At 68.2% G+C, this 57,671-nt stretch carries 51 protein-coding genes (1 of these 51 cut by a window edge); 31 read left to right on the top strand and 20 right to left on the bottom strand.

Annotated elements, in window-relative coordinates; all coding sequences use genetic code 11:
- From IT361_18810 to IT361_18835, 6 genes are all read right to left on the bottom strand, one after another.
- On the bottom strand, positions 1-557 hold the start of the coding sequence (locus IT361_18810) for a sugar ABC transporter substrate-binding protein (protein MCC6319729.1). The gene continues 736 nt to the left of window position 1, outside the view; 557 of the gene's 1,293 nt are visible here — the first part of the coding sequence; the start codon lies at positions 555-557; its stop codon lies beyond the left edge, outside the window.
- Positions 557-2,071 carry a Tat pathway signal protein gene (locus IT361_18815; GenBank protein MCC6319730.1) on the bottom strand — a complete coding sequence of 505 codons (1,515 nt, stop codon included), beginning with the start codon at positions 2,069-2,071 and terminating at the stop codon, positions 557-559. Before IT361_18815 ends, IT361_18810 begins: the two co-directional genes overlap by 1 nt.
- Positions 2,037-3,044 (bottom strand): hypothetical protein, encoded by a 1,008-nt coding sequence (locus IT361_18820; GenBank protein MCC6319731.1) that lies wholly within the window; start codon positions 3,042-3,044, stop codon positions 2,037-2,039. The genes IT361_18815 and IT361_18820 overlap by 35 nt, the downstream gene beginning before the upstream one ends.
- Before the next feature lie 342 nt (positions 3,045-3,386).
- Positions 3,387-6,293 (bottom strand): TonB-dependent receptor, encoded by a 2,907-nt coding sequence (locus tag IT361_18825; GenBank protein MCC6319732.1) that lies wholly within the window; start codon positions 6,291-6,293, stop codon positions 3,387-3,389.
- A complete protein-coding gene (locus tag IT361_18830; protein ID MCC6319733.1) occupies positions 6,290-7,318 on the bottom strand; it encodes a LacI family DNA-binding transcriptional regulator in 1,029 nt (342 codons plus the stop codon). Before IT361_18830 ends, IT361_18825 begins: the two co-directional genes overlap by 4 nt.
- Before the next feature lie 99 nt (positions 7,319-7,417).
- On the bottom strand, positions 7,418-7,723 hold the full coding sequence (locus tag IT361_18835) for an STAS domain-containing protein (GenBank protein MCC6319734.1): 306 nt from the start codon (positions 7,721-7,723) through the stop codon (positions 7,418-7,420).
- A 320-nt stretch (positions 7,724-8,043) separates the two neighbouring features.
- On the opposite strand from IT361_18835, the gene acs reads away from it, so the two are divergent.
- Positions 8,044-10,008 carry an acetate--CoA ligase gene (acs, locus tag IT361_18840; protein ID MCC6319735.1) on the top strand — a complete coding sequence of 655 codons (1,965 nt, stop codon included), beginning with the start codon at positions 8,044-8,046 and terminating at the stop codon, positions 10,006-10,008.
- Between the two features lie 92 nt (positions 10,009-10,100).
- Complete coding sequence (locus IT361_18845) at positions 10,101-10,502, top strand: hypothetical protein (protein MCC6319736.1); 402 nt, start codon at positions 10,101-10,103, stop codon at positions 10,500-10,502.
- Positions 10,503-10,641: 139 nt separating this feature from the next.
- On the opposite strand, the gene IT361_18850 is transcribed toward IT361_18845, so the two are convergent.
- Complete coding sequence (locus tag IT361_18850) at positions 10,642-11,424, bottom strand: DsbA family protein (GenBank protein MCC6319737.1); 783 nt, start codon at positions 11,422-11,424, stop codon at positions 10,642-10,644.
- Between the two features lie 414 nt (positions 11,425-11,838).
- Between IT361_18850 and IT361_18855 the strand changes: the two genes are divergently transcribed.
- Together IT361_18855 and IT361_18860 are read left to right on the top strand one after the other, a co-directional pair.
- Positions 11,839-12,702 carry an alpha/beta hydrolase gene (locus IT361_18855; GenBank protein ID MCC6319738.1) on the top strand — a complete coding sequence of 288 codons (864 nt, stop codon included), beginning with the start codon at positions 11,839-11,841 and terminating at the stop codon, positions 12,700-12,702.
- Between the two features lie 96 nt (positions 12,703-12,798).
- Positions 12,799-13,074: a hypothetical protein gene (locus tag IT361_18860; GenBank protein MCC6319739.1), complete on the top strand. Its 276-nt coding sequence runs from the start codon at positions 12,799-12,801 to the stop codon at positions 13,072-13,074.
- A gap of 38 nt (positions 13,075-13,112) precedes the next feature.
- Here the strand turns inward: IT361_18860 and IT361_18865 are convergent, their stop codons facing one another.
- Both IT361_18865 and IT361_18870 read right to left on the bottom strand, forming a co-directional pair.
- Entirely contained in the window at positions 13,113-13,604 is a 492-nt protein-coding gene (locus IT361_18865; protein ID MCC6319740.1) for a hypothetical protein, read from the bottom strand.
- Entirely contained in the window at positions 13,601-14,134 is a 534-nt protein-coding gene (locus IT361_18870; GenBank protein ID MCC6319741.1) for a CDP-alcohol phosphatidyltransferase family protein, read from the bottom strand. Before IT361_18870 ends, IT361_18865 begins: the two co-directional genes overlap by 4 nt.
- Before the next feature lie 137 nt (positions 14,135-14,271).
- Between IT361_18870 and IT361_18875 the strand changes: the two genes are divergently transcribed.
- Together IT361_18875 and IT361_18880 are read left to right on the top strand one after the other, a co-directional pair.
- Positions 14,272-15,792, top strand: coding sequence for a hypothetical protein (locus IT361_18875; GenBank protein MCC6319742.1), 1,521 nt, complete (start codon positions 14,272-14,274; stop codon positions 15,790-15,792).
- Positions 15,793-15,810: 18 nt separating this feature from the next.
- Positions 15,811-16,524 carry a DUF2461 domain-containing protein gene (locus tag IT361_18880; protein ID MCC6319743.1) on the top strand — a complete coding sequence of 238 codons (714 nt, stop codon included), beginning with the start codon at positions 15,811-15,813 and terminating at the stop codon, positions 16,522-16,524.
- A gap of 9 nt (positions 16,525-16,533) precedes the next feature.
- On the opposite strand, the gene IT361_18885 is transcribed toward IT361_18880, so the two are convergent.
- From IT361_18885 to IT361_18915, 7 genes are all read right to left on the bottom strand, one after another.
- Positions 16,534-19,164, bottom strand: coding sequence for an insulinase family protein (locus IT361_18885; protein MCC6319744.1), 2,631 nt, complete (start codon positions 19,162-19,164; stop codon positions 16,534-16,536).
- Between the two features lie 54 nt (positions 19,165-19,218).
- Complete coding sequence (locus IT361_18890; GenBank protein MCC6319745.1) at positions 19,219-20,226, bottom strand: tetratricopeptide repeat protein; 1,008 nt, start codon at positions 20,224-20,226, stop codon at positions 19,219-19,221.
- Positions 20,227-20,238: 12 nt separating this feature from the next.
- On the bottom strand, positions 20,239-21,396 hold the full coding sequence (locus IT361_18895; GenBank protein MCC6319746.1) for a tetratricopeptide repeat protein: 1,158 nt from the start codon (positions 21,394-21,396) through the stop codon (positions 20,239-20,241).
- Between the two features lie 86 nt (positions 21,397-21,482).
- Positions 21,483-22,385, bottom strand: coding sequence for a pseudouridine-5'-phosphate glycosidase (locus tag IT361_18900; protein ID MCC6319747.1), 903 nt, complete (start codon positions 22,383-22,385; stop codon positions 21,483-21,485).
- An 8-nt stretch (positions 22,386-22,393) separates the two neighbouring features.
- Entirely contained in the window at positions 22,394-22,627 is a 234-nt protein-coding gene (locus IT361_18905) for a hypothetical protein (GenBank protein MCC6319748.1), read from the bottom strand.
- A gap of 62 nt (positions 22,628-22,689) precedes the next feature.
- Positions 22,690-23,880: an aminotransferase class V-fold PLP-dependent enzyme gene (locus tag IT361_18910; protein ID MCC6319749.1), complete on the bottom strand. Its 1,191-nt coding sequence runs from the start codon at positions 23,878-23,880 to the stop codon at positions 22,690-22,692.
- 30 nt (positions 23,881-23,910) lie between these two features.
- Entirely contained in the window at positions 23,911-25,239 is a 1,329-nt protein-coding gene (locus tag IT361_18915; protein MCC6319750.1) for an amino acid permease, read from the bottom strand.
- A gap of 59 nt (positions 25,240-25,298) precedes the next feature.
- Here IT361_18915 and IT361_18920 point away from each other — a divergent pair, with 59 nt between their 5' ends.
- On the top strand, positions 25,299-25,640 hold the full coding sequence (locus IT361_18920; GenBank protein MCC6319751.1) for a hypothetical protein: 342 nt from the start codon (positions 25,299-25,301) through the stop codon (positions 25,638-25,640).
- A 34-nt stretch (positions 25,641-25,674) separates the two neighbouring features.
- Positions 25,675-26,076 carry a VOC family protein gene (locus IT361_18925; GenBank protein MCC6319752.1) on the top strand — a complete coding sequence of 134 codons (402 nt, stop codon included), beginning with the start codon at positions 25,675-25,677 and terminating at the stop codon, positions 26,074-26,076.
- Positions 26,077-26,144: 68 nt separating this feature from the next.
- Here IT361_18925 and IT361_18930 read toward each other — a convergent pair whose 3' ends face one another.
- Complete coding sequence (locus IT361_18930) at positions 26,145-27,155, bottom strand: M20/M25/M40 family metallo-hydrolase (protein ID MCC6319753.1); 1,011 nt, start codon at positions 27,153-27,155, stop codon at positions 26,145-26,147.
- A 299-nt stretch (positions 27,156-27,454) separates the two neighbouring features.
- On the opposite strand from IT361_18930, the gene acnA reads away from it, so the two are divergent.
- Together acnA and IT361_18940 are read left to right on the top strand one after the other, a co-directional pair.
- On the top strand, positions 27,455-30,205 hold the full coding sequence (gene acnA / locus IT361_18935) for an aconitate hydratase AcnA (GenBank protein MCC6319754.1): 2,751 nt from the start codon (positions 27,455-27,457) through the stop codon (positions 30,203-30,205).
- Positions 30,206-30,710: 505 nt separating this feature from the next.
- Positions 30,711-32,366 carry a peptide ABC transporter substrate-binding protein gene (locus tag IT361_18940; GenBank protein MCC6319755.1) on the top strand — a complete coding sequence of 552 codons (1,656 nt, stop codon included), beginning with the start codon at positions 30,711-30,713 and terminating at the stop codon, positions 32,364-32,366.
- Between the two features lie 114 nt (positions 32,367-32,480).
- Here the strand turns inward: IT361_18940 and IT361_18945 are convergent, their stop codons facing one another.
- Entirely contained in the window at positions 32,481-32,831 is a 351-nt protein-coding gene (locus IT361_18945; GenBank protein ID MCC6319756.1) for a glycine zipper 2TM domain-containing protein, read from the bottom strand.
- Between the two features lie 350 nt (positions 32,832-33,181).
- Here IT361_18945 and IT361_18950 point away from each other — a divergent pair, with 350 nt between their 5' ends.
- The 8 genes from IT361_18950 (at position 33,182) to IT361_18985 (ending at position 42,024) form a co-directional block, all read left to right on the top strand.
- Positions 33,182-33,418 carry a redoxin domain-containing protein gene (locus IT361_18950; protein MCC6319757.1) on the top strand — a complete coding sequence of 79 codons (237 nt, stop codon included), beginning with the start codon at positions 33,182-33,184 and terminating at the stop codon, positions 33,416-33,418.
- 9 nt (positions 33,419-33,427) lie between these two features.
- The gene (locus IT361_18955; GenBank protein MCC6319758.1) at positions 33,428-33,757 is read left to right on the top strand and encodes a redoxin domain-containing protein; all 330 of its coding nucleotides are present in this window, start codon (positions 33,428-33,430) and stop codon (positions 33,755-33,757) included.
- Between the two features lie 149 nt (positions 33,758-33,906).
- On the top strand, positions 33,907-35,223 hold the full coding sequence (locus IT361_18960) for a DUF4147 domain-containing protein (protein MCC6319759.1): 1,317 nt from the start codon (positions 33,907-33,909) through the stop codon (positions 35,221-35,223).
- Positions 35,224-35,438: 215 nt separating this feature from the next.
- Positions 35,439-36,365 (top strand): carbon-nitrogen hydrolase, encoded by a 927-nt coding sequence (locus IT361_18965; GenBank protein ID MCC6319760.1) that lies wholly within the window; start codon positions 35,439-35,441, stop codon positions 36,363-36,365.
- Positions 36,366-36,381: 16 nt separating this feature from the next.
- Positions 36,382-37,407 carry an agmatine deiminase family protein gene (locus IT361_18970; protein MCC6319761.1) on the top strand — a complete coding sequence of 342 codons (1,026 nt, stop codon included), beginning with the start codon at positions 36,382-36,384 and terminating at the stop codon, positions 37,405-37,407.
- 9 nt (positions 37,408-37,416) lie between these two features.
- Positions 37,417-39,081, top strand: a complete 1,665-nt coding sequence (locus IT361_18975) for a hypothetical protein (protein ID MCC6319762.1) — start codon at positions 37,417-37,419, stop codon at positions 39,079-39,081.
- A gap of 134 nt (positions 39,082-39,215) precedes the next feature.
- Positions 39,216-40,313, top strand: coding sequence for an ABC transporter substrate-binding protein (locus tag IT361_18980; protein ID MCC6319763.1), 1,098 nt, complete (start codon positions 39,216-39,218; stop codon positions 40,311-40,313).
- Entirely contained in the window at positions 40,303-42,024 is a 1,722-nt protein-coding gene (locus IT361_18985; GenBank protein ID MCC6319764.1) for a methyl-accepting chemotaxis protein, read from the top strand. The genes IT361_18980 and IT361_18985 overlap by 11 nt, the downstream gene beginning before the upstream one ends.
- 320 nt (positions 42,025-42,344) lie before the next feature.
- Here IT361_18985 and IT361_18990 read toward each other — a convergent pair whose 3' ends face one another.
- Positions 42,345-43,145, bottom strand: a complete 801-nt coding sequence (locus IT361_18990) for a hypothetical protein (protein MCC6319765.1) — start codon at positions 43,143-43,145, stop codon at positions 42,345-42,347.
- Positions 43,146-43,253: 108 nt separating this feature from the next.
- On the opposite strand from IT361_18990, the gene queC reads away from it, so the two are divergent.
- From queC to IT361_19015, 5 genes are all read left to right on the top strand, one after another.
- Positions 43,254-43,964 carry a 7-cyano-7-deazaguanine synthase QueC gene (gene queC / locus IT361_18995; GenBank protein MCC6319766.1) on the top strand — a complete coding sequence of 237 codons (711 nt, stop codon included), beginning with the start codon at positions 43,254-43,256 and terminating at the stop codon, positions 43,962-43,964.
- Positions 43,965-43,971: 7 nt separating this feature from the next.
- Positions 43,972-44,601 carry a 7-carboxy-7-deazaguanine synthase gene (gene queE / locus IT361_19000; protein MCC6319767.1) on the top strand — a complete coding sequence of 210 codons (630 nt, stop codon included), beginning with the start codon at positions 43,972-43,974 and terminating at the stop codon, positions 44,599-44,601.
- A 299-nt stretch (positions 44,602-44,900) separates the two neighbouring features.
- Complete coding sequence (locus tag IT361_19005; GenBank protein ID MCC6319768.1) at positions 44,901-45,263, top strand: helix-turn-helix transcriptional regulator; 363 nt, start codon at positions 44,901-44,903, stop codon at positions 45,261-45,263.
- Positions 45,241-45,753 (top strand): SRPBCC domain-containing protein, encoded by a 513-nt coding sequence (locus IT361_19010; GenBank protein ID MCC6319769.1) that lies wholly within the window; start codon positions 45,241-45,243, stop codon positions 45,751-45,753. The genes IT361_19005 and IT361_19010 overlap by 23 nt, the downstream gene beginning before the upstream one ends.
- 261 nt (positions 45,754-46,014) lie before the next feature.
- Positions 46,015-46,464: an FtsX-like permease family protein gene (locus IT361_19015; protein ID MCC6319770.1), complete on the top strand. Its 450-nt coding sequence runs from the start codon at positions 46,015-46,017 to the stop codon at positions 46,462-46,464.
- Positions 46,465-46,528: 64 nt separating this feature from the next.
- Here IT361_19015 and IT361_19020 read toward each other — a convergent pair whose 3' ends face one another.
- A complete protein-coding gene (locus IT361_19020; GenBank protein MCC6319771.1) occupies positions 46,529-46,741 on the bottom strand; it encodes a hypothetical protein in 213 nt (70 codons plus the stop codon).
- An 823-nt stretch (positions 46,742-47,564) separates the two neighbouring features.
- Between IT361_19020 and queD the strand changes: the two genes are divergently transcribed.
- The 8 genes from queD (at position 47,565) to IT361_19060 (ending at position 57,204) form a co-directional block, all read left to right on the top strand.
- Entirely contained in the window at positions 47,565-47,942 is a 378-nt protein-coding gene (gene queD, locus IT361_19025; GenBank protein MCC6319772.1) for a 6-carboxytetrahydropterin synthase QueD, read from the top strand.
- Positions 47,943-48,150: 208 nt separating this feature from the next.
- Entirely contained in the window at positions 48,151-48,813 is a 663-nt protein-coding gene (locus IT361_19030; protein ID MCC6319773.1) for a C40 family peptidase, read from the top strand.
- Positions 48,814-49,046: 233 nt separating this feature from the next.
- Complete coding sequence (locus tag IT361_19035) at positions 49,047-50,294, top strand: HlyD family efflux transporter periplasmic adaptor subunit (GenBank protein ID MCC6319774.1); 1,248 nt, start codon at positions 49,047-49,049, stop codon at positions 50,292-50,294.
- A gap of 44 nt (positions 50,295-50,338) precedes the next feature.
- Positions 50,339-51,052, top strand: coding sequence for an ABC transporter ATP-binding protein (locus IT361_19040; protein MCC6319775.1), 714 nt, complete (start codon positions 50,339-50,341; stop codon positions 51,050-51,052).
- 179 nt (positions 51,053-51,231) lie between these two features.
- Positions 51,232-53,646, top strand: a complete 2,415-nt coding sequence (locus IT361_19045; protein ID MCC6319776.1) for an ABC transporter permease — start codon at positions 51,232-51,234, stop codon at positions 53,644-53,646.
- Between the two features lie 112 nt (positions 53,647-53,758).
- Positions 53,759-54,499 (top strand): ABC transporter ATP-binding protein, encoded by a 741-nt coding sequence (locus IT361_19050; GenBank protein MCC6319777.1) that lies wholly within the window; start codon positions 53,759-53,761, stop codon positions 54,497-54,499.
- Positions 54,499-55,866, top strand: coding sequence for a sigma-54-dependent Fis family transcriptional regulator (locus tag IT361_19055; GenBank protein ID MCC6319778.1), 1,368 nt, complete (start codon positions 54,499-54,501; stop codon positions 55,864-55,866). The genes IT361_19050 and IT361_19055 overlap by 1 nt, the downstream gene beginning before the upstream one ends.
- 6 nt (positions 55,867-55,872) lie before the next feature.
- Entirely contained in the window at positions 55,873-57,204 is a 1,332-nt protein-coding gene (locus IT361_19060; protein ID MCC6319779.1) for a PAS domain S-box protein, read from the top strand.
- Positions 57,205-57,671 lie beyond the last annotated feature (467 nt).

The following is a 57,671-nucleotide window of genomic DNA, read 5'->3' on the forward strand; positions in this document are numbered from 1 at the left end:
ATGCCGTACGGCGTGCCGGTGAGCTGCTTCACGCGTCGCATGGCAACGAGCCACTCGTCCCATGTGCTCGGCGGCGCGAGGATCCCGGCGCGTTCGAACAGGTCGCGACGATAGAACAGCAGCCGCGTATCGACATACCACGGCACGCCCAACGTGCGACCGGCGACCACGTTCGTGGCCCAGATACCCGGAAAGAACGCCGCTCGCGACAGCGATCGGCTTCCGGCGATCAGCGAATCCAGCGGCGCGAGCGCGTCGAGCGTCTCGAACTCCGCGATCCACGTGTTGCCAAGCTGGGCGATGTCGGGCAGCATCTCGCCCACGTACGAGGTCAGCAGCTTTTCGTGCGCCGCCATCCACGGGATCTGCTGCACCTTGACGCGGATGCCCGGGTGCGCGGCTTCGAAGTCGCGCATGAGTTCCTGCACGACCTCGCCTTCGCGCCCGAAGGCCCACATGGTCAACTGCACGTCACCGGATGGCGCGCGAGCGCGCCCGCACGCTGCGACGATCACCAGCGCACCGACCAGCCCGCGGCGCAGTGCGCTGCCGCTCATCACGCCGGCGGTGCCTGATCGATCCAACCGCCGCGGAACCCGGCTCGGCGCAGGCCGCGGACGATGTGCGGATTGGAGCGCATCACACGCCACACCAGGTCCGAGCGGTAGTTCTCGATCATAAGCACGATCGGACCCTGGTCGATACCGAGGTAGTCGTCGTCGAACCAGCCGACACCCGGGACGATCTTCCCCGCCTGTACGCGCGTTGCCGGGTCGCGCAGCGTCGGGTTGAATGCATCGAGGAAGCCGTACTTCTGGAAGAGATGATCGCCATACGTCTGCCGCATCGTGCGCATCGCGGCGATCGCGAGGTCCGGCGCGAACGGCATCGACGACACCGCCGCCGTGGGCCCGATCGTGCCGTCGTCGCGGATCTCGGTGGCAGCGGCTCCGCGGGCCGAATACGTCCAGAAGCGAATGCCCTTGCCGTCGATCGTGAGCGAGTCGTTCACCGGCCCGTCGACGGCGGTGAGTCCCCAGACGTTGGCGGAGTAGTCACGGAACCCTCGTGGGTTGCGGATCGCGTACGCACGTTGCGACACCACGGCTCGGCGCGAGTTCTCGAACCAGTCGATGCCGCGCGCGCGCATGTAGTCGTCGCGGATGCCGCGGAAGTCGATCCAGACGTGCGAGAACTGGTGCCCGAAGAGCGGGGCGAAGTTCACGTGCTCCTGCCCTTCGAAGGTCAGCCAGCGATCGGTCGCGTGGAAGGCGTTCCAGGCGGCCGCGTCGATCGGGTACGTGGGCGATCCCAGCGCGAGCACGTACAGGATCATCGACTCGTCATAGCCCCGCCAGTCGTTGCGCGAATAGCCGTCTTCGGGCTTCCAGCGGTGGTTCACCAGCGGCTTGTTGGGCTGGACGAAGCTCCAGTCCACGCGCCGATAGAGCGAATCGGCGTAGGCGCGGATGGCGCGCTCGTCCGGCGTGTCCCGCGTGAAGTAGCTTTGGCAGAAGAGCACGCCACCCAGGAGCAGCGAGGTGTCGACGGTGGACAGCTCGACGTCGCGGAAGCGTGCGCCGGTCTGCATGTCGACGAAGTGATAGAAGAACCCCTTGTGCCCGATCGTGCCCGCGGCCGCTGGTCCCTGTGGTGCGGTCCAGAAGAAACGCAACGTGGTGAGCACGCGCTGCACGGCCTGGTCGCGCGTGATCCATCCGCGTTCCACGCCGACGCCGTAGGCGGTGAGGCCAAAGCCAACCGCAGCAATGCTGGAGAAGCTCGGCGTCGGCCAGCGATCGGGCACCAGCCCGTTTGCCGGGTTCGTCGTCTCCCAGAAGAAGTCGAATGTGCGGCGCTGCACGGTGTCGAGCAGCGCGGCGTCAGCCACGGTAGCCCCTTGGTCCGCCGTGCCATGTGCCACACTCGTGCACGCCGTGACATGCAGAACGGTTCCTGCGACCGCTATGACAAGGGCGGTCCGCCTCGACGCCCCGCCCACACGGCACACGATCGCCGACCCGCAGCGACGTTCGCTAAGCGCACCTCGAATAGTCGTAACTCTGGCCATATCCCGCTGCAGATAGGTTCTGATCGATCTGGGCCGACTTTCCGTTGGCGTCCAATACCCACATGGCAATGAGGTAGTTGGAGTCAGAGTAGGATGTGTTGTAGAGCTTGGTGGTGAACGTCGTGGAGCTTCCAAACTGGTTGGAAGGCGAGAAGCTGTACCCACCGAGGCTCGTGACCGACCAATGGTAGGTGTACGGCGTTGTCCCGCCGGAGGCACTGGCAGTGAACGTACAGTCGGTCATCGAGCCAAGAGGGCTTGGAGATGACAGGCCAGCTGACACGCAGGTCTGCGGATACACCGTAGTAGCCGCGGTCTTGTCGTGGATACTAAGTCCGTTCCAGCTGGAGGTCGGGCTCCCCCCATTCATGATCGAGGCCGGATCGCCCGAAGCGCTATCGGGGGTGCCCGCCACCCTGACGGCCCCGTAGCTCGACCCTGTCTCATAGAGCAAATACCAGTTTGTGTGCCTGAAGCCGATGTTGTGGCCAAGTTCGTGCGCCATCACGAGCTTCCGGGTCGACGCGTTGTTCGGCGTCAGCTGATATGCCTTGTTTACAGTGATCGTATCGCCAGGCTCACCATTCCCCGGCCCATCGGCAGGGAACGTCCCAAAGGCGGCCAAGCCTGTGGCGCCCGGCAGGGAGTCGACAACCATGGTGATGTCCCCGGGATGGCTCTCCACGAACTTGATCTCTGAGCAGTTGAGTCGGTTCCACTCTGACATGGCTTCTCGGGCCGCCGTTTGCCAGGCGGAGACTGAAGCCAACCCATTGAGGCTGACCGCGATGCTGGACACCTGACTTCCCCCCACCACCACGTTGGTGATGTACTGCCTCTGGCCGGCCGTCTGTTTCCAGCGAACGACTTCCATCGTGCTCAGCGGCCGACGAGCAGCCAACCGAGGCACCGCCTCCTTCGAGATCCTGATGTCTCCCTCCACCATGAAATGATCCCCTCTATCCTCGATCATATCGCGCCTGAACCCCATGGCAATCAGCTACCCGCGTGGCGACTGCTGCTCAGCAGCAATCGCAGATGGACCATCGGTTCCGCAGGCAGCAACTCCAAGAATGCCAAACACACACGCTACACCTAACGATCTGGGCATCGTTCCCTCCCCGTCGCGGCCCCACCCTTCATGAGTGGGGCGTGACACGGTAACGCGAGGCTCGGTGTTCATCCGTGCGTGCCCTCACCAACCCAGGAGGAGCCACGAAGCGCGACTAGCGCACGCGCGCGAACCTGGCAGCGACGGCTACAGGACCTCCAAAACAACGCAGATGTTCAGCTCGCCGAGCCGACGCCAGCAGCGTCACCAGTCAACCTGCACTCCTAGCTGGAACCGCCGACCATCCGTCACGACTCGATCAGGGACACCGAAGTTTGGGTTTGGCGCTTGTCCAGCCTGATTGATCTGCTGTGTTCCGAAGCCGTAGTTCACAACGTTGAAGGCATTGAACAGGTCGGCAGTGACACCGACACGGTTGCCGCGCAACGGCGGGAAGAACTTCGCGAGACGCAGATCGGTGTTGTTGAATCCCCAATGGCCAGCACCGAGGAAGCTCGACTTCCACTTCTCATCGATGCTGCCGCTGCCCGGGATGAAAAGGCAGCGGTTCTGCGTTGCCTGGTTGGTGCAATCGTTGATACTGAACTTGTCACCCGAGCCGAGGTTGACGATTCCACTGAACTGCGTGCCGAACACCCATGGCAGGTCCATGATGAAGTTGCCGACGATGGTGTGCCGCTGGTTCCGGCTGGTGCCCCAGCGCGGATAGTCATTGACCGTGTTGAAGTCGAGCGAGAAGAGGTCACCGCCGAGTTGCTGGGCCTTGGCGAGCGTGTACGTCACGCCACCGCCCACCGCAAACGCCTTGGGGCCCTGCGACCGGTACGGCTTTTCCAGCTGGAAGATCCACGCATCGTACCACGTGCGCAGGGCGCTGCTCGAGATGAACGCGTTCGCGAATCCCGGCACCGGGTCGCAGCACGTGCCGTTCGCGCGGCGGTTCGCCCGGATCCACGTGAAGCCGTCGTAGCCGCGGACACCGGTGAAGGTCACCGAACCGACGACGTTGCGCCGTGCATGTCGCACCCCGCCCGTCCACATGTGCGAATAGGGCGGCTTGGCGTTGTTGTCCATGAGGAACACTTCAGGCAGCGGACGGTTTGGCGAGTTGGCCAGCTGGTCGAGCGACGCCTTCGAGAGGTAGCTCGGGTTCCAGACGATCGTCGGCGCGCCATTGCGCGGCAGCCCGTCGGTCGAGAACTGGTACGTGAGTACCTGGTACTGGAGCCGGAACTTCTCGTCCAGCCCGTTGTTGTAATTGCTGCGGTCGTAGTACACACCGAAGGCGCCGAACAGGGTCGTCTGGCGTGCCGGGTCCACCGCGAAGTTGAAGCCCACGCGCGGCTGGAACGCCTTCATGAACGCCGGCCGATCGTCACCGTCGGTGAAGAAGTTCGCCGGCAGGCGCGAGCCCAGCGCCGCGCGCACGTTCGCCGGCGTCACGTAGTCGTTGTTGAGCATATCCGACTCATAGTCCCAGCGCAGCCCGAGGTTGAGCGTGAGCCGGTCGGTCGGGCTCCAGTCGTCCTGTGCGTAGGCGCCGATCTGCGTGTTGCTGGTGTTCATGTTCGGGTTGCCGAATCCATACCTCGCCTGGAACGGAAAGGCGAAGTTCTCGGTCGCCCGGAACTCGAACAACGGATTGCCGTTGAAGAACTTCTGCACGTCGTACTGATTGGCGTCGAAGTTCGCGCCCACCTTGATGACGTGCGAACCACCCAGGGTGAACCCCGACCAGGTGAGGTCGTTGCGGAACGAGAGGCGCCGCTGGTCGAAGTCCTGATAGGAGTCGCGCCCTCCCACCCGGCCGATGCCCTGGTAGTTCAGGCCGATTGTCTCATCGTCGCGCGGCACCGGGTTCCACGTCGAACCCTGCCACGAGATCATGGCCTCGTTCAGGCGGTTCCCCGAGGCGAACGTGTGCTTGAGGATCGCCGTGTTCACATCGACCTTCACGTTTTCCGCAGCCTCGTACGACGTCTGGCCGCCGAACCCGCGGATGTCGGTCTCGTGCCGGAGGTTGTAGCTGAACTCGAACGAGCTCTTCGGGCTTTGCACCCAGTTGACCTTGGCGATGCCGAGGTTCGACCGGAACGGTGAGACGAAGAACCCGTCCCTGCCGCTGAAGACGTTGGGATACTGCGACGCCTGCGCGCCGAACGTCACGATGTTCGAGCGGTCCTGGTAGTTGCCTTCCCAGGCGCCAAAGAAGAACAACTTGTCCTTCACGATCGGGCCGCCGATCGAGAGCGCGGTCTGGTCGCGCCGGTAGTCGGAGATGTTGAAGGTCTGCCCGAGCGAATCGGCGCGCTTCTTTGCTCTGCGCTGGAACTCGTCGAGCGCGATGAGCCCCTTGGTCTGGCCGGCGTACAAGGCACTGCCCCGCCACTCGTTGGTACCGGACTTGGTCGTCGCGGTGATGATCGCGCTGGACGCCTTCTGGTACTCCGCCTTGTAGTTGTTGGTCAGGACCCGGAACTCCTGCACCGCGACCTGCGGGAACGGATTCCCGCGGGAGGCCTCCTGTCCATTCAGGCCGCTGGGCAGCACGTCCGACTTGTAGCTCGCGCCGTCGATGAACACGTTGATGTTCTGCGCGGGGAGCGCGCCGGCCGCAAACGACTTGGACGTCCCTTCGCGACGCCCGCCGATGATGCGCACCCCCGGTGCCAGCTGCGCCAGAGCGAGGAAGTTGCGATCGGTGCTCGGCAGCGCCGCGATCTGCTCGGCGGACACGTTGGTCGCCACTTCCGACGTGCGCTCGTCGCGCGTCGATGCCGCCTGCACGGCCACCGCGGCCAGCTGCGTCGCCACCGCCCGGAGGTCGAAGTCCATGCTCAGCGCCTCGCCGATCTGTACCCGCTGACGGCGCGTCTGCGGCTCCACGCCGATGCGACGCGCCGTCACGTCGTAGTCGCCCGGCACGAGGCCGACGAGAGCGTAGTAGCCATTTTCGCTGGTCGTCGCGAGGCGAAGGGCGCCCGTCGCGATGTTGCGCGCCTGCAAGGTGGCGCCGGCGACCGGGGCACCGTTGTCACCGCGGACGTATCCGCGGATCGAACCCGTCGTGGTCTGCGCGTCGGCGGACGCCGCCAGACCCAGGGTCGCCGCGAGGGCGACCCACGTGCCTAACGACTTGATGAGACTCATGTGCTGCGTCTCCTGTGGAGGGAGGTGGGTGGAGGTCCTGACGAACCGCGTACCACGAGCCGCGTCGGGATGCGCTCGACTCGTGCTTCCATCGGTTCCGGTCCGGCGAGCGCGCGGATCATGCGCGTCGCCGCCCGCTCGCCCATCTCGGCGATCGGGACGTGCACCGACGTGAGCGTGGGGTGGACGTAGCGCGCCACCGGGATGTCGTCGAAGCCGATCACGCTGATGTCCTCGGGGACGCGCAGACGACCTTCGCGGAGCGCACCCATGACGCCGAGCGCCATGGCATCGTTGGCCGCGAACACCGCGGTCGGGCGTGGGGACAGGCGCAGCAGCAACTCGCCGGCGCGATACCCCGCGGCCTCGGTGAAGTCACCGTCGATCTCAGGCCCGTCGGCACGCGGGCAGCCGGCCGCCTTCATGGCCGCGCGAAACCCCTTGAGGCGCTCGGCGGCGTCGACGTTGCCCACCGCCCCGGTGATGTGCGCGATGCGACGGTGCCCGAGCCCCACCAGGTATCGCACCACTTCCCGCGCGCCGCTCGCGTTGTCGATGTCGATCACCGGGTAGCGCGTCCCGCGCACGCCACAACTCAGCAATGCGACCGGCACCGACGTGGGGAAGTTTTCGACCAGGGTCTCGCCGTCGACGTGCGGCGACATGATGATGAGACCGTCCACCCGGCCACGCATCGCCCGGATGGCACTGCGGATCTCGGTCTTGCCGCCGTGTGCGCTGGCGAACAGCAGGTGATAGCCCTGCCCCTGGGCCGCCAGCTGAATCCCCCGGATCAGTTCGGAGAAGAACTCTCCATAGAGATCCGGGAGGAGCACGCCGAGGGTGTTGGTCTTGGCCGTGATGAGGGAGCGCGCGCCGACGTGGGGCACGTAGCGGAGCGCGCTGGCGGCGTCGTGGATGCGGCGGGCCGCGGACGCAGACACTGGCCCGGAGCCGTTCATCACGCGGGACACGGTGGCCACCGAGACCCCGGCCTTCCTGGCGACGTCGCGAATGGTGGTCACACTGGGCCTCCTGCCCGGGAAAACTTCCGGTGGGCGCCGACATTGTGTAACCGTTTACACTCCGGCGCAAGCCGGAGGACCGCCGACCGACGCTCTGCCTCAGCCGTCGAACAGGAACAGGGTGTCGAGTCGCGTGATCGCGAGCAGGTGGTGGACTCGGGTCTGCGTGGAGCAGAGGCGGGTCGTCACGCCGCATGCACGAGCGCGCTTCTGCAGCACGACCAGCGTGCCCAGGCCACTCGCGTCCACCTCCTCCGTAGCCGACATGTCAATGCGCAGCTCGCCAGCGCCGAGCTGCCGCGCCCGCTCGAGGCATTCCATCGCGGCGGCGCGAAAGTCCACGCGCGTTTCGGCGACCAGTCGAGCGGGCGCCTCGAGGGAGATCCGATCGAGAACCGCGTGCATATGTCGTGGGGTGTGACCGCCCACGGTCGCCCTGCGAGACCGTGGTTGGTGCGGGTCAGGTGCCGGACTCCCCCGTGAGAGGCGAATGACGTGCCAGCCGGGCCCGGTGACCGCCAAGCCGTTGGCGCATGGCATGTTACGACGGCTGCGCCCGGTGCCAGGCTCCCGCAGCGTGGGCCGCGATTCGCGGCAGTGCCCGCAGCCCGTCGCCCGCAACTCGGCGTTGCCCCGGCACGGTGCCGAACACAGTATGCGGACGCCACGACCGAACACCATACCACCCCTCGGCGTCGCTGCTTTCGCGCACCTCATCCTCCGCCATGTCCGACATCGACGTCCTGCTCCAGGAGCACCGCAAGTTCCCTCCCCCTCCAGCCTTCGCCGCGAGTGCACTGGTGGCGAACGCCGAGGTCTACGAACGTGCTGCGGCCGACCCGGAGGCCTACTGGGCCGCGCGCGCCCGCGAGCTCGAATGGTCGACGCCGTTCACGCGCACCCTCGAGTGGACGCCGCCGCACGCGCGATGGTTCACCGGCGGCACGCTCAACGTTTCCGTCAATTGCCTCGATCGCCACATCGCCACGGCACGGCGCAACAAGGCCGCGCTGATCTTCGAGGGCGAGCCGGGCGATCGGCGCACGTTCACGTACTGGGACCTGTATCGCGAAGTCGGGAAGTTCGCGAACGTCCTCAAGTCGCTCGGCGTGAAACGCGGCGATCGCGTGGGCATCTACCTGCCACTGATACCCGAGGTGGCGATTGCGATGCTCGCGTGCACGCGCATCGGCGCGATTCACTCCGTGGTGTTCGGCGGATTCTCCCCGGAGTCACTGCGCGACCGCATGAACGACGCGGCGGCCAAGGTCGTGATCACCGCCGACGCCGGATACCGTCGCGGACAGGTCGTGCCGCTCAAGCGGAACACCGATCGCGCGCTGACCGAGGTTCCGAGCGTGACGCACGTGGTGGTCGTGCAGCGACGCCCCGGCAGCGCGACCGAGGAATCGTTCGCGGAAATGACGGACGGCCGCGACTTCTGGTGGCACCGCCTGATGGCCAATGCCCCCGCGGAGTGTGCGCCCGAGGCGATGGACGCCGAGGATGTGCTCTTCATCCTCTACACGTCCGGCACCACCGGGAAACCCAAGGGCATCGTGCACACGACGGCCGGATACCTCACCGGCGTTGCGGCGACCACGAAGGACGTGTTCGACCTGAAAGAAGACGACGTGTACTGGTGCACCGCGGACGTCGGCTGGATCACCGGGCATTCGTATCTCGTGTATGGCCCGCTCGCCAACGGCGCCACGTGCGTGATGTACGAAGGCGCCCCGGACTGGCCGGAGAAGGATCGGTTCTGGGACATCTGCGAGCGCCACGGGGTGACGATCTTCTACACGGCGCCCACCGCCATCCGTGCCTTCATGAAGTGGGGGAACGCGCACCCCGCGGGGCACGACCTCTCGCGCCTCCGCTTGTTAGGCAGCGTCGGCGAACCGATCAACCCCGAGGCGTGGATCTGGTACCGGGAGCACATCGGCGGCAATCGCTGCCCGATCGTCGATACGTGGTGGCAGACGGAAACGGGCGCCATCGTGATCTCGCCGTTACCCGGCCTCACCGAAACCAAGCCGGGCTCGGCAACACGTGCGTTGCCTGGCTTCGAGGCGGAGTTGCTGGACGCCAACGCCAAGGCCATCCCGCAGGGTGGTGGCCTGCTCGCGCTCACGCGCCCGTGGCCTTCCATGCTGCGCACGATCTGGGGTGACGATCAGCGGTACCGCGAGACCTACTTCTCGAAATGGCCGGGGCGACCGGACCTGTACTTCCCGGGTGATGGAGCCAAGCGCGATGAAGACGGCTACTTCTGGATCCTTGGGCGCGTGGACGACGTGTTGAACGTGGCCGGGCATCGCATCGGCACCATGGAAGTCGAAAGCGCCCTGGTCGAACATCCCGCGGTCGCAGAAGCGGCCGTGGTCGGCAAGGCGCACGAACTCAAGGGGCAGGCTCTCGCGGCGTTCGTGACGCTGCGCCAGGGCTACCACCATTCGTCCGAACTGCGGGACGAGCTCAAGGCCTTCGTGGCGGACAAGATCGGCGCCATTGCCCGTCCGGACGACGTCCTCTTCTCGGCCGACCTCCCCAAGACCCGGTCGGGAAAGATCATGCGCCGCCTGCTCCGGGACATCGCCGAGGGGCGCACGTTAGGCGACACGACCACCCTTGCCGATCCGAACGTCGTGGCCAGCCTCAAGGAACAGTACGAGTCGCAGGAGAGCTGAGTCCCGGGTAGACCATTCTCCATGAACCGACGAAATTCCCCGCAGCGGGCGGTACGTGGCCGCCCGCTCGACTGATCCCACACCGCCCCGTCGTGTCTTCGTTCTGGCGACGCCTCTTTCCCGAATCGCTCTTTCCGCGCCGACTCGATGAGGGCGCCGAACGTCGCATGCGACTCGCCCAGGCCCGGGCGGAGGATGCGATCATCGACGCGCATGTCCGCAACACGCTGATGTTCATCGACACGCTCGCCGAAGACATGCCTTTCGATCGGGCGATCGACACCTACGTGCGTGTCATGGGTGTCGCCGAACCCCTGGCGTCCGTCGTCGCGACGCGTGTCCTGGTGGAACTGGGTGAGGAACTCGTCCCGAAGCGCATCATCCGTCCGCGGCCGGAACTCACGCGCGAGACCTATCCCGAGCAGATCCCCGAGGACGGCGCTGAGCGTCCGACCGTGCGCCTGGGCAGCGCGGGAGAAACACCGGGAGCCTGAGCAGGTCGCGACGTATCAGACGCGAGACTCAGACGAGCCCTGCCGATCGCGGCTTTTGGTCCTGCAGGCTGCGGCCACCGAGGTCGTTCAGGCCGCGCTCGTCGATGCCATGATCGGCCAGGGCGCGCCCACTCCTGGGCTACTTCTTCGTCGTCGATGTGTCTGCGACCGCAGCCGGTGTCGTTGCCTTTGCCTCGGCCAGCGCGGTGTCGACGTACGCGCGGAACTTGTCAAACGAGATGCTGCCGGGAATCCGACGCGACCCGATGATGAACGTCGGCGTCTGTCCGGCGCCCTGACGGCCGGCCTCGGCCTCGTGCGAGCGGATGTTGGCCAGGTACTTCTGGTCGTCGAAGCACGTCTCCCACGCGTTCACGTCGAGGCCGATCTGCTGGGCAAGTTCCTTGAACTTGCCGCCGGGCCGCGAGGTGGCCAAGCCGTTCCACTGGTCCTGACTCTGGAACAGCGCGTCATGCATTTCCCAGAACTTGCCCTGCTCGTTCGCACAGGCCGCCGCATTGGACGCCGGCCACGTGTTCTTGTGCATCGGCAGCGGAAAGTCCATGAACGTGTATTGGACGACACCGGAGTCGATGAGTCGCGAGCGAACGTCCGGCTCGGTGAGCGTGAAGAATTGCGCGCAGGCCGGGCACTCGAAGTCCGCGAACTCGATGACCTTCACCGGAGCATCGGCTCGACCGATCGTGTACCCCTTCGCCTCAGGCAGCGGCACGCTCGGGTCGAGTCGTGAGGCGGCGTCTGACTGGGGCTTCGAGTACTGGTAGACGAGGAACAGCACGAAGGCGGCCGCCACGAGCCCGATCACCTTGTAGAAGCCCGCCTGGCTCCGCTTTGTGGTCTTTACGGCTTTCGAGCTGCCTGATCCCTTGCCTCGTCCGCCGTCTTCGGGTCGCTTCGCCATGGTTCCTCGTGTCTGGTCTGCTGATTTCACGCCAGTCGTGCGCGGGCTCGCGGAAACTAAGAGGGTGAGCGGCAGGGACGGGAGGGAAGACGCGATGCGCATCCCATCCGCTTCCGCGTCCGGGGTGAGCCGCGGGGGCGGGAGGGAAGACGTCGGACGGTGAGGTCACTCCGAGCGGCCCTCAGGGACCGGTCCGCGAGAGAGGCGAAGCAGCGGAGCGCGGCAACGGAACGACGCCGCTCACGTGGAAGGGGTCGAGAGGGTTACCGTACGGCCAACGCCACCGGCTCCACGGCGCTCGAACGCGACGCGTCCCGGCTCGATTGGCTCCGACCGGGTCCCGCGACGACCGACGCAGAGCGGATGGTCGATTGTCCCGAAACGCCCGGCTCAAGTCACCCTCACCTCTCGCGCGTGCTTCTTCCTGCCGATGCGGACCTGTTCCGCGTGCCACTCGGGACCGGCGCCAGTATGCACGTGGCCCGCTACGGGTACGGAGACGACGCCATCGTCCTGCTGCATGGCTTCGGCACGTCGTCTTTCCTCTGGCGGCACGTCGGCCCCCTGCTCGCGGTGCAAGGGGCACGAGCGTTCGCACTCGACCTGTTCGGCTACGGGGAATCGGACCGACCATTCGACGCAGAGTTCGGACTCGATGCGCAGTCGGGCTACCTCGACGCGGCGATGACGGCGCTGCAACTGCAGCGGGCGACCGTGGTCGGCGTTGATGTGGGCGCCCTGGTGGCGCTGCGGCTCGCCTTCGACCGTCCGGAACGCATCTATCGGCTCGTTCTGGTCGGCCCGCCTCCCCTGGAGGATCTCGCGGGTCCGGAGATTCGTGAACTCCAACGCGACACGGCCCGCTACGCCCTGCGGCTGTCTCGCGGGCTCTTCGGCGCCGAATCACTGCTGAGGCCGTTTCTCGAAGGCAGCGTCGCCAACCCCGAACGCATGCCGTGGAAGCTGCTGGGGAGGTACCTGGCGCCGTACCTGGGCGCCGACGGAGCAACGCACCTGCTCGCACTCGCTGGCGCCCTTCGGGAGGAGGAGTTCGAGGACTTGGACCTCAGGCGACTGCGCCAACGGACGCTGGTGGTCCGGGGAACCCGAGATCGCTGGTGCTCCCGAACGATCGCAGAGCAATACGCCGAACTGATTCCACGCGCCATTTATCAGGCGGTGGACGAGGTCGGCCATCTTGTCCCCGAAGAGGACGCCGCCTCGCTGGCTCGGCTCATTCTGGCGTTCGTGCGAACTCGTGAGGACGCCCAGGAATAGCCCGGACAGCGCTTCGACCTCGTGAAGCGTAAGCTTGGGAGCAGGCCCTCCTTACGCTACATTTCCCGGACCAGTTCAACCCTTCATCAGCCTTACATGGGAAAAAAGCAGGTCAGGCGTCCGTCGTCGCCCACGGTTGCAACCCCGTTTGATGAGGCGCGCGACGAGCTGTTTCAGCACATCATGACGTGCGGAGTGATCGGCGCCGATGCCGAACACCAGGCGGAGTGGTTCGAGGATACGATGAAGTATCTGGCGGACCGCTACCACGAGTTGACCGCGCAGGAGCTGAAGCAGCTCCGAGTCCTCGGCGACCGGTTCGTGCAACCGCCCAAGAGCAAACAGCCCGACGCAGCCGTTACCGCGGCCTGAAGCATCCGCCCCCTCGTTCACGAGGGGGCTTCGTGTTTCTAGCGTCGCCCGGGCCGCGTGCGTCGCACGACGAACGCCACACGCGCGCCGCCACCCAGCGCCAGCTCGACGGCGGGAATGACCGCCCCGTGCGGCCGGCCCTCGATCCCAGCGCCGACGAAGACCGCCGGTTTGACGTGGCGCGACCCGTCGTCGACGGTGCTGATGCCCGAGAGGCCGTAGACACCCCGCGGCGACTCGCGGAATGGGTCGAGGAGAAAACGCACGACGACGTCCGCGCGCCAGGTTGCGACGGTGCGCCCATCTCGCTGAGTGGCTCCCGTGGCCGCCACGAGCCCCCAGCGGAGATACGTCCCGGCCGCTGCGTTCACGCCGACGCCTGCCTGCACGCTCGTGTGCCGCGAAACGATCGCCTCGAGCCGAAGCTCCGGGCGCGGTCCAGCCGCCCGCTGCGCGCGCGCCAATGGTGCGACACCGACAAGGAGCCCAAACGCGAGCGCCCACGCGCCGCGCGCGCGACCGCTGATCACGCCGGTGTGCGGCTGCGCTCCCTCCAGAGGAGCAAGGTGTAGTCGATGACGGCGATCACGGCCGTGACGGCGACGACGATGATGAGCGAGGGCACGAGGTCAGGTCGAATCAGCACGGCGATCAACGTCGCGAGCTGCAGCGCGGTCACGAGCTTGCCGGCGGCGCGAGCCCGGAACGTGATGGGCCGAAGCCATGATACGCTTTTCGCGACGAGGAACCCGATAGCGGTCATGACGTCGCGAAAGATGAGCACGACATACTGCACGGTGGTGAGCTGTCGTTCGACGAGAAACACGCAGACCGCGGCGAAGACAAAGATGCGGTCGGTGATGGGGTCGAGCAGGGCACCCCAGCGCGTGGTGGCGTTGGCTCGGCGCGCGAGCCAGCCGTCGAGCACGTCGGTGGCGGCGGCGAGGAGGAGCACGAGGAGGCGTTGCGCGGGATCCCCGATGACGACGAACGCCGCGGCCAGACCAAGGCGCGAGAGCGACAGCACGTTGGGGGCAGTGATGAACGTGTCGCGGCTCATGGGCGAAAGGTACCCGCGATGAGCGCCGGCACGAAGCCGGCGGCGCTTGTGCGCACGGGCGGCGCGATTGGAGATTGAGCCTCGAACGCGGCGCACTGACGCCGAGACCCTCGAGTCCACCCCGAACCCTTCGCGCCGTGTGGGATGTGCCGCGGGACGCCGCCACGCTGGCGTACGCCGCGCTCTCGGTGTTCGTCCTGCTGTGGGACGTCTTGCTCGCCGGACAGATTGCGCAGGCCCGACGTCAGGCGCGCGACTTCCTGGCGTTGACGGCCCTGTGCGGGCTATTCGTTGCCCCGGCCGCGCTCATCGCGCTCGCGGCGCCCTCGGCGTGGACCGGCGGGCCGGTGGCGTTGGTGACCTGGGTGTGGCCGGCTACGCTGGCCCTCTTCACGGCCCAGAGCCTGCTTGCGGTGACGCGGCGACTCGTCACTTCCCTCATCAGCGTCCCGATCCTCGCCTTCAACCTGCTGCTGTTCCTCGCCGCGGCAGCGCGCTACGCCACCACCACGTGGCCCGGGGCGCCGGCGGCGCTGCTCGGCATCGAGGCAGCCCACACGAGCGTGATGGGCCTGGTGTGGAACGCGAGCGCACTGTGGTCGCCGATCGTGGTGCAGCTTCCGCTCCTCGCACCAGCGTATCCGGCGCGCTGGCGGGTGAGCAAGACGCTGCGTGCCACCCTGGCAATCGGCGCCACGGCATGGTCGCTCCTCATGCTCGCCGAGTATCCATCCGGGGTGCGGGCCGTGTCGACTTTCGCGGCGCTGACCAACGAGCCGCTGCAGGAACGACCGCGAGGCGACCTCGCCCTCGGCGTGCGCATCCTTCCGGACCTGCGCGGGCCCCCGCCCGCGGCCGCCCTTGCCCGCGATCTCCCGCTCGCCGACTCGCTCGGAGTACGGCTGCTCTCCGTCGTTGTCACGCCCGAGGGCACGAGCGCACTGGCCCTGGATTCGCTCGCCGCGGCCCTTGCGCCGTGGCGCGCCGACTCGGCGCGACTCGTCGTGTCCCTTGGCTATGGGCGCGCCGATCGCGCCGCCTGGCTCGCCTCGCCCGCGGCATACCGTGAGCGCCGCCTGACGATGGTTGACCGGGTGATGCGGCGCGTGCGACCCGATGTGCTGGTGCCCGCCGCCGAGCCGTTCGAGCTGGGGCCACGCCTCGTGGGCAACGTCCCGCTCGCGTGGTGGATGGACTACCACACGCGCGCCGCGAAGCTCGCGCACGAGTTACGGCCGCGCACGCAGGTCGCGGCGTCGATCAGCGCGTATACCATCGCCGACTCGATGTTCTACGCGTGGGCCTCGCGCACCGCGGTCATCGACCTGATGGCACTGACGTTTGCGCCGACGTTTCGCGGCGGCGGGTCGATTGCGGCCCGCCAGCGGGTCGTCACCCGTTGGATGGCAGGCAACCGCAAGCCGCACTGGGTCATAGCCGTGCGCGCGTACCCCTACGTGTTCGGCGAAGCCGCGCAGCAAAGCGCGATGCTGGGCACCTTCGCGTGGGCCAGCCGCCAGCCGAGGGTCACCGCGGTCGTGCTCGATGGCGCCGGCGACTATGACATGCTGAGCGGGCTGCAGCGCGCCGACGGCGGCTTTCGCCCGGCGCTCGCCACGCTGGCCCGGGCCCGACAGGCGTTGCAGGAAAGTCGTTAGGCACCTTCACCCCTCGACATGTTCACTCCCGCCGCCCTCACGTTCCTCCGCCAGCTCAGGCGGAACAATCGCCGCGAGTGGTTCGTTGCGCGCAAGGCGACATTCGAGGAGATCCTCCTCGCGCCAATGCGCGAGTTCGTGGAGGAGATCGACGTACGTCTCGCCACCCTGGCCCCCGAGATCGGCGGGACCCCGAAGCGCTCGATCTTCCGGATTCATCGCGACGTGCGGTTCTCCAGGGACAAGTCACCCTACAAGACGCACATGGGCTGCTGGTTCACCGCGCGCTCGGCGGGCCACGGCGTGGGCTCGGAGACGCATGGCGCCGGCGCCGGATTCTACTTTCACCTCGAGCCGGGGGCGTGCCTCGTGGCCGGTGGGATCTGGATGCCGCCCCGCGATGCCCTGAAACAGATCCGCCAGGGGCTCGCCGAACGCCATCGGGAATTCGAGCGCACGATTGCCGCGCCGGCCTTTCGGCGTCGCTTCGGCTCCATGTCCGAGGAGCGCGTTCTCACGCGCGTCCCGCGGCCATGGGACGCCTCGCACCCTGCGGCACGGTGGCTTCGTTTTGCCTCGTTCACGGCGTCCGCCCCGCTCGACGACGCGGTCGCGATCGGCCCGAAGCTGGTGGAGAAGGTCGTGAAGGACCTGGCGGTGCTTCTGCCCATGGTCCGCTGGCTCAACACGACCCTCGGCTACCCGCCCCGCGATCGGCGCGACGGGTGGTGACGCGTCGCGTCAGGCGCTGGTGCGGCGACCGCGCACCACGCCCTCGACGCGCTGGTCTGCGCCAAAGGAGCGCTGCGCCAGCGCCTGGATGGACGCGGGCGTGACCGCGTGCAGACGGCGCTCCACGTCGGCCAGTTCGTCAAGCCCGGTGCCGTGGACCCACGCGTCGATCACCTCGCCGAGCACGTGTCCGGAGCCCTGCTGCGCGATCTGGTGCGCGCCGATGGCATAGGTGCGCGCGCGCTCGAGTTCCTCGGCGGTGACCGGTTCGTCCTGAAGCTTCCGGAACTCGCGCAACAGCCCCTCGCGCGCCGCGTCCTCCTTGTCGGGCGACGTGGCAATGTAGGCGACCATCATGCCGGCAGTCGCCCGCTGCGAGGGTGCGACGTGCACGGTGTACGCCAGCGACTGCTTCTCGCGCAGCGCGTCAAAGAAGCGCCCTCCCAGGCCGCTGGCGATGACCGAGACGAGGTGTGCGTCATGACGCGCCGGGTCGCGGCGCGCCGGCGCAGGGAACGCCATGCACAGTGCCGTTTGGGCCTTGTCGCGGAACTCGACCTGCTGTCGCCCGTCACCGGTCCAGGCCGGCACCGCAAGCAACGCGGCGTCCCGCTGGCGCACCGCGGCAAAGGCTCCGGCCACCATGGAAGCCGCCTCGGATGGGTCGACGTCGCCGACCACGGCGATCACGAGGTTCCCGCTCAGCACCTGTGCCGCGTGCCAGGCCCGCACGTCGTCCGGCGTGAGTCGCGCGAGCCCGTCGTCGGTGCCGATCGACCCGCGCGCGTACGGGTGATCGCCGAACGCGGCCTGCAGCGCAAGCCGCGTGGGGTAGCGGTACATGTCGTCGCGCACCTGGTCGAGCTGCGTGCGGGCAACGTCGCGCTCGGTATCTACCACCTGGTGGGTGAACGCGGGATCACACACGACGTCAGCGAGCAGGGTGACAGCCTCCGCAAACGCCCGCGTCGGCACCGAAAAGCCCCATCCGAGGCCATCGCTGGAAATCGAGGCGGAGATCGCGCCACCGAGCAGTTCGGCCTGGAGCGCGGTGGTTGCGGCATCGCGCGTCCGCGTTTCCTTCACCGCCGCGCGCGCCATGATGAGGCCCAGCCCGGCGAGCGCCGCCGGCTCGCTCGCGGCGCCACCGGTGGCATAGACCCCGAGGTGCACGATGGGTGCACCGCGTCGGCGCCTGACGAGGACGGGGACGTCGCCGCGCGTCCGGAACACGCAGACGTCCTGCACGATGCCTTCGGGCTGCAGGCGGTCGCCGACGATCGCCGGTGCGGCGATCGCCGCGACGTCCGTGGATGGGTCCACGCTGCCTGACGAGGGTCGATCGAGTCGGGCAAACGCTGCCACGGTGTCGATGGCCCACGGCGTACCACTCGCCGGTTCGTACACCAGGAGCGAGGCCGCGCCCGGGTCGAGATGACGCCGGGCAGCGGCGGCGATGTCATCGGCCGTGGCCGCGCTGATCGCCGTGGCATAGGCCTCACCACGTTCCCAACCACCGAGTGCCTCCCAGTCGGCGAGGTAGTTGGCCTGACCCTCCATCGTCTCGAGGCGCCGCATCTGGCGCGCCTCGAACAGTCGCTGCGCCCGCCGCACTTCGGTGGGTGTGATCGATTCGCCGAGCCGCGCCACCTCGTGCCACGTGGCGTGCAGTGCGTCGTCGATCCGCTCGGGCGCGCCTTCCAGCTGCACGACGAACACGCCGAGTTCCGTCGGCGTGTAGTTCCACGCGGAGACGCCCGTGGCAAGGCGACGCTCGCGCACCGCGCGATAGAGTCGTGAAGCGCGTCCGCTCGAGAGCACGCTCCCCGCGAGGTCGAGCGCCGCGGTGTCAGGATGCAGCGCGTCAGGCGTGCGCCATCCAAAGGCGGCGTGCCAGTTGGCGACGTCGCCGGCCAGGTGGCGATACCGTCGACCGGCGTTCGAGCGCTCCTCGGGCCCGCGGGTGCGCTGCGGCAATTCGTCAGGAAGCCGACCGTAGTGCTGACGGACGAGATCTAGCGCCCGTTCGCTGTCGATATCACCAACGATGCTCAGGATCGTTGTACGCGGCCGGTAGAAGTTGCGGTAGAAGCCCAGCAGGTGTTCGCGGGTGAGCGCGCGCAGTCCCGGTTCGCGACCGATGCGCCAGCGCCGGATGCGGTGCGCGTCGTGCAGGAGTTCGAAGAGCGTCTCGGTGGTGACTGCTTCGGGCGAGTCGGCCTTGCGATGGGCTTCCTGGATGATGACCTCCAGCTCGCGCGCGAGTTCCCCGGCCTCGATGAGGGAGTTGGCGTAGGCATCGGCCTGGATGGCAAGTCCGGCCTCGAACCCCGACGACGGCAGCACCGCGTAGTAGCGCGTGTGGTCGTAGATGGTGGCCGCATTGAGGTAGCCGCCGCTGGCCTTGGTTTGTCTGGCGATCTCACCGACGCCGCGTGACGGCGTGCCCTTGAAGTACATGTGCTCCAGCACGTGCGCGATCCCGCTCACGTCATCGGTCTCGTCGAAGTAGCCGGCCCTGACATAGGTGACGATGGCGACGACCGGTGCGGTCCGGTCGCGACGGAGGAGAACGGTCAGGCCGTTCGGCAGGATGTACCGCTCGACGGCATGGTCGGCTGCGGTGAGTGCGTTGGCCACGAGTGACGGGAGCGCGCGCGTCGCGACGGGGCCGCGCGCAGGAAGTGGGAAGAGCTACCGAGGAGGCGCCGCAGGTGCGCCGGCAACCGGCACCGGGGGCACGCAGGTGGTCCACGGACCGGCGCCAGCGCGAGCGAGGAAACGATTGGCCAGTTCGGCCTGGCCAAGCAGCAACAGCGTGCAGCCCATGTACCCGAGGGAAGTCCGGTCTTCGGGCTTGAGCCGGATCGCGCGCTCGTAGAAGGTTCGCGCGAGATCCGGCCGCTGCTGCAGCAAGAGGAGCGAGGCGAGCTCGCGGTGGGTGAGGTAGTTGTCTGGCTCGAGGGCGACCGCGCGACGCAGTTCCTCGTTTGCCAGCGTCAGGTTTCCCGACTCGCGCGCGATGCGCCCGAGATAGAGGTGCGGTTCGGCGAGCGCGGGATGCGCACCGGCGGCGGCCTGAAAGGCGTTCACGGCGGTGAGGCGATCGCCGGCCGCGTACGCGGCCCGCCCGCGTCGGAGATCATCGGGCCGGCCACGCATGGCGTAGATCGCATACCCTCCCCCACCGATGACGGCGAGCGCGGCGACGATCACCACCGCACGTCCCATGAAGTTGCTCGACGCGGTGGTGGTTGGCAGATGCGGAAGGGGTGCGGCGGACGACGGTGGGGCATCGTCGCGCGCAGGCGTCGGAGTCGCGGCGACGTGTCCGATACCGGGCTTCCCTCCGCGCTCGACGACTCGCAGGGCCTCATCGAGTCCCGCGTGGGTGAGTTCGCGATCTCGCGTGGTTGGCGCGTAGTCGACCGCGCGGACACGCTCGGCGAGCGCGCCGAGGTCGACGAGTGTGTGCGCTTCGCCCAGGCTCAACAGCTCCCGCTGTCGCAGTTCGCGGAGGAGAGGCTGGCCGACGAGCGCCCGCGTGCCGGCGAGGGCCTGCAGGCCCTGTTCGATGGACGACCACGCCTCGATGATGCAGGCGGCCGCATCTTCCGGGCTCGCGGCTCGGTCGAGATCCTCGACCGATGATCGCGCCGCGTCGAGCGCGGTGCGCGCGGCGCGCTGGCCGGAGCCGTTCATGTGGTCCTCGGGTTACCTGATGATCCGCAGCAGGCCGGCGTCGGCCGCTCCACGAAGAAAGCCCTCGGCGCTCCCGGTGGGAATGACCATACCGGTCAGCGAAAAACCGCGACGGGCCTCGTTCGCCATGTAGTCCGCCAGCGACCGGGCGGCGAAGGTGCGGCTGCCGTCCTTCATCTGGGCGACGATCTCGTCCCAGGTGCCGCGAAACGCGCGACCGTCCCGCGCGATCACGCGATGCTCCGAAGGATCACGCCGCTGGTCGCCCAGTTCTACCAGCATCGTGCCGAACAGTTCCAGCTGTGTGCGCGCTGCGCGCTCCTCCTGTTCGAGCACGGTGGCCTCGACCTCGGCGAGCAGCTCGTCGATTTCGTCGGCCTCGCCCGCCAGGTCGGCCAGTCGCTCTTCCCATGGCCGCAGGTCGGGATCGCCGTCAGCAACCTTGTGAATGGATCGCCGGAGTTCCATGAGGCGCCAGATGCCCAGCTCGTCCCAATGGTCCTCGGGGTTGGTGCGATCGAGGTGGTACAGCGCGGCCTCGTGTTCGCCCCGATCGTAGAGAAGGTTGGCCAGGTAGATGCGGGCCTCGGAGTGCTCGGGGTCAAGCTGCAGCGAACGGCGCAACGTGGCGATCGCCTTGTCGTCGTCGTTGAGGCGGTGCTGCGTGTACCCGATGAGCGACACGGCCTCGGCGTGATCGGGCGCGTGTGCCACCGCCGCCTCGAAGTACGGCCGTGCGTCCTCGGCGAGGCCCTCGCGGAAGAGCGCGCGGCCCACCTGCAGCATCAGTTCGATGTCGTCCTGGTACCCCAGTTCCAGCGTCCGCGCGAACACCGCGCGTGCCTGTTCGAGCTGCCCCAGCTTGATCAGCACCTCGCCCAAACCGGCGAGTGCATCTTCGTGATCGGCGTCGAGCGCGAGCGCCTCGTCGAACGCCCGGCGGGCCCAGGCAATCTCCTCGCGCGCCAGTCGCGCGTAGCCGACGCCCACGTGCAGGCCTACGGCGGCGGGATACACCCCCAGCCCCTCGCGCAGCATCGCGAGCGCGTCTTCGTAACGGCCCTCGTTGTACAGCTGGTGCGCCCGCTCGTCGTACTCCTCCGAGCTGAGGAATGGCGTGGACATCGCGGCGACGGCCTCCTGCGTGAGCGACCCTCGCATATTGTACATCGCGCGTACCGCGGGGTTCAATGCCTCACTCGTCAGGCCAGGCACCCGCGTGAGATTGCGATCTTTTCCACACGGCGCGCATCGCGTCAGGCAGCGAGCGCCGCGGCGATGCGACCCGCGAGGTCGGCATTGTGCTCCAGCAGGGCCAGGTTGGTCTGCAGCGACCGGCCTTCGGTTGCGCGTTCCACCGCCGCCAGCAGGAAAGGCGTCGTCGCCGGCCCGTGTACACCGGCCGCGCGCGCCTCCTCGAGCGCGCGCGCGACCGCAGCCTCGATCAGCGCGGCTGGCAACGCGTCGGACTCCGGTGGAGGCTGCACCACCAGCACCGCCTCGCGGCGACCAAGGGCGTGATGCGCGCGCACGATGTCCCGCAGCTGCTCGACCGAATCGGCACGCGCCGGAACCCGCAGCCCGCTGCTGCGCGAGAAGAACGCGGGGAACTCGCTCGTGCAATAGCCGATCACCGGAACGCCAAGGCTCTCGAGCCGCTCGAGCGTGGCGGGCAGGTCGAGGATCGACTTGGCGCCCGCACACGTGACCACGGCAGGCGTCTGCGCAAGTTCGCGCAGGTCCGCGGACTCGTCGAAGGGTGCACCCCGATGCACGCCTCCGATGCCGCCGGTGGCAAACACGCGAACCTCGGTGCGCGCGATCAGCGCGAGCGTGGCCGCGACGGTCGTTGCGCCCGAACGGCGCGATGCCACCACCGGCGCAAGGTCACGCGCGGACACCTTGACGATCCCGTCACGCGCGAGAAAGCGCTCGAGTTCCCCGGGAGTGAGCCCGAGAGTCGGCACCCCGTCGACCACGGCGGTCAGGGCACTCGTGGCTCCGTGGCGCGCGATCGCTTCCGTCATGCGCCGCGCTGCATCCCGGTTGTGGGGTATCGGCAGTCCCTGCGCCAGCACTGACGTCTCGAGCGCAACCACGGGTCGGCGCGCCGCGAGGGCGGCACGCACGTCCGGCGTGAGCCTTATGGCGGAGGACAGCCCCTCACTCACCCGGCCTCGTCCTCGAACTGCTCGGCGCGCCAGGTGTCGACCTTCTCCCGGTCACCCGACGTGTGGTCCCAGACGGCGAGGATCTTGATCCGCTCGCCTTCCCATGCATCGAACCCCTTCCGCGAGCCCTTGGGAACATGGATCTCGTGGCCGTCTTCGAAGCGAAGGATGACGTGAGGGAAATTGCTGTTTTCGTACTGCTTCCGGAGCTTGGACGGGGTCTGGCTCATGGGAGGCGAAGTTGGGGCGAGGTGGGCACGTCGCGAACGGTGCACGGTACCACCTCACCGGGTCAGGTCACCACGGCACTGCTGTCGGCAAATCGCTGCCAGGCTCCGGACTGCAGCGCCTCATCCATCGCGGCGACCGCAGCTTCCAGTTCCTCGTCTTTCGTATAGAAGTGCGGCGCAACGCGAATCCCGGCTCTTGGCCGATAGTCGACGACAATGTCGCGCGAAAGCAGGAACTGCGATACCTCGTACGCGTGCGGGACCGCGAACGCCACGGTCCCTCCCCGCCGAGCCGGGTCGCGCGGAGCGTAGACGGCGTACCCGCGCGCGTCGGCGAGGTCCACGAGTCGGCGTGTCTGCCGCATGCTCTTGGCACGAATCGCCTCGATCCCGGCCCGCCTGACGACGCGCGGACCCTCGATGGCCGCGTACAGCGCCGGGATCACCGGCGTGCCTCCCAGCCACCGGTACACGTTGGGTGCGTACTCCATCTCCGGTTCAAAGGCAAAGGGCCGCGTGTGCGACATCCATCCCACCAGTGACGGTTCCAGCCGCTCGCGCACCGACGGCGAGGCGTACAGGAAGCAGCCGCCGGGTCCGCCACACAGCCACTTCAGCACGCCACCGGTCACGAAGTCGACGCCACTCGCGCGCACATCGACCGGAATGACGCCAATCGCATGGAACGCATCGGACGACACCAGCGCACCCATCGCGTGCGCGCGGGCGCAGATCGCATCGATGTCCATCACGTACGCCGAACGGAAGAGCACATGCGAAATGGCGACGAGCGCCGTCCGTTCGTCGATGGCCGCGAGCAACCGTTCCTGGTCGATCGAGATGCCGTCATCACTCGGGACCACCACGATCTCGGCACCGAGTCGGGTGGCGAGGTGGTCGTAGACGTAGCGTACCGAGGGAAAGTCCAGCTCGGTCATCACGATGCGGTTGCGCGGCGCCTCGTACCGCAGAGCGGACAGGATCGTTGCCTGCGCGAGGGTGACGTTGGGGAGCATCACCATCTCGCCCGGCGAGGCTCCGATGAGCGGTGCGACCTCGTCGGCGACCGCGCCCGGCAGGGCCCACCAGGCCTCGGTCCACGCGCGCACGCCGCGCTCGGCCCACACGTCGACGTACTCGGCGAGCCGGTCGGGGACGGCGCGCGGCATCGCACCTAACGAGTTCGACACCAGGTAGGTGGAGCGCTCGAGGATCGGGAACTCCTGGCGGAACGCGAGCAGCGGGTCGGTCATTGCGGCGTGGAGGGAGGCGTCACGGGACGGTCAGGGTGCCGCCAGACGGCGGCGCGCCCGCGTTGCAAGGTACAACGCGGTGGCCACCGAGAGGGCGACCAGGATCGCGAGCCACTCGCCCGGTCGGATACTGGTGAACATCCAGCCGATCACCAGTACGCCCAGCCACGGAAGCACCGCCGGAGCGGGCGAACGAAACGGTGTCCCGCCCTGCCGAACTCCGGTGCGCCGCAACTGCCACGATGCCACGCAGCATGCGCCATAGAGCATCAGCACCGAAATGTTCGCGAGGACGGCCAGCCGCTCAAACGTGTTGGTGGCGGCGAGGACGATCGCGGCAACGGCCTGCAGGACGATCGCGATGTGCGGCGTCCGATGGATCGGATGCACGCTGGCCACCACCTTCGGCAGAAACCCGTCGCGAGCGAGTGCGTAGAGGACGCGGGAAAGCGCCAGCATCATCCCGCCCGCGTGACCGAACATGGAGACGGACGCGCCCACCAGGAGCAACGTGCGAGCCCAGGAACCCATCGCCTGCCCCGCGGCCGCGGCGAGCGGCGCCGTCGTGGCGGCCGAGAGTCCCTCACCGAGAATGCCTCGCGACACGAACTGCAGCAGCAGGTAGAGCACGGTGATGCCGCCCATGGCCAGGAAGATGGCCCGCGGCACCGTGCGCGCCGGGTCGCGGACCTCTCCTCCGGGGACCAGCGCCGATTCGATGCCGCTGAACGCGAACGTGAGCAGGATCGCGGTGCGCGCGAGCGTGGTGGCGTCGGGCCACTCCTGCACGACCAGGTGCTCGGCCTTCACGCCGACCCAGCCAAATACGGCCAGCAGGAGCAGAGGGAGAATCTTCGCGACTGTCGCGACGTTGTTGAGCCGCGTTCCCTGCGTCACCCCACGGACGTTCACTGCCGCGAAGAAGCCGAAGAGGGCGACGTAGAACGCGGTCCGGCCAAGCGGACCGCGAACGAGCGGCACCAGCGCGCCCACATTGTCGGCGAACACGGTGGAGACCGCGGCCATCGCGAACGTGCTCAGCAGCCACAGCACCACGCCGCCGAGGTAGCCGACGAAGGGGCCGAACGCGGTTTCGATGTAGGCGTACGGGCCGCCGGTGAGTGCCACCCGGCTCCCGGCGTCGGCGATGCAGAGGACGATGATGGCCATCGCCACGGCGCACACCAGGTAGCCTAACGGCGCGGCCGCGCCGAGGGTGCGTGACACCTCGGCAGGCAGGCGAAAGATGCCCCCTCCGATGGTGATGTTCACGATGCCGGCCGCCAGGCCGACGACACCGATGGCGCGAACGAACCCCTGCTCACCGGCCGCGGATGGCGTATCGCTCTCAGGGGGCATTGGCCCCAAAGCTACCCCCTCCCTACCTTGGTGCAACTCATCAGGCCGAGGGAATTCCGATGGTTCGTCGACTGCTCACGACGTGTAGCGTCGCGCTCTGCATTGGCGCGCTCGCAACGCCGCTCGCCGCGCAGGCACCGAGGGCAGGTACTGCGACGCTCGCCGCGCCATCGCGAGCCGCGTCGGTGGCCGGTGTGTCACGACCCTCCGAATCTGGCTTCGCCCGCGGAACGATCCTGCCGCAACAGGGGCTCCGGGCACGTGGCCGACCGGTGTCCTACATGGTGACCGGCGCTGCCGCATTCGTGGGTGGCCTGCTGATCGGCGACGATATCGGCACCGTGATCGCGGTCGGCGGGCTCGGACTCGGCGTCTACGGCCTGTATCTCTACACGCGCTGACTCGGGCATTCCTCTTTCCCGCACCGACCATTCCATGTCATGGACCGCCTCGAAGGTCACCGCCGTCCTCGCCGTGCCCGCGGTAGAACCCAGCCTCGCGTTCTGGGAGCACCGCCTCGGCTTCACCAGGGTCGTGGAGGTTCCGCACGGCGACGCGTTAGGCTTCGTGATCCTCGTGAAGGGCGCGACCGAGGTCATGCTGCAGAGCGTCGCGTCGATCCGCGAAGATCTGGCGGGCGGTGGCGACGTACCCGGCACCTCGACGGTGCTTTTCCTCGAACTCGATGACCTCGACGCCGCCGTGCGACAACTTGGCGACTACCCGATCGCCATGGCCCGTCGCACGACGTTCTACGGGATGGACGAGATCGGCGTGCGCGACCCTGGCGGTCACCTCATCGTCCTGGCGCAGAAGGTCGCAACGGCTGGCGGATAACACGACCTTCGGCTGGTGACGGGATGCCGGGTCGCCGGCCGTCGCTCGACCTGTGCGACGGAGTTCGCCTACGCCTTCGTCGCACGCAGCGCGAGCTGCTCGTACGCGTCCACAGCGCGCTCGAGCTCGGCCACCAACACGTGTTCCTGATCCGTGTGCGCGACGTGTACCGACCCGGGGCCAAGGAGGTACGGGGTGCCCCAGTTACCGAGGGCGGGCACGTCCGTCGCAAAGGCCGGCACGGACGTCGCGAACCCCGGCAAGGTGCCGAGTCGCACCGGGGGGACCATCACGCCCCACTCGAGTTCTGCGCGACCGTTCACCCAGCGCTCCACTTGCTCGTGGATCGTTTGTGCCGGCGTGACGAGCCGGAACATCAGGCGCGCCTCGGCGCTGGGCGCGAACACGTTGTCGGCGACGCCGCCGGCGAGCGAGCCGATGTTGACCGTGGTCTCGCCGAGCACAGGGTCAACGGGCCAGGCGATGCCGTCCAGCTCGGCGAGCAGTCGCACGAGATCGTGCGTGGCCGAGCGTCCCATGGCGGGGTAGGCGGAGTGCGCGGCCTTGCCCCGCGTGCGGACCACGACGCGCTGCGCGCCCTTGGTGCCGATGCCTAACGTGTTGTCGGTGGGTTCGCCGTTGATGAAGATGCGGTCGCGCGGCGCGAGGTGAGCGGCTGCCCATGCGTTGGCGGCGTGCGCGCCGTCATGGCAGGTCTCCTCGCCGATCACGAACAGGAGCGCAGCGCGGATGCCGCGCGCGCGCAGGCGCTCGGCGGCCATGATCATCGAGGCCGCGATGCCCTTGGCGTCGCATGCGCCGCGACCCCACAGGATGTCCCCGTCGAGGCGGGGCGGGATGAACGGCGGGACCGTGTCGAGATGCGTGGTGAGCGTGACATCGATGTCATCGGCCGACGTGGCCAGGACGCACGAGCGCCCATCGGGCGTCACCTCGATGCGACGTGTTCGCCAGTTCCGCTCGGAGAGCAGCCGATCGACCTCGTCCATCGCCTCGTGCTCGCGTCCGCTGGTCGAATCGATGGTCATGAGGCGCACGGCGAGTTCGGCGACTGACATGGGCAGGCGGGCAATTGGATGAGGCATCACCGGGACGCACGACCGCCATTCAGTCGAGCGGGTGGCTGGTCGAAGCTAATCTCCGGTTCGGCGTGTGCACCGCCCGGCGACGCCGACAACATCTCGAGGTCCTACGCTTCCTTCCGCACCCGCAGGTCGCGGGCGACGTGCGGCCTGGGCTCCATCTTCACGATCCAGAGCCCCGAGTTCATGAGGGCAAGCGGAGCGGCCGGGCGGCCTTCCCGCGACTACATTGCGACGACAGCGTTTCTCGCGGGCGACGACAGCTTTCCCCCACCATGGCCCATCCCAACTCCTTCGGCAGCCGCCAGACCCTCACGGTCGGCAGCGCGTCCTACACGATCTTCCGGCTCGACGCCCTTCGCGGTGTCGCCGGCGACAACCTCGACCGGCTGCCCTTCTCGCTCCGGATCCTGCTCGAGAATCTCCTGCGGTGCGAGGACAACGCGTTCGTGAAACGCGCGGACATCGAAGCGCTCGCGCGCTGGGACGTCAGGCAGCCGCAGGACCGTGAGATCGCCTTCCGCACCGCGCGCGTATTGCTGCAGGACTTCACCGGCGTGCCGTGCGTGGTGGACCTCGCGGCCATGCGCGATGCCATCGCCGCCCTGGGCGGCAAGCCGGGCCGCATCAACCCGTTGCAGCCCGTCGACCTCGTGATCGATCACTCGGTTCAGGTGGATGAATACGGGACCGAAGCGGCGTTCATGCTCAACGTTGGGCTCGAATACGAACGCAACCTTGAACGGTATCAGTTCCTGCGCTGGGGTCAGACCGCGTTCGACAACTTCCGCGTGGTTCCGCCGGGCACCGGCATCTGTCACCAGGTGAACCTGGAGTACCTCGGTCGGGTGGTCTTTACCCGCGAGGAGGCGGGCGAGACGCTCGCGTATTGCGACTCGCTGGTCGGCACCGACTCGCACACCACGATGATCAACGGCCTCGGCGTGATGGGCTGGGGCGTCGGCGGCATCGAAGCCGAAGCGGCGATGCTCGGGCAACCCGTGTCGATGCTCATTCCCGAAGTCGTCGGCTTCAAGCTCACCGGCAAGCTTCCGCTTGGGGCCACGGCGACGGACCTCGTGCTGACATGTACCGAGATGCTCCGCAAGAAGAAGGTGGTGGGGAAGTTCGTCGAGTACTACGGCGACGGTCTCTCGTCGCTCGCCCTCGCCGATCGCGCGACGATCGCCAACATGGCCCCCGAATACGGGGCGACCATGGGGTTCTTCCCGGTCGATGCGGAGACGCTCAGGTACCTGCGACTCTCCGGCCGCAGCGAGGAACACGTGGCCCTGGTGGAGGCCTATTGCCGGGCGCAGGGGCTCTTCCGCGAGGACGGCATGGCGCCGCCCGTGTTCTCCGACGCGATCGAGCTCGACCTGTCGACCGTCGTGCCGTCCCTCGCCGGGCCAAAGCGTCCGCAGGACCGCATCGCACTCACCGACGTGAAGGCCAACTACAACGCATCGCTCAAGGCGGAAAAAGAGCGACTCACGGCCGCCGTTGCCGCGAAGGTTCCCGGATCCCCGGCAGCGGCGATGGTGTCGGAGGGCGGGCTGGGTTCCGTCGGCGAACACAGCGTGGATTGCGAGCATCGCGGGCAGAAGTTCGCGCTCAGGGACGGCGCGGTCGTCATCGCCGCCATCACCAGCTGCACGAACACCTCCAACCCCAGTGTCATGCTTGCCGCCGGACTGCTCGCGCAGAAGGCGGTCGCGCGTGGCCTGCAGGTGCGGCCCTGGGTGAAGACCTCCCTCGCCCCCGGATCGAAGGTCGTCCGCGAGTACTTCGCCAAGGCCGGTGTGCAGCCGGCCCTCGATGCGCTCGGCTTCCAGATCGTCGGCTATGGTTGCACCACGTGCATCGGCAACTCCGGCCCGCTTCCCGATTCGATCAGCACCGCGATCGACCACGGCAATCTCACCGTGGCCGCGGTGCTCTCGGGGAACCGCAACTTCGAAGGGCGCGTGAATCCGCAGACGCGGTTCAACTACCTCGCGTCCCCTCCGCTCGTCGTGGCCTACGCGCTGGCCGGTCGGATGGACATCGACTTCGATCGCGAGCCCATCGGCGTCGGCAGTGCCGGCCCGGTATTCCTGCGCGAGATCTGGCCCACGCCAAAGGAGGTCGAAGACGTGGTGCTCAGCTCCGTGAAGCGCGAGCAGTTCCAGCGGGAGTACGCCGACGTCTTTGCCGGCGACGCCGAGTGGCAGGCCATTCGCATCCCGACCGGCGATCGCTACACGTGGGACGGGAACTCTACCTACGTGAAGCATCCGCCCTACTTCGAGGGCATGACGATGACGCCGCCCGGGATCGTGCCGATCACCGGCGCACGCGTCCTCGGCATGTTCGGCGACTCGATCACAACGGACCACATCTCGCCTGCCGGTTCGATCGCCGAGAAGTCGCCGGCGGGGCAGTGGCTGCTCTCGCTCGGCGTCGCAAAGAAGGACTTCAACTCCTATGGCGCGCGACGTGGCAACCACGAGGTGATGATGCGCGGCACCTTCGCCAACATCCGCCTCAAGAACGACCTGACGCCGGGCATGGAGGGTTGGTGGACGCGCACCGCGCCGGGCGCCGAGCCCACGTCGTTCTTTGCGGCGAGCGAGGCCTACGCCGCGTCGAAGACGCCGCTCGTGGTGATCGCCGGCAAGGAGTACGGGACCGGATCGTCCCGTGACTGGGCCGCCAAGGGCACCATGCTCCTGGGCGTGCGTGCCGTGATCGCCGAGTCCTTCGAACGGATCCACCGCTCGAATCTCGTCGGCATGGGCGTCCTTCCGTTGGAGTTCGTGGACGGGGCCACTCGAGTATCGCTTGGCCTCACCGGGTTCGAGACCTTCACGATCGAGGGGCTCGCCGAGGGCATGGCGCCGCGAGCGCGCCTGACCGTCGTCGCGAAGGACGCGGCTGGAGAGAAGCGTTTCCCCGTGCTGTCGCGCATCGATACGCCGGAAGAGCTCAACTACTATCGACACGGCGGCATCCTCGCCTACGTGCTACGGCAGCTCGCGAAATAACCCGGGCTCGCGTGCACCAAACGTGAATGCGGGCGAGCGACTGGGGGGAATCAGTCGCTCGCCCGCATTCTTCTGCTCAGATCGTCAGCGTGCGTCACCGAGCAGCGGAGGAAGTCTTCGGATCCATCGTTTCATCGTGCACTCCGGGTGTCAGGTGAATCGCGTCCTGCGTTCAGGGCAATGCAGAGCAACACGTGTTCCACGTCACAGCGCCAGCGTGTGGTACGCCGGCCGGCGGAAGACCTCGATCCGTGGCGGCGGCGATTGCTTCCGGTAGGCGTCGCAATGTCTCGTCCTGGTCCCGGTTTTCGAGGTAGGACGAATCTGCCGTCTGACGGCGACGGAGCCGCGATATGACGCAGGGGCGTGGCGATTCGCAGCAGTCGTGGCGATCTGCCACGCCCTCATCGGCGAAGCGGGCGAGCGTCCCGGCGCCAGCAAATCGTGCGTTCCGTCACTCTCGCCCGATCGTCCATCTGGGGCATCCCAGCCCTGTCCCGTTTCCATGGACGTTCACCGTCTCGCTCCATCCCTCGTTTTCGCTGCGCTGACCGCGTGCGGCGGATCGGCTGACGACTCCGCTGAGGCGGGTGGCGGCACCATCGTGTTTGCCGTGGCGGGTGAGCCCGAAACCCTCGTGCCGCCGTCGGTAATGTCGGTACAGGCCAGGATCCCCGTCGACCAGATCTTCGAGCCGCTCGCCTCACCCGGGCCCGAGGGCAGTACGCTCGGCGACGCCGGGTTCATGCCCCGTCTGGCGGCCAGTTGGCGCTGGAGCGCCGATTCATCGACCATCGACTTCTCCATCGACCCGACCGCGCACTTTCATGATGGTCGACGCGTCACGGCGAACGACGTGAAGTTCAGTCACGAGTTGTTCGTGGATCCCGCGGTCCAGTCCCCCAACGCGTCCTCGCTGCCCGCGATCGACTCCATCGTCGTGGTCGACTCGGCGACGGTCCGCGTCTGGTTCGGCGATCGTTCGCCGGAACGGTTCTTCAGGTTGGCCGCGAACCTGTTGGTCATGCCGCAGCACCTGCTCGCCTCCGTCGACAGAACCCGCCTTCCCGAGTCCGCGTTTGCGCAGGCCCCGGTCGGGAGCGGTCCGTACCGATTCGTGAAATGGGAGCGCGGTGCGACGATGGAACTCGCGGCCGACACCACACGCACCCGCAACCGTGCGCTGCCCGAGCGCCTGCTACTGCGCTTTGTGCCCGACCTCAATGCCGGAGCACGCAGCGTGGCTGCCGGCGAATCCGACTTCATCGAGAACCTGCGGCCCGAGGGGATGGCCCTGGTGGCACCGGATGGGCCAGCGCGCGTGGTGGAGTACGCGTCACCGGACCACGGCTACCTCCTGTTCAATACGCGCTCGAACGGCAATCGAAAGGCGGCACATCCCATTCTGGGAGAGCGCGCACTGCGGCGCGCGCTCGGCATGGCGATCGACCGGCGCGCGGTGGTCCGTAACGCGCTCGACTCGCTAGCGGTGGTGTCCACCGGGCCATTCTCGCGCGCATCATGGGCAGCGGACACCACGATCGCGCAGATCCCGTATGCGGTCGAGGCCGCGAGGGCGCTCCTGGATTCACTCGGCTGGCGCGATGCCAACGGCGACGGCATCCGGGAACGCCACGGACGGCCCCTGCGCTTCCAGGTGACCGTGCCCTCGGTGAGCGCCACACGTCGCCAGATCGCGGTGACGCTGCAGGAACAGCTCAGGCAGGTGGGTGTCGACGCCGTGATCGATGTCGCGGAGCCGGCGGTGCTCGCTCCTCGCCTCACCCAGGGGAAGTTTGACGCGTTCATCCATGTGTGGCACGGCGATGCGTCGCCATCGGGCATCGTTCAGGTCTGGGGGGGCCGCGACCTGGCGCAGTCGGCAAACTTCGGATGGTATGCGAGCGCCACCGTGGACTCGCTCCTCGACCTCGCTGGCCATGAGGCGACGCGCGATCGCGCGCGCACGTTCTACCGTGAGGCGTACGAGGTCATCGTACAGGACGCCCCGGCGATCTTTCTGTGGGAACCCCGCACATTTGCGCTCGTGCACAGGCGCATCAAGTTCGACCGGCTCGACGGCAGCGGCTGGTGGATGGGCATTCCAACCTGGCGGATCCCAGCCGCCGAACGCCTCCCGCGTGACCAGGTGAGGCGTTAGGCGGCACTCGTGCGGCCACGCGCGAGACACGGGCGGCGCGAGGCGCTGCACACCGCCCGCGCCCGTTGCCTTGCCGCGGCGTCGGCACCGGCGAACGCCAGCCCGTTGGTACCGCTACCTGGGGATTCGGCTCAGGTCGACATTGTTGCCGATCACGCCACCGAGGATCGCGCCGGCCGCGGCGCCGATCACCGCGCCCTTCAGCCGGTCGCGCTTCCCCGACGTCACGGCACCGATGGCAGCCCCTGCTACTGCGCCAATCGCGGCGTCGCGCTTGGTGTGCTTCACGACCCGAGGCCCGCTCGCACGGCCGGCGGTGCTGCCACCGCTCGACGGCGCGCGATAGATCCGCGGCTGGCGCGCCACCGCCTGCTGGTACGCGCCGGGCGGCGACGCGGCATAGCCCGGCTGGCCGTAGCCCTGAGCGTAGCCCGCTTCGATCGGCGAGAGGTACTGCTGAGGCATGTACGCCTGCGACGCGAGCGAGAGGTCCTGGCGCAGGGCCTCGTCGATGGCCGGCGTTTCGCGGCCACACCCAGCCAGCGACGCGACAGCAACCGCGGTGATCGACAGACGACGAATCATGGGGGCTCCGGTGGGGTCACCTGCTTCAAGGCACCCTGCGTGCCGCGCAACGCACCGTTGTGGTGCAACGCTTTGCGACCCGCTCCGTCACCCCGGCGGGTCAATCGGTTGTCCTCCCAAACGGGCACGAGCACCCGTGGCGCTGGTTCTGCCCCGACCCGACGCCGAGCCCGTTGCCGCGCCTCGTACCTGTCAGCATTATCCGCACACTCTTGCTGGGAGGCGTTCTCATGGCGTCACGCAGGTTGATGCATTCGACGGTTGCCGCCGCCCTGCTCGCACTCGCGCCCATGGTGGGCGCTGCGCAGCAGGCGGAGACAGGACCCAAGGTCGGCGACATGGCCCCGGATTTTGCGCTCAGGGGTTCGACGCGCTACGGCATACTTCGCGACCAGGTCAGGCTGTCGGACTATCGCGGCAACACGGTGGTCCTCGCGTTTTTCTTCAAGGCCAGGACGCGTGGTTGAACAGTGCAAATGGAGGCGTACCGTGATCAGTACGCCACGCTGTTCAACAATGGCCGCAAGGTCGTGGTGATCGGGATCAGTGTCGACGCCGACACGGCGCAGTACTCGTGGGCACGCGACGCGAACTTCCCGATGCTCTTTGGCTCGGACCCGGACGGCACCGTCGGCTCCCTGTACGGCGCCTACGACGCGGCCCGGAAGACGGACAACCGCTCGCTCTACGTCGTCGGCCCCGACGGCCGCATCACGTTCAAGGCCCAGCCGTTCCGCCAGATGGCGGAAGAGGCCTACACCGAACTTGCCGCCGCCGTGGACAAGGCCTCACCGAAGGAGCCGTAACGCCGCGCGGCACGACCGATACGGCGTCTGAGACCACGCGCTGGGTGAGCGGATCCTTCCGACTCACCCAGCGTCGTTTCCGGGCTCTCACGCATGGTGAATTTCCTCGCCTCGGAGCATTGTCCCCTTCCCGTTCGCCGACTGCTTCATTGCTGCACGCGCGCCCCCTCCTCGAGCACCTCCTCGACGTCGCCCTGCAGGCGGCCGATCCGCGGCGAGCGACGGCGCGGGTGGTCGCGGAACTCCCGCTCCGCACGGCACCGGGCGTCATCGCCATCGGGAAAGCGGCGGCTGGCATGGCGCTTGGCGCACTCGATGCCCTCGCGGAACGAGGGCTGACACCAACGCGGGGCGTCGTCGTCTCGCACACCGGCGAGCCCGCCACGATCGGCGGACTCCCGCATCTCCTAGGCAGCCACCCGCTGCCTGACGAGCGCTCGCGGTGCGCCGCCGAAACGCTCGCGGAGGTGGCAGGCCAGGCCCGACGACTCGATGACGTGCTCGTGCTCGTGTCCGGCGGCACCACCAGCCTCGTGGCGCAGGCGATCCCGGGGTCGCCGATCGAAGACCTCCGGCCGACGTTCGATGCCTTGCTGCGTTCGGGGCTCGCGATCCAGCCGATGAACCTGCTCCGACGCCGGCTGCTGCGGTGGGGGGCGGGTCGCCTCGCGGCCGCACTGGCGCCAGCACACATCCACTGCCTGATCGTGTCGGATGTGATGGGGAGCGACCTCGCGTCGATCGGATCGGGCCCCTGCGTGCGCGACCCCGCGACCGCGGAGGACGTTCGCGCCGCGTTCGTCGCCGCGGCGCCGTCGCTGCCGTCGTCGATTCGTGACGACCTGGGTCGCGCCATCCACCACGCGTCAGTCGAACCCCCGGTACCGGGCGGGGCGCGGTTCGACCGCGTGCAGACGCGTGTGATTCTCGAGAATCGCCACGCGCTCGCGGCCGTGCGCGAGGCGGCGCGCGCGGCGAGGCTCGCGGTGATCGAGGAGCCGCCGGCCGATGTGAGCGGAGAAGCGGCGGATGTGGGCGTCGCGCTCGCCCGCTCGCTGGCTGCCGCGCAGCGATCGTTAGGCGCCGGCGAGCGCCGGCTCTGGATCGGCGGTGGTGAGCCGACCGTCACCATCCCGGCCGGCGCCCAGGGCCGCGGCGGTCGATGCCAGGAACTCGCGCTGGCGTGTGCGCTCGAGTGGCACGCGCTGGGCGCTCGCAGCATCACGCTGCTCGCCGCAGGCACCGACGGGCGCGATGGCCCCACCGACGCCGCCGGCGCGGTCGTCGATGCGCACACCATCGACGCCATCCGCAACGCGGGACGTGACCCACGCGCGGACCTGCGCGCGCACGACTCGGGCAACGCCCTCGACGCGGCCGGGGCCTTGCTCCTGACCGGCCCCACCGGCACCAACGTCAACGACGTGGTCCTCGCGCTCATCGAGCACCCCGCCGACCAGCCCTGATAGCGAGTTCGCTGAAGCCAGACCGCTGAAGGCGTCCCGCAGGCGAAGCATGCCGGCCCGGTGGAACGTGAGTGGCTCACGGCCAACGAGCTCCGAGATGAGCTGCCAGCGGTCGCAAGCCACCGGGAACGCCGCGGACCCGACGGGATTGATGCCGGGGCTCATGGCGCGGCTCCCGTTACCGACCCGCCGACCGTTCCGATACCTTCTTTGACATGTCCAGGATCTTCAAGGTCGGAATCGTCCAGGAAACCGCCGCGTCGCCCGACATCGCGGCCAACGTCGCGCGCGCGGTCTCCGCCGTGCGTGCCGCACACGCACAGGGTGCGCAGGTCATTTGCCTGCAGGAGCTGTTCAATGCGCCCTACTTCTGCCAGACGCTCGACATGAAGTGGTTCGACCTGGCGGAGCCGATCCCCGGGCCCACCACCGATCGCATGCAGGCGCTGGCGAAGGAACTGGCCGTCGTGCTGATCGTGCCCATCTACGAACGCGAGGCCGCGGGTCTCTACCGCAATTCCGCGGCGGTCATCGACGCCGACGGCGCGCTGCTCGGCGTCTATCGCAAGATGCACATCCCCCACGACCCGCATTTCGAGGAGAAGTACTACTTCGCGCCCGGTGACACCGACGGGAGGGCACTGGCCGCGCCCGGCAAGGTCAAGGAAGCGGACGGCTTTCGGGTGTGGCGCACGCAGTACGCCAACATCGGCGTCCTCATCTGCTGGGACCAATGGTACCCGGAGGGCGCCCGACTCACGTCGCTCCTTGGCGCCGACATCCTGTTCTATCCCACCGCCATCGGGTGGCATCCGCGGGAGAAGGCGGAGTTCGGCGAGGCGCAGGTGACGGCGTGGCGCACGATCCAGCGTGCGCATGCGATTGCCAACGGCGTCTTCGTGGCGTCGCCGAATCGCGTGGGCTTCGAGACCGCGGCCGGCAGCGACGGCCTCGAGTTCTTCGGCAACTCCACGATCTACGACCCGTTCGGCCGCATCCTGGCCGAGGCGGGGACGGAACCGACGGTGCTCGTCGCGACGTGCGATACCGCGCGCATCGAGGACACGCGTCGCAACTGGCCGTTCCTCCGCGACCGTCGCATCGACGCGTACGGTGGACTCTCCTCACGGTTCCTTGGCTGACGTGACCAACTACCGGATGCCTGCCGAGTGGGCGCCGCACGCGGCGACGTGGCTCGCGTGGCCCCATCATGAGCCCGACTGGCCCGGCAAGTTCGCCCCCATCCCGTGGGTGTACGCCGAGATCGTGCGGGCGCTGCACACCTCCGAACGCGTGGAGATCCTCTGCCACGACGCGGCCGTGCGTGACGACGCCCGCGCCCGACTCGATGCGCACCACGTCGACCCGAACGGCTATCGCCTGCACCTCGTACCCTATGATCGCGGCTGGCTGCGGGACTCGCTGCCCACCATGGTCCACGACTCGGCGGGTCGTGTGGTGCTCGCCAACTGGCGTTTCAACGCGTGGGCGAAGTACGACAACTACGCCCTCGACGCCGAGCTGGGCCCCGCGGCGTCCACGATCACCGGGCACGACCGCATCGAGCCCATGCGACCCGACGGCACCACGCGTGTGGTGCTGGAAGGCGGGGCCATCGACACCAACGGCGCCGGCCTCTTCCTCACCACGGAGGAGTGCCTGCTGTCCCCGATCCAGGAGCGCAACCCGGGACTCGGGCGCCACGACTACGAGCGCATCTTTCGCGACTACCTCGGCGTGCGCGAGACCATCTGGCTCGGTGAAGGCTGCGTGGGCGATGACACCCACGGCCACGTCGACGACATTGCCCGGTTTGTCGCCGAAGATACGGTCGTGCTCGCCATGGAGGCCGACCCCGATGACGAGAATCATCGACGTTCGGTGGACAACCTCCACCGACTGCAGGCGTTCGGAGGCGGACGGCTCAACGTCGTCACCATCCCGTACCCACGCGCGGTGATGATGGACGGGCAGCGCCTGCCCGCTTCGTACGCGAACTTCTACATCGGCAATCGGGTGGTGCTCGTCCCGACGTTCAACGACCCAAACGACCGAGTGGCGCTGAACACCCTCGCCGCGTGCTTTCCCGATCGCGAGGTCGTGGGGATCCATGCCGTGGACCTTGTCTGGGGCCTCGGCACGCTGCACTGTCTCAGCCAGCAGGAACCGACCCCTCAACGTTAGGCAGCCCGCATGCGAGCCTCCACATCGTGCGCCACCGCGCTCGCCGCCAGTGTCCTGCTGGCGTGCAGCGAGACCGCGACCACCGCAGGCGCCTCGGGCGGCACGCTCCTCATCGCGACCGGCAGCGATCCCGAAGCGGTGCTTCCGCCGCTGGTCCACAACTCCGTGGGCAAGCAGGTGATCGACGCCCTCTACCTGCCCATCGCGCGCACCGGTGACACGATCACCCTGATCGGCGACTCCGGGTACGCGCCGGGTATCGCCGAACGCTGGACCTGGTCGACGGACTCACTCTCGATCGCGTTCCACATCGACCCGCGGGCCCGCTGGCACGACGGCCAGCCCGTGCGCGCGGCCGACGTGCGCAGTACCCTCGCCATCTACCGCGCGCCGGCGATCGCCGCCGACGCCGTTCCCGCGCTCGTCGGCGTCGACTCGGTCTCGACTCCCGACTCGCTCACCTTCGTCGCGTGGTTCGCCCATCGGTCTCCGACCCAGTTCTACGACCTGGTCACGAATCTCATTCCGATTCCGGCGCACGTGTACGCCAACATCCTGCCGGACTCGCTCGCGGCCGCGCCGGCGGCCAGGGCACCGATCGGGAGCGGGAAGTTCCGCTTTGGTCGCTGGCTCCCCGGACAGCGCGTGGAGGTCATCGCCGACACGGCGCACTGGATGGGGCGCCCCGGGCTCGATCGCGTAGCGTGGCTCGTCGTCACCGACCCCACGGCGCAGGCCGCAATGCTCGCGGCCGGCGAAGCCGATATGGTCGAAGTGCTCAACGACGCCGCGATCGCCTCGCTCGCCGGTGACACCGCGGTGCACCTCGTCAGCAAACCATCGTTGGCGTACACGATGGCGGTCTTCAACCTTCATGATCCACGATCGCCCGCACGGCCGCATCCCCTGTTTGGCAATCGCGACCTCCGGCGGGCCCTCTCGATGGCGATCGATCGCCGACAGCTCGTGGCAAGCGTGCTCGATTCACTCGGCGCGGCGATGGGCAGTCCGTGGGTGTCGCGGATCGGGCTCAACGACGCCAGGCTGCTGCCGTTCGATTCGGCGCACGCGTCGGCGCTGCTCGATACCCTCGGCTGGCGGGACACCGACGGGGACGGCATTCGTCAGCAGGGCACGCGCGCCCTCGAGTTCACGATCACGGCGCCGGCATCGAGCCGCGGTCGTCGCCGGTCGCTCGAGGTCATGGAGCCCCTGTTCAAGGCGGTCGGGGTTCGAATGAAGCCGGATCTCGTCGAGCCCAGCGTGCAAGGGACCGCCGCCGAGGCCGGCCGCTTCGACGTCACGCTGCTCGGGTTCAACGGCGATCCGAATCCCAACTCCGTGCGCCAGTTCTGGAAGACGGAGCAGCGAAAGGCAGGCAGCAACTACGGGGGCTACTCCAACCCACTCTTCGACGCGACCATCGATTCGGCGGTCGCCACGTTCGACCCGACCGCGGCCCACGCGCTGTTCATACGAGCCGGGCAGATTCTCGCCGAAGACGCGCCGGCCATCTGGATCTACGAGGCAAAGACAGTGCTGGGAATCCGCGCGCGGTTCCGTACGGCGGCGATGCCCGCCCACGCGTGGTGGGCGAATCTCGATCGCTGGGAGGTTGATCCAGCGCGACGGATCGATCGGGACCGTATCGGTCCCCGCCTCCCGCCGTCGTAGCGCGCAGCCGCGGGCGCGGGCCGTCGTTACGGCCGCGACGTTCGAGTGTTTCGCCGCGGGAACGTGAGCCGGCTCACACGTTGCGCGGCGTTCGCCGCCGACGTCTGTACATCGTGACCCATTCACCATTCCCGATGGCCGCGCGACGCCTGGTCGTGGCGGCGCTTGCGTGCGTCTGCGCCTGCGACCGCGGGGACTCGACGATCCACATCGGCGCCGCCGGGAACTGGCGGGAATCGTACGGCGTGATGGGCAAGCGTGGCATCGACCTCGCCACCGAGGAGATCAATGCGCAGGGCGGCGTCCGCGGGCGCCAGCTGAGCGTGATCGCCGAAGAGGACAGCAGCGATGGATCGCGCGCGGTGCGCGTCGCGTCCCGGTTCCTGGCCGACCCGTCCATCGTCGGAGTGATCGGGCATCTCGAGTCCGGTACCATGGTGGCTGCCGCGTCGGTCTACGATCAGGGACTGCCCGCGATTTCCAGCACGGCCACGAGCCCCTCGCTGTCAGGCATCTCGCCGTGGGTGTTTCGCGTCATCTCGTCCGACTCCATGAACGGCCGCGACATCGCCGCGCACGCACGACGCGCAGGCCTGCAACGCGCGGCGGTGCTGTACGAAAACAACTCCTACGGACGCGGGCTCTCCGATGCCTTCGCCCGGCACTTCGCCGGTGAAGTGGTGGCGAGCGACCCGATCGCTTCGGACTCGACTTCTGACCTCGAGCCGACGATCGCATGGCTTCGCCGCATGCGGCCCGACGTGGTCTTCGTCGCCGGAACCGCCGCGTCAGGCATCGCGGTGTTGCGCGAGGCCAGGCGACAGGGCCTTGCGGCGTCGTTCATGGGCGGCGACGGATGGAGCGGCGTGGTCTCGTCAGGCAGCCTCGCCGAGGGTGTGCTCGTGGCCACGCCGTTCGCGGTCGGAGACCCACGGGAAGAGGTGCGACGCTTCGCGCAGGCCTTCCGCCAGCGGTTCGGCGTCGATCCCGACCAGAACGCCGCTCTGGCCTACGACGCCACGCGACTGCTGGCCCGTGCGATCGAAGAGGCCGGCGCCTCGCGTCAGGCCGTGCGCGACTGGCTGGCCAACTCGCTCTCGGGTGCGCCGTACCAGGGCGTGACCGGATCGATCCAGTTCACGCCGTCCGGCGACGTGGTCGGCAAGAGCTTCGTGATCACGCGGATCCGGAACGGCGGCTTCCACGTGGAGGGCTCGGCGCGTGGCAGCTGAATCCGCGGCCGCACTCGTCAGGCTCGGGAGCCTTCGGCAACGGCTCTTTGCCGGCTTCGGGCTGCTGACCCTCCTCTTCGTGCTCGCCGGACTGGCCGCGCGCGCCGCCGTGGGACGCATGTCCGACGTGATCGGCGAGACGCTCGCGTCCGTGCAGGCGGACGCGCAGCTCTCCTCGCGATTGTCCGCGTCGGTCACGCAGGAGCTGGCGGCCGCCGATCGCTACCTCGTCTCCCGCGACACGGCGGACCTGACGGCGTTCCGTCGATCCGGAGCCGCCGCGCACCGCGCGCAACGCAGCATGGCGCTGCAGCTCGCCACATCACGCGATGAGGCCGCGCTGATCGCCGCGATCGACCAGCAACTGTCGACCGTCGAGGTGCGGTATGCGCGCGCACATCGACTGGCCGACCTCGAGCGTCCGGCGGAGGCCATGCGCGAGGCCGCGCTCGCCCGACGTGGCATCGAGGAGCTGACGCGCGATGTGCAGTCGCTCGATGCGCTCAAGACCACCAGCGTGGAGTCGGCGTCGCGCTCGCTGCGCCGACAGGCCGACCAGCGGACGCTGTGGGTGCTCGTGATCATGGGCGTGGCATCCGTGCTGGGACTCGTGGTCGTGTTCACGACGGTGAGCTGGGTGACGCGACCGATGCGGCGTCTGGCGTCGCAGGCGCGCGCGTTGAGCAGCGGGGACTTCGCCCCGCAGTCGCACGACGACCTGCCGCTCGAGTTTCGCGGTCTGGCCGACGCGCTCAACGGCGCCGCGTCGTCCCTGGCCCGCGTGGTGAACGTGACATCCATGACCGCCGACGACGTCTCGGGCTCGGCCCGCGAACTCGCCAACGTGTCCGAGCAGATCTCCGCGTCCGCGAGCCAGATGGCCGCGTCGATGAGTGACATCTCGTCGAGCGCCGACAGCCAGGTGCGACAACTGCGCGCCGTCGACGAAGCGTTGCGCGCCATCCAGGACAATGCCGTGGAAGTGCTGCGCGGCACGGATGAAGTGGGCGGACTCGCCGGCGAGATCGAACATTCGGCCCGCGCCAAACGCGCCGAGATCGAGCGCTCGCTCGGCATCCTCGTGATGGTGCGCAGCACCGTGGGTGAAGCGGCGGGCGAGGTGCAGGCGCTGCAGGGCACCGCGGACCACATCAACCGGCTCGTGGCGTCGGTCGGTCGGATCGCCGAGCAGACCGACCTCCTGGCGCTCAACGCGGCCATCGAGGCGGCCCGCGCGGGCGCGGCGGGGCGTGGGTTCGGCGTCGTCGCTGACGAAGTGCGCAAGCTCGCCGAGCAGGCGCAGGTCGCGGCCGATGACGTGACGCAACTGACCCGATTGGTGACCAACCGCGTGGCATCGACCACGCGCGCCATGGAGCTCGGCGTGCAACAGGTGTCGGAGATCGAGGGCGTTTCCCGCGAGCTCGACTCGGCGCTCAACACGATCACGCTCGCCGCGACGCGCACGCGAGCAGCCGCCGGGGCCGCCGCGGACAAGGCTCGCGGCAATGCACAGTTTGTGGCCAGCGCCGCCCGGAGTGTGGAATCGGTCGCCCGTACCGCCGAGAGCTATGCCGCCGCCGCGCAGCAGGTCAGCGCGTCGACGCAGGAACAGAGCGCCGCGTGCGAGCAGATGAGCTCCGCCTCGACCCAGCTGCTCCAGGGCAGCGTCCAGTTGCGCGAACTCGTCGGGGGACTGGGCCGCAGCTGATGCTACGGCGCCCGAAGCGCGCCGAGGACCCGGCGCCACGATGGGCGACCGGCGGCGCAGCCGAAGATCGAGCGCCCCCATGGACGAACGTGGCGGCGAGCAGCGCAGGATCGAGCGCCCCCATCGGCGACCGTGACAGCGTAGCCGCGGAGGATCGAGAGCCCCAATGGGGGACCGTGACAGCGCCCCTATGGGCGGCCGCGGAAGCGAAGCGAAGGAGGATCCAGCACGCCAGCGGGTGACCGCGGCTGCGTTGCGGCTCAAGCCGGCGTCCCGATGCGCGACCGCGGCAGCGCAGCGCGCGAACGCGCCGCGCGACGTTACCTCGGGCTTCGCCGGATCTGGCTCGACCCCCACTTGGTCGGATCGAAGATCTCGGGCGGCAGGAGGACGTTCACCTGCACGTTGAAGTACTCCTCCTTGAAGTACAGCCGCCCGTCGCGGTAGAAGTGCACATCGAACGCGACGGGGTACCCACCCACGTCCTGATAGCGATAGAACCGGATGTCGCTTACCACCGGTCGGGCGCCACGGGCATCGCGCTGGATCACTCGACGCACGAGCAGCGAATCGCGATCGATCCAGAACTGTGACGTCGTGGTGTCGCCGGGCCGCGCGCCCACCACCATCACCGGGCGCCCCTGCCAGGTGGACGAGTGCATCATGGCCAGATCGAAGCCCAGCGAATCGAGCTGCAGAACGGTCGTGTCCACCGCCTGGCCGTACACATCGGCGATGAGAACGGCGAGCGGATTCCAGCCGCGCTGCGGCGCCTGCGGCTTGTTGTCGGTGAACGCGTGGATCCGTCCGCCCGCGTACAGCACGCCGCTTCGCGAGGTGAGCGGCAGGTAGTCGATGCGCAGGCGTCCGGGCACGGCGAGGTACTCGTTCCAGACGCCTTTGATCTCGCGCCCCGACTGGGAGATGTTCGTCGTGTTCTGGGAGAAGCTGAGCGTCGTGAAGAACTTCCCGGCATAGCGCGCGTGCATCGCGGCGATGACGCCTCGACCGTCGCTGATCGGGGCCGGTGTTGGCGCGGGCGCTTCCGCGGTGCGCGTCGATCTGGTGCAGGCGGTGGTCGCGAGCAGCAGTGCGACGGCGAAGCAGCGGAAGGGCAGCATCGGGCGGTGGGCAGGGCCTCAACGGCGGTAAACAACAGCGAGGGTCGCGACGCCCCATGAGGATTGCTGATTACCTTTGCCTCGACAATCCCCCCAACCGCACGGCCGGTGTCCCCCGAAGGTCCTGCCCTTGCCCCCTCAGCCGTCCTGCTGCTGAGCGGTGGCCTCGACTCCACCACCTTGCTCGCCCTCGCCCAGCACGAGGGTCGCCGCGTGTTTGCCCTTACGTTCCGGTACGGCCAGCGGCACGAGGGCGAGATCGAGGCCGCGCGGCGGATCGCGCGCGCAGGGGGAGTGGCCGATCACGCGGTCATCGACATCGACCTGCGGCGTTTCGGGGGCTCGGCGCTCACCACCGCCGTCGACGTGCCGAAGGACCGACCCCTGGACGACCCCTCGGCGGGCATTCCGATCACCTACGTCCCTGCGCGCAATACGATCTTCCTGTCGTTTGCGCTTGCGTGGGCGGAAGTCCTCGACGCCGGCGAGATCTGGATCGGCGTGAATGCGCTGGACTACAGCGGGTATCCCGACTGTCGCCCGGCGTACGTGGCGGCGTTCGAGACCATGGCGAACCTGGCGACGCGGGCCGGCGTCGAGGGCACGCGCCCGGTGAGGATCCGCGCGCCGCTCATCGAGCTCACCAAGGCGCGCATCATCGCCCTTGGCACGTCGTTAGGCGTGGACTACGCGTCGACGACGAGCTGCTACGACCCCGCCCCCGACGGTGCGGCCTGCGGCCATTGCGACGCCTGCCAGTTGCGCCGTCGCGGATTTGCCGAGGCCGGCGTGGCCGATCCTACCCGGTACAGCCCGTGAGGCCGCTATGTACACGGTGAAGGAAGTGTTCTTCACGCTGCAGGGCGAGGGCGTGCATGCCGGGCGGCCGGCCGTGTTCTGCCGGTTCAGTGGGTGCAACCTTTGGAGCGGCCGAGAGAAGGATCGCGCAAGCGCCGTCTGTTCCTTCTGCGACACCGACTTCGTCGGCGTCGGCCCGGATGGTGGACGATTCGATTCTGCCTCCGCACTCGCCGACGCCGTCAGGGCGTGCTGGCCGCAGGCATCGGGCGGGCGGCCCTACGTGGTGTGCACCGGTGGCGAGCCGCTGCTCCAACTCGATCGTGCCGCCGTGGACGCGCTGCACGCGGCCGGCTTCGAGGTCGCCATCGAGACCAACGGCACGCTGCCGGCACCTGATGGCATCGACTGGATCTGCGTGAGCCCCAAGGCGGCAGCCCCGTTGAGTCTCACACGTGGCCACGAACTCAAGCTCGTGTTCCCTCAGGCGGACGCAGCGCCGGAACGATTCGAGCGGCTGGATTTTCGCCATTTTTCGCTGCAACCCATGGACGGCCCCGACGTCGCCGCCAACACCCGCGCTGCGCTGGCGTATTGCCTCGCACACCCGCGGTGGCGACTCAGCCTGCAAACCCACAAGCTGCTCGGCATTCGCTAGCCCGACGGCGCGATTCGAACACCTGGCGGTTCACGTGGCGTCCGGGCGGGCGCGTCACCCACCTCGACGGCCGTGAACGGTTCGGCGTGTTGAGTCCAGCGGCCGTGTGCGTCCCGCTTCGCGTCACGAGCATCGCTCCCGCCATGAACGTTCTCGAACGTGCTGAGCGACGCGTTCGCCGACACCGACGGCCCTGATCGTTCGCAGGGGCTTGTCGAAGCCGGAGTCCAGTTGAGCGACTACCCGACCTGAACCCGCCCTTGCATCCCGTCAACAGGGGCGGTAAAATACTGAACCATATGGTTCAGCTTTCGCCGCACCTCGACGCTTCGTTCGCCGCGCTCTCGGACGCCACCCGCCGCGGCGTGCTCGAGCAACTCGGACGCGCCGACGCATCGATCACGGAGCTTGCCCGGACGTTCCACATGACCCTCACGGGCATGAAGAAGCACGTTGGCATCCTGGAGCACGCCGGGCTGGTCAGGACGGAAAAGGTCGGGCGCGTGCGGACCTGCTCGCTCGGCCCGCGCCGCCTGCAGGAAGCGGCGGCATGGATCGAGGGGTACCGTCGGCTCTGGGACGCCCGCTTCGACGAGTTGGACCAGGTCATCGAGCAACTGCAACGACAGGAGAAGACCCATGGACGCAGAAACAGGGCATGAGCCCGCACCCACGAGGAACCCCACCACGGTGGAGCGGACCTCCGAGCGTGAGCTGGTCGTAACACGAACCTTCAACGCCCCGGCGCGCATCGTGTACGAAGCGTGGACCAGGGCGGAGCTGTTCAAACAGTGGTGGGCGCCGAAGTCGATGGGCATGTCCCTCCGTTCCTGCACGCTGGATGTGCGGGTGGGGGGCACGTATCGCCTCGAGTTCGCACCCGACGGAATGGCGTTCTTCGGCACGTACCTCGAAGTGATACCGCACGCGCGCCTCGTGTGGACCAATGAGGAAGGCGGTGAGGGCGGGCCGGTCACCACGGTGACGTTCGAGGAACAGGGCGGCAGGACGCTGCTCGTCATGCACGAGCTGCATGCCTCGAAGGAAGCGCTCGACGCTGCCGGCAGCGGGGCCGCGGAGGTGACGGTCGAGACGTTTGCGCAGTTGGATGCGCTGCTCGGCTCCCTGAGCGCGGTCGTTGGAGGGTCGTGAAGTCGTCGATCTCGCGGGTTCCCTTGCGAGGAGGCAGGACGATGCACCAGCGACGTGGCCGACAGGGTGGGAGCCGTCGCACGATGCTCGACTGGAGCGGCGCCGCACGCGCGGCGCTGCTCGTCACATGATTCGCGACGTGCCCGCGGACGTGAAGTACGCGGTCCGCTCCTTCTCCAGGAGTCCGCGGTTCACGGGTGTCACTGCTCACGCTTGCGCTGGGGATCGGCAGCAGTTTGGGCGCTGGACAAGGACGTCCCGGTGGCCGACCCGAACACGCTCCAATCCTGGGTCACCGAGGCGATGTCTCAGACGCGGTTCCTCCTGACGCTCACGACCACCTTCGCGGGCTTGGTGCAGGCGCTCGCGGCGCTCGGTCTCTACGGCGTGATTGCCTGGCCTGCCCGCCAGCGCACGCGTGAAATCGGTGTCCGTGTCGCACTCGGCGTCCATGCCGGGGAGATCCGCCGGTTGATACCGGGCCACGACCTGGTCGTGGCAGGGGTCGGCATCGCGTTGGGACTCGGCGCCTCTGTGGCGCTTACCCGGAGCATGGCGCGGTATCTGGTGGGCGTTGGTGCCACCGACCCCGTCACGTTCCTGCCGGCGCCGCTGGTGCTGCTCGCGATGGCGCTGGTGGCGTGCTGTCTGTCCGCGCGGCAAGCGGCGGGGATGGATCCGGTGCGGGCGTTGAGGGATGAGCGGAGGTAGGGGGAGCAACCCGGGCCAGACATCGAGGTCGCTTTGCCTGGCGTATGCACGCGCGAGACCTCCGTCAGCTGCCCAACCGAAGGCCGAACCAGCCAGCGAGACTCGGCGCGCCTCCGCCACCGCTGAGTACATCATACCGAAGGAGAAACCGAGGCCCGAATCCGCGAACGGCACCCGCACTCGCCGCCAGGCCAAACGTGCCGCGGCGCCCGTCGAACGAGTTGTAGCCAGCCACCGCTCCAACAGACAGCGCGGCGCGTGCATGGTATGCTCGCACGATGTGGGCGAGTACTGCCGCCTCCGCCGAAAAGCCGTCGGGCGCGCAACCGCCAGCGCACGCAAACGGCTGCACGCCGCGTGCAATTGAAAGGAGCGCGGTGCCTCGCGAAGACGAGAGTTCCAGGGCAGCGCCAAGCAGCAGCTGCCCGGCATTTGTCGCCCCGGACTCAACGTCACGTGGTCGCGGAAAACGCCCTGCACCCACAAAGGGCACGAAAGCGCCTGATGGTGATCGTGTGGACTGCGCCTGGACCGGTGCTGCGACCAACGTGATGAGAAGAACGCGGAGCAGAACGCTGGAAACCTCGGCGCGGATGGCAACGAGACGCCGGCGGCGTCGACCACGCGGGTCTCGAAGAGAGCGCCCAGCGCGCACCTCGTCGTCCAGGGGCCGTTCGGCCAATCCCTTCCGGCGCGAGGCTGCCCCGAAATTCAGAGCAAGTCCAACGCATTCGGCTGACCTGACCGCGCGCAGTCCAAGCGGGCCCTGGGCCTGAACTGCCGCCGGCTTCAAGGTGGCAGCATCACACGGCAGCTCCGTCAGCACGTGAGGTACGCTCATCACCATTCGTAGCTGTTCCGCCTCCGCTGTGGGCCACGCGAACAGAGCCGACCAGCTTGACCCGCCCGTGAGTTCCGGCCACGGCCCGGGCGGGTCGGCCAGCCCTGCCCGCCCGTCTCCTCGCGCCCAACGCCAGCCATCACCACCGGTCGATCCGGCAAACCGCCCACTTTGTTTCAACCTTCTCCCTCCGGCAGATTCTGACTCTGGCCAACAGGGCCAACCACCACCCTGACGACACCACGCGAGCCAACCCGACGTGCGACTGTTCAAGGACTTCACCTTCGAAGCCGCCCACCGGCTCCCCAACGTCCCGGCTGACCATAAGTGTGCCAGGCTGCACGGCCACTCCTTCCACGTGCGCGTGACGGTCGAGGGCGACGTTGGCGACGCCTCGGGCTGGGTAATGGACTTCGCTGACCTCAAGGCCGTCTGCGCACCAGTGATCGATGCGCTCGACCATCGCTACCTGAACGATATCCCCGGACTCAGGAATCCAACGAGCGAGGTCATCTCCCTCTGGATCTGGGAGCGCCTCGCCGGTGCGCTACCGGCGCTTGCCGAGGTGGAGGTGCGCGAAACCTGCACCACGGGATGCGCCTATCGTGGTCCAGAGACCCTCAGAGATCCCACCTGACGGCGCCGCACACGACGTCGGGGCGCGCCCCGACCGACCTGGCTGACGTGAATGAACTCGGTCGAGCAGCAGACACAGAGGCCAGCCGCGACGGGGAATCACCTGACCGGACGGACAGCGCAAAGCCTGCGGCTGTGATCTGGGTGTACTCCCCTCCCGGGCAACCGACGCTAGGTTGACCACTCGAGTCCGCCCTGTACCCGAAAGGATGACCGCCTCGTTCGCCCGACGTACCACCACGTTGATCCTCCTCGCCTGCGCCATTGCGACGCCGGCCGAGGCTCAACGCACGCGCCGGGCGACCCACAAGAAGCCGTTCGAGGCCCTCTCCGAGTCCGCCCAGCGCCTCAAGGACTCGCTGTCGCTCCGGCTCGTTGCCGGGGCCGTCCCCCGGTACGACTCGGTCACCGCGCAGGGGGCCTTTGCGGCGGTGCCGACGAGGACCGCCTCCCAGCAGCACGAGGCGCTGATCTCCATGGCCCGATCGCAGATCGGGACGCGCTACATCCTCGGCGCCGAAAAACCCGGCCAGGCGTTCGACTGCAGCGGCCTGGTGCGCTTCGTGATGTCGGTGCTCCGGATCGACCTGCCGCGCACAGCGAACGAACAGGCCACGCAGGGGATCATGGTCGAGCGGGATCCCGCAGTGCTCAAGCCCGGCGACTTGCTGACCTTCGGTCGGGGGAGCCGCGTCTCGCACATCGGGGTGTACGTCGGTGGCGGCCGATTCGTCCACGCCAGTACGTCCAGAAGAAAGGTCGTCGAGGCCTCGATCGACCAGCCGAACACCTGGTTCCGGCGGAACTGGGTCGGCGTGCGCCGGTTGATCGCGGCGGTCGAGCCTCCGGTTGACACCGCGACGCTTCGCTGAGCGTAGACAATCCCGAAACCCAGGCGCGGCTCTCGACGGGGCCGCGCTGTTCGTTTCCGGACACTCGTTCCCACCTTCGAACACGACGCGGGCACTGCGCCGATCTCACAACCTGCTGCCCCGCAATCGTTTGCGTGGTGCGGGGGGCAAGGCACGCTTCTTTCTTTGCGACGTGTCAAGCGAGTCGGACATTCTCGCTGTCCAACCCTGATAACGACGAGCCCCGATCTCTCGTGGACATCAAGCGCGAGCCGCCAAAGAAGACGAAGCGCAACATCCTGATCGCCGCCGGCGTGGTGGGGATCGTCGTGGCCACGGTGGCGCTGAGCAACCTCGAAGCGCGACCTCAGGGGGTTCCGCGCGCCGAGCTGTGGATCGACTCGGTGGTTCGCGGACCGTTCACTCGAAGTGTGCGCGCCCCGGGCACGCTCGTCCCCGAACAGATGCGCTACGTCGCCGCCGTCACGGCCGGACGTGTGGAGGCGCGGCCGCTGCGTCCGGGCTCGCCGGTGACGCGCGCAACGGTCATTCTCGAACTGAGCAACCCGGAAGTGCAGCTCGAAGCGCTCAACGCGCAGCGCAACGTCACGCAGGCCGAGCAGGATCTCGTGACGCTCAAGACGTCGCTCGAGAGCAATCGGCTCGCTCAGGAATCGCAGGTGGCACAGCTGGTGTCACAGCGTGGCATCGCCTTGCGCGAGGCCGCGGTGTTCGAAGGGCTCGACCAGAAGGGCCTCTCGTCGAAGAACGAAGTCCAGCGCGCCCGCGAGTCTGCCGCGGAGCTGGATACGCGCCTCACGCTCGAGCGCAAGCGGCTGGCGGTGATCACGAACGCGATCGCCGAGCAGATCGAGAAGGCCGAGGCGAACCTGGCACGGATGCGTGCGATCTCGCAGTTCCAGCAGGAGCGCGTGAACTCGATGAAGGTGCTCGCGGGCGAAGACGGCGTGCTGCAGTCGCTCAACTGGGAGCTGGGTCAGTGGGTGAACCCCGGCCAGGAGCTGGCGCGCGTGGCGCAGCCCGGCAAGCTCAAGGCGGTACTGCGCGTCCCCGAGACGCAGGTGAAGGACGTCGCGCTCGGGCAGAAGGCGTCGATCGACACGCGGAACGGGCTGATCGACGGTCGGGTGATGCGCATCGACCCGATCTCGCAGAACGGCACGGTGACCGTCGAGATCTCGCTCGAAGGCGAGCTGCCGCGCGGGGCGCGGGCCGACCTCTCGGTGGATGGCCAGATCGAACTCGAACGGCTGGACAACGTGATGTACGTGGCGCGACCGGCCTATGGGCAACCGGAAAGCACGGTCGGCCTGTTCAAGGTCAGCGCCGACGGCAGGACGGCCGAACGCATCAGCGTGAAGCTCGGTGTCGCGTCGGTGAGCACGATCGAGGTGCAGCAGGGACTCCAGCCGGGCGACAGCGTGATCGTGTCCGACATGTCCCGGTTCGACAACGTCCAGAAGGTCCGCATTCAGCGTTAGGCATCGTCCCGTTGGTCCTTTCCGTCCGACAAACCCTCCCGAACATGACCAGCTCCTCGCCCTCGGCCGACGCGCTCATCCGCATGGACGGCATCAAGAAGATCTTCTACACGGACGAGGTGGAGACGCACGCCCTCGCCGAGATCCACATGGAGATCCGTCCCGGCGAATACGTGGCGATCTCCGGACCCTCGGGATGCGGCAAGACCACGCTGCTGTCGATCCTTGGCCTGCTCGACACGCCGACCGACGGCCAGTACATCCTGAGCGGCGAGAACGTCTCGAACCTCTCGGCCGCCGATCGCGCGCGGATCCGCAACCGCCAGATCGGCTTCATCTTCCAGGCGTTCAACCTGATCGGCGACCTCACGGTCTACGAGAACGTGGAGCTGCCGCTCACCTACCGCGGGATGGCGACCAACGAGCGACGGAAGCGCGTGCAGGAAGCGCTGGAACGCGTCGGCATGTCGCACCGCATGAAGCACTACCCGTCGCAGCTGTCCGGCGGCCAGCAGCAGCGCGTGGCCGTGGCGCGCGCCGTGGCCGGCGACCCGGCCATTCTCCTCGCCGACGAGCCGACCGGCAACCTCGACTCCACGAATGGCGAGGCGGTGATGGAGCTGCTGCGCGAGCTGCACCGCGGGGGCGCGACGATCTGCATGGTGACGCACGATCCGCGATACGCGCGTCACGCGGACCGCTCGATCCACCTGTTCGACGGTCGGGTGGTGGACGAGATGGCCGGGGCGCCGGCATGAACGCGCGCCGACGACCGATGACGCGCGCATCCGGAGCCGCGACGCACGCAACGCCTGCGTGGGGATTCATCGTGCGCGGCGTGCTCACCGCGCTCGTCCTCGGCGCGGTGTCGGTCCTTGCGTTCCTGTTCAGCGCCACCGGTACCTGACGCTCGAAGGTCAGCCCGCGAGGAGTTTCCATGGACGCCATCAGACAGGATCTCCAGTTCGCGCTTCGGTCGCTCCTCAAGTCGCCGGGATTCACGGCGATTGCGATCCTGTGCATGGCGCTGGGCATCGCGGCCAACGTGTTCGTGTACAGTCCCGTCAACGCGCTGCTGCTGCGCCCGCTGCCGTACCGCGATGCGGGCCGGCTCATGCACCTCAACACCTGGAGACTCGGCGAGCGCCGCGAGAACTTCGCCAGCTGGTCGTGGCTCGACGTGCAGGACGTCGGGGCGGGCATGTCCGGCGTCCTGAGTGAGGTCGGCACGTATCGCCTGGGGGAGTGGAACGTCGGCGGGATGGACGAACCCGAGCGCATCCGCGGCGCTCGCGTGTCGCCGTCGCTGTTTCCGATGCTTGGCCTGCAGCCGGCCGTTGGGCGGTTCTTTCGGCCGGACGAAGAGCGCAACGCTGCGGTCGTGATCCTCGGGCATGGCGTCTGGACGCGGAAGTTCGGCGCCGACTCGGCGGTGGTGGGCCGTGCCATCACCGTGAACGGCCTGCCGCATACCGTAATCGGTATCATGGCCCCGGGCGTCCGGTATCCGGAGACCGAGGATCTGTGGCTGCCGACCGACCCGACCGAGGTGGCGATGGCTCAACGCAACCAGCGCAACCTGCAGTTGGTCGCGCGGCTCGCGCCGGGCGTGTCCGAAGAGGAGGCCAATGCGAAGCTGTCCACGGTGATGGCGGCCCTCGCCGCGAAGTTCCCCGACACGAACCGGAACCTTGGCGGCTGGATGTTCGAGCTGAGCGAAGACGTGCGCTCGGAAGTGCGGGCGATCTTCCTGACCATGGTGGGCGCCGTGGCGTTCGTCCTGCTGATTGCCTGCTCGAACGTGGCGAACCTGCTGCTCGCCCGTGGCTCCGGTCGCCAGCGCGAGCTGGCGGTGCGGCTCTCGATGGGCGCCACGCGTGGGCGACTCGTCAGGCAGCTGCTCACCGAGAGCCTCCTTCTGGCGCTGGTGGGCGGCCTGCTGGGCGCGCTGCTCGGCGCGTGGGGCGTGGACGTGTTCGTGCGGTGGGGCATGCCGGCGACCGTGCCGTTCTGGATGCGCTTCGACGTGGATCGCACCGTCATGGGCATCACGCTGGCCGTCACCGTGGTATCGGGGCTCGCGTTCGGCATCGTGCCTGCCCTCAGGCTCTCGGCGCCGGACCTCTCGCAGACCCTCAAGGAAGCCGGTGGCCGCGGCGGCAGCGCGCACGGCACCGTGGGCCGCCTGCGCGCCACGCTCGTGGTCGCACAGCTCTCGCTGTCACTCGTGCTGCTCGCGGGTGCGGCGCTGATGGTCCAGAGCTTCCTGCGTTCACGCACGGCATCGCTGGGCCTCGACCCTAACCACGTGCTCACCGGCGAGGTCTCGCTCACCGGCACGAAGTACGCGACCGACTCGCTGCGCAGCAGCGCGCGGGCCCGGCTGCTGGCGGCGATTCGCGCAATCCCCGGCGTGGAGGAGGCGGCCCTCGTCGGCTGGCGCCCCATCAGCGACTGCTGCTCGGGCGACGCGTATCGCATCGCCGGTCGTACCTACGAGCCGACCGACGTGCCCGTGGCGCAATACAACACCGTGTCGCCCGGCTACTTCTCCGCCCTGCGCATCGCGATGCTGCGCGGACGTGATTTCACCGACGCCGATCGGCTCGGAGGCGCGAAGGTCGTGATCGTCTCTCAAGCGCTCGCTGAGCGTGAGTGGCCCGGGGCTGACGCGGTTGGCCAGGTCATGACGATCGGATCCGACTCGACGCCCGTGACCGTGGTGGGAGTCGTGGGCGACGTCGTGGTGCGACGGCTGACCGATCAGCTCCGCAAGGAGCACCTGTACGTCCCGTTCGACCAGGGGAGGTTTTTCGGCGCCGACCTGGTCATGCGCACGGCTGGGGATCCGTATGCGGTGGCCAGCGCGCTCAAGCAAGCCATCGCCGGCGTCGATCCCGACCTGCCCGCGAGTTCCATCGTGTCGATGACCGACGCAGTGCGCGACCGCATGTTCGAGGGGCGCGTCTACGGCGCGATGTTCGCGTTCTTTGGCATCGCCGCACTCCTGCTCGCGAGCGTGGGCCTCTATGGCGTGGTGTCGTTTGGCGTCTCGCAGCGCACGCAGGAGGTCGGCGTGCGCATGGCCCTCGGCGCCTTGCCGCGCGACGTCATCGGGCTCGTGCTTGGTGGCAGTGCGCGCCTGCTGGGTCTGGGCCTCGCGATCGGTGTACCGGCAGCGATCGGTCTGGCGCAGGTGCTGCGCGGATCGTTGTACGGCATCTCCGCGAGCGATCCCCTCACGTTCATCGCGATCGCGGCCCTGCTCGGCGTTGTGGCGCTGCTGGCGTCATGGATCCCGGCGCGGCGTGCAACGCGGGTGGACCCCGTCGTCGCCTTGCGGGCGGAGTAGCCCCGCGAACATCCGAGATGCAGGACTCCCGCTCGCCGTAGTAGTGTTCAGGCATTCGGCGCGAGGCCTGCGCCGCACGGGGCACCCCTCCCCGAGTCTCGCACCCAGGATCATGGCGTTCTTCAAGTCGAGCAAGCCAGCCACCCCGGTCGAAGACCCGCCGGTCGTCGGCCCGCTGGTCTCGTTGCGCGGTCTCGAGAAGTTCTACGACACTGCGGCCGGTCGCGCCTACGTGCTGCGCCGGATCAGTTTCGACATCCAGCCGGGCGAGTTCATCACCATCATGGGTCCGTCGGGCGCGGGCAAGTCCACGCTGCTCGCCATCCTCGGGATGTTCGACGGGCAATGGACCGGTGAGCTCGGGTTCCGCGGACACGCCGTGCATGCGATGTCCAACAAGGATCGGCTGGCGCTCAACCGGCGCTACATCGGGTTCGTCTTCCAGCAGTATCACCTGCTCGACGACCTGACCGTCGCGGAGAACCTCGACGTGCCACTGTCGTATCGGGACGTGCCGCGCGACGAGCGCGCCGCGATCGTCGGGGACGCGCTCGACCGCTTCTCGATCGTCGGAAAGAAGGACCTGTATCCGCGCCAGCTCAGCGGCGGGCAGCAGCAGCTCGTTGGCGTGGCGCGGGCGGTGATCGCCAGGCCGGCCCTGCTCCTCGCTGACGAGCCGACCGGCAACCTGCATTCGTCGCAGGCGCGCGAGATCATGGAGCTGTTCGTGCAGCTCAATCGACAGGGCACGACGATCGTGCAGGTCACGCACTCGGAGGAGAACGCGCGCTTCGGCTCGCGGATCATCACGGTGCGCGACGGGTGGATCGTCGAGGACACGCCGACGGGCTGATGGCCCGCCTCCTCGTCGCCGACGACCAGGCGGACGTCATCGAGGCGCTCCGCCTGCTCCTCAAGCGCGAGGGGCACGTGGTGGAGTCGGCGCACACGCCGGCCGAAGTGGCCACGATGGTGTCGGCGCGCGACTACGACAGCGCGATCATCGACCTCAACTACACGCGGGACACGACGTCGGGTCGCGAGGGGCTCGACCTGCTGCAGCAGTTGATGACACTCGACGCCACCTTGCCCGTGGTGGTGATGACGGCGTGGGCGAGCATCGACTCGGCCGTGGAGGCCATGCGGCGCGGCGCGCGCGACTACGTGGAGAAGCCCTGGGACAACGAGCGGCTGCTCTCGATCGTGCGCTCGGCGGTCGATCTCGGGCGTGCGCTGCGCCACAACCAGCGGCTGGAGGGCGAGAACCGGTCGTTGCGCCATCCGGCGACGCCGTCGTTCATCGCCGGATCGCCGGTGATGCGGCCGGTGCTGCAGCTCATCGAGCAGGTGGGCCCGTCGGACGCCAACGTGCTCATCACCGGAGAGCACGGCACCGGCAAGGAACTGGTCGCGAACCTGCTCCACGGCGCGTCGCCGCGCATGGGCAAGCCGTTCGTCGCGGTGAACCTCGGCGGGATCGCCGAGGGCGTGTTCGAGAGCGAGATGTTCGGGCACGTGAAGGGCGCGTTCACCGACGCGCGTGCCGACCGGCCCGGGCGATTCGAGATTGCGCAGGCGGGCACCCTGTTCCTCGACGAGATCGGCAATCTGTCGTTGGGCCAGCAGGCCAAGCTGTTGCGCGTGCTGCAGACCGGCGAGTTCGAACGCGTCGGGTCGTCCAAGGTGCGACAGGCCGATGTGCGCGTCCTCTCGGCGACGAACGTCGACATTGCGAGTGAAGTGGCCGGGGGGCGCTTTCGCGAGGACCTTCTCTTTCGGATCAACACGATCGAGCTGCACCTCCCTGCCCTGCGGGAGCGACGCGAGGACGTGGGCCCACTCGCGCACAGTTACCTCCAGCGGCACGCGCAGCGGTACCGCAAGCCGGCGCGCGGATTCGAGCCCGCGGCGATGCAGGCGCTGCTCGACCACGCCTGGCCCGGCAATGTGCGCGAGCTGGGGCATGTGATCGAGCGCGCCGTGTTGCTCGCGCGCGGAGAGCTGATCGGCGCCGGTGACCTGGCGCTGCGACCGGCGGCATCGGCGTCCGTGCGCCTCGAAGACCTGCCGCTCGAGGAGGTGGAGCGGATCCTCATCCGGAAGGCGCTCGCGAAGCACGGAGGCAACGTGTCGCGGGCGGCGCGGGCGCTCGGCCTCTCGCGCAGCGCGCTCTACCGCAGGCTGGAGCACTTCCGGATCGTGGGCCCGGACGCGGGCTGACCCGTCATGATCGCGCGCCCGCCCCGCGAGCCGCCGCCGCACGAACGTCGGGTACTCCTGCTCGCGCTGGCGTCCGGGCTCCCCGGGGCCATCGTCACCGTCCTGCTGCTCGTCGCCGGGGACTACTCGGCGAAGACCGTGTGGACCGTTGGAGGGTTGGTGACCGGGGCGTGGCTCGTCGGGGCGATCGCGCTGCGGGAACGCGTGGTGCGTCCGCTGCAGACGTTGTCCAACATGCTCGCGGCCCTGCGCGAAGGCGACTTCTCGCTGCGCGCGCGACTCAGTCGTTCGGACGACGCCCTCGGGCTCGCATTGCTCGAAATCAACATGCTCGGCGAGACCCTGCGTTCGCAGCGACTTGGCGCGCTCGAGGCCACGTCGCTCCTGCGCGCGGTGATGTCGGAGATCGACGTCGCCATCTTTGCGTTCGACGACACCGGGGCCCTGCGCCTCGCCAACCGGGCCGGTGAGCGCCTGCTGGCGCAGCGCTTCGAGCGCATCGCCGGCCGTCCGGCGTCGTCGTTAGGTGTGGCCGAACTGCTCGGCGGGGACTCGCCGCGCGTGTATGACCACGCCTTTCCCGAGCGCGCCGGTCGATGGGAAGTGCGTCGCACCACCTTCCGGCAGGAGGGCCGGCCCCACGTGCTCCTCGTGGTCACCGACGTCACGCGAACGCTCCGGGAGGAGGAGCTGCTCGCGTGGCAACGGCTGGTGCGGGTGCTGAGTCACGAGATCAACAACTCGCTGGCGCCCATCAAGTCGATCGCCGGCAGCCTCCGCGCGATGAGCGATCAGGCGCCGGGTGCTCCCGGTGCGCGCGAGGATCTGCACCGCGGACTCGACATCATCGAGGGCCGGGCCGATTCGCTGGCACGGTTCATGTCCTCGTATGCGCGGCTGGCGCGCCTGCCCTCGCCCGTGCGGCGTCGCTTCGATCTCGGCGCGATGGTACGCCGCGCGGCGGGCCTCGAATCGCGGCTCGCGGTTGGCGTGGAGGGTGGCCCTGCGATCGAGATCGTGGGCGACCCCGATCAGCTCGAGCAAGCGCTGATCAATCTTGTGCGCAACGCGGTCGACGCCGTAGGCCCGGACGGTGGCCGGGTATGCGTGGGTTGGCGGATCGACGATCGCTCGGTTGAGATCCAGGTCGAAGACGACGGACACGGAATCAGTGGCACGTCGAACCTCTTCGTGCCGTTTTTCACGACGAAGCCCGAGGGCTCCGGGATTGGGCTCGTGCTCTGCCGTCAGATCGCCGAGGGGCATGGGGGATCGGTCACCATCGAAAATCGAAGTCACGGACGGGGCGCGGTGGCGCGCCTGCGTCTCCCGCGCTAGTGGCCCCGCAGGCCGCGCAAGAGAGAGCCTGCGACCGACACCGTCTGTCAGGGCGAGGACCGCGCCAACGTTCGAGACCGCCACGAGCCGCATCGGAGCTGGGCAGTAGCCGCGGGGGCCAGAGAAGTCCAGCGCCCTGGGGCCGGGCGTAAGCCAGCAAGATCGGCCCGACGCAAACTGGTTGCTCGTCAGACCGGCGTGCGGCCCTGCCTTCCTCGCTCCTGAGGTAGCGACTCAGGACTTCCACATCATCGTCGTCCTGCGTTACGACGTAGAGATACCTCGGCGAAGCCCCAACGATGCGGGCGCGCGCTGGAAGTTCCAGAGTTGCGATCTTCCCGCTCGCCCTGCTAACCACATCGTAGCGCGTAGCGAGAAACGGCGGTGGCGTGAGTCGCCTGACAGCGATCACTCCCTCACCAAGAGTCACGAGCGCCTGGTTGACGAAGGGCGGCAGTCGGTCGGGC

Source organism: Gemmatimonadaceae bacterium, from assembly GCA_020846935.1.
Lineage (GTDB): Bacteria > Gemmatimonadota > Gemmatimonadetes > Gemmatimonadales > Gemmatimonadaceae > RBC101.

Excerpts from the sequence above, each read along its gene's own strand:
- IT361_18915 (MCC6319750.1), bottom strand. The coding sequence starts at position 25,239 with ATGCCCCCTGAGAGCGATACGCCATCCGCGGCCGGTGAGCAGGGGTTC.
- IT361_18905 (MCC6319748.1), bottom strand. The coding sequence starts at position 22,627 with ATGAGCCAGACCCCGTCCAAGCTCCGGAAGCAGTACGAAAACAGCAAT.
- IT361_18895 (MCC6319746.1), bottom strand. The coding sequence starts at position 21,396 with ATGTACAATATGCGAGGGTCGCTCACGCAGGAGGCCGTCGCCGCGATG.
- IT361_18815 (MCC6319730.1), bottom strand. The coding sequence starts at position 2,071 with ATGGCCAGAGTTACGACTATTCGAGGTGCGCTTAGCGAACGTCGCTGC.
- IT361_18910 (MCC6319749.1), bottom strand. The coding sequence starts at position 23,880 with ATGACCGACCCGCTGCTCGCGTTCCGCCAGGAGTTCCCGATCCTCGAG.
- queE (MCC6319767.1), top strand. The coding sequence starts at position 43,972 with ATGTACACGGTGAAGGAAGTGTTCTTCACGCTGCAGGGCGAGGGCGTG.
- IT361_18965 (MCC6319760.1), top strand. The coding sequence starts at position 35,439 with ATGTCCAGGATCTTCAAGGTCGGAATCGTCCAGGAAACCGCCGCGTCG.
- IT361_18850 (MCC6319737.1), bottom strand. The coding sequence starts at position 11,424 with ATGGCGAAGCGACCCGAAGACGGCGGACGAGGCAAGGGATCAGGCAGC.
- IT361_18945 (MCC6319756.1), bottom strand. The coding sequence starts at position 32,831 with ATGCCTCAGCAGTACCTCTCGCCGATCGAAGCGGGCTACGCTCAGGGC.
- IT361_19050 (MCC6319777.1), top strand. The coding sequence starts at position 53,759 with ATGGCGTTCTTCAAGTCGAGCAAGCCAGCCACCCCGGTCGAAGACCCG.
- IT361_19055 (MCC6319778.1), top strand. The coding sequence starts at position 54,499 with ATGGCCCGCCTCCTCGTCGCCGACGACCAGGCGGACGTCATCGAGGCG.
- IT361_18950 (MCC6319757.1), top strand. The coding sequence starts at position 33,182 with ATGGCGTCACGCAGGTTGATGCATTCGACGGTTGCCGCCGCCCTGCTC.
- IT361_18825 (MCC6319732.1), bottom strand. The coding sequence starts at position 6,293 with ATGAGTCTCATCAAGTCGTTAGGCACGTGGGTCGCCCTCGCGGCGACC.
- IT361_18920 (MCC6319751.1), top strand. The coding sequence starts at position 25,299 with ATGGTTCGTCGACTGCTCACGACGTGTAGCGTCGCGCTCTGCATTGGC.
- IT361_19040 (MCC6319775.1), top strand. The coding sequence starts at position 50,339 with ATGACCAGCTCCTCGCCCTCGGCCGACGCGCTCATCCGCATGGACGGC.
- IT361_18990 (MCC6319765.1), bottom strand. The coding sequence starts at position 43,145 with ATGCTGCCCTTCCGCTGCTTCGCCGTCGCACTGCTGCTCGCGACCACC.
- IT361_18890 (MCC6319745.1), bottom strand. The coding sequence starts at position 20,226 with ATGAACGGCTCCGGCCAGCGCGCCGCGCGCACCGCGCTCGACGCGGCG.
- IT361_18930 (MCC6319753.1), bottom strand. The coding sequence starts at position 27,155 with ATGTCAGTCGCCGAACTCGCCGTGCGCCTCATGACCATCGATTCGACC.
- IT361_18820 (MCC6319731.1), bottom strand. The coding sequence starts at position 3,044 with ATGATCGAGGATAGAGGGGATCATTTCATGGTGGAGGGAGACATCAGG.
- IT361_19060 (MCC6319779.1), top strand. The coding sequence starts at position 55,873 with ATGATCGCGCGCCCGCCCCGCGAGCCGCCGCCGCACGAACGTCGGGTA.
- IT361_18870 (MCC6319741.1), bottom strand. The coding sequence starts at position 14,134 with ATGAGCCGCGACACGTTCATCACTGCCCCCAACGTGCTGTCGCTCTCG.
- IT361_19010 (MCC6319769.1), top strand. The coding sequence starts at position 45,241 with ATGGACGCAGAAACAGGGCATGAGCCCGCACCCACGAGGAACCCCACC.
- IT361_18880 (MCC6319743.1), top strand. The coding sequence starts at position 15,811 with ATGTTCACTCCCGCCGCCCTCACGTTCCTCCGCCAGCTCAGGCGGAAC.
- IT361_18925 (MCC6319752.1), top strand. The coding sequence starts at position 25,675 with ATGTCATGGACCGCCTCGAAGGTCACCGCCGTCCTCGCCGTGCCCGCG.
- IT361_19030 (MCC6319773.1), top strand. The coding sequence starts at position 48,151 with ATGACCGCCTCGTTCGCCCGACGTACCACCACGTTGATCCTCCTCGCC.
- IT361_19045 (MCC6319776.1), top strand. The coding sequence starts at position 51,232 with ATGGACGCCATCAGACAGGATCTCCAGTTCGCGCTTCGGTCGCTCCTC.
- IT361_18940 (MCC6319755.1), top strand. The coding sequence starts at position 30,711 with ATGGACGTTCACCGTCTCGCTCCATCCCTCGTTTTCGCTGCGCTGACC.
- IT361_18835 (MCC6319734.1), bottom strand. The coding sequence starts at position 7,723 with ATGCACGCGGTTCTCGATCGGATCTCCCTCGAGGCGCCCGCTCGACTG.
- IT361_18975 (MCC6319762.1), top strand. The coding sequence starts at position 37,417 with ATGCGAGCCTCCACATCGTGCGCCACCGCGCTCGCCGCCAGTGTCCTG.
- IT361_18860 (MCC6319739.1), top strand. The coding sequence starts at position 12,799 with ATGGGAAAAAAGCAGGTCAGGCGTCCGTCGTCGCCCACGGTTGCAACC.
- acs (MCC6319735.1), top strand. The coding sequence starts at position 8,044 with ATGTCCGACATCGACGTCCTGCTCCAGGAGCACCGCAAGTTCCCTCCC.
- IT361_18955 (MCC6319758.1), top strand. The coding sequence starts at position 33,428 with ATGGAGGCGTACCGTGATCAGTACGCCACGCTGTTCAACAATGGCCGC.
- acnA (MCC6319754.1), top strand. The coding sequence starts at position 27,455 with ATGGCCCATCCCAACTCCTTCGGCAGCCGCCAGACCCTCACGGTCGGC.
- IT361_18970 (MCC6319761.1), top strand. The coding sequence starts at position 36,382 with ATGCCTGCCGAGTGGGCGCCGCACGCGGCGACGTGGCTCGCGTGGCCC.
- IT361_18980 (MCC6319763.1), top strand. The coding sequence starts at position 39,216 with ATGGCCGCGCGACGCCTGGTCGTGGCGGCGCTTGCGTGCGTCTGCGCC.
- IT361_19005 (MCC6319768.1), top strand. The coding sequence starts at position 44,901 with ATGGTTCAGCTTTCGCCGCACCTCGACGCTTCGTTCGCCGCGCTCTCG.